42 protein-coding genes, 1 other RNA gene and 2 pseudogenes are annotated in these 49,816 nt (G+C 65.2%); 24 read left to right on the forward strand and 21 right to left on the reverse strand.

Features of this window, described 5'->3' with window-relative positions; genetic code table 11:
• Positions 1 to 76 precede the first annotated feature (76 nt).
• Both ruvC and GPL20_RS34065 read right to left on the reverse strand, forming a co-directional pair.
• Positions 77 to 604 (reverse strand): crossover junction endodeoxyribonuclease RuvC, encoded by a 528-nt coding sequence (gene ruvC / locus GPL20_RS34060; protein WP_157336257.1) that lies wholly within the window; start codon positions 602 to 604, stop codon positions 77 to 79.
• Positions 605 to 825: 221 nt separating this feature from the next.
• The gene (locus GPL20_RS34065) at positions 826 to 1,572 is read right to left on the reverse strand and encodes a YebC/PmpR family DNA-binding transcriptional regulator (protein WP_157336263.1); all 747 of its coding nucleotides are present in this window, start codon (positions 1,570 to 1,572) and stop codon (positions 826 to 828) included.
• 223 nt (positions 1,573 to 1,795) lie between these two features.
• Here GPL20_RS34065 and GPL20_RS34070 point away from each other — a divergent pair, with 223 nt between their 5' ends.
• The 3 genes and pseudogenes from GPL20_RS34070 to GPL20_RS34080 all read left to right on the forward strand — a co-directional run.
• Positions 1,796 to 3,544: a methyl-accepting chemotaxis protein gene (locus GPL20_RS34070; protein WP_157336271.1), complete on the forward strand. Its 1,749-nt coding sequence runs from the start codon at positions 1,796 to 1,798 to the stop codon at positions 3,542 to 3,544.
• A gap of 187 nt (positions 3,545 to 3,731) precedes the next feature.
• Complete coding sequence (locus GPL20_RS34075; protein ID WP_157336276.1) at positions 3,732 to 5,156, forward strand: methyl-accepting chemotaxis protein; 1,425 nt, start codon at positions 3,732 to 3,734, stop codon at positions 5,154 to 5,156.
• Positions 5,157 to 5,338: 182 nt separating this feature from the next.
• Positions 5,339 to 5,503: pseudogene (locus GPL20_RS34080) on the forward strand (c-type cytochrome); the annotation flags it as partial.
• A 193-nt stretch (positions 5,504 to 5,696) separates the two neighbouring features.
• Here the strand turns inward: GPL20_RS34080 and GPL20_RS34085 are convergent.
• Both GPL20_RS34085 and GPL20_RS34090 read right to left on the reverse strand, forming a co-directional pair.
• The gene (locus GPL20_RS34085; protein ID WP_157336281.1) at positions 5,697 to 6,440 is read right to left on the reverse strand and encodes a hypothetical protein; all 744 of its coding nucleotides are present in this window, start codon (positions 6,438 to 6,440) and stop codon (positions 5,697 to 5,699) included.
• Entirely contained in the window at positions 6,437 to 7,387 is a 951-nt protein-coding gene (locus GPL20_RS34090) for an abortive infection family protein (RefSeq protein ID WP_157336287.1), read from the reverse strand. Before GPL20_RS34090 ends, GPL20_RS34085 begins: the two co-directional genes overlap by 4 nt.
• A gap of 143 nt (positions 7,388 to 7,530) precedes the next feature.
• Between GPL20_RS34090 and GPL20_RS40200 the strand changes: the two are divergent.
• Positions 7,531 to 8,394, forward strand: a pseudogene (locus GPL20_RS40200) (c-type cytochrome); the annotation flags it as partial.
• A gap of 245 nt (positions 8,395 to 8,639) precedes the next feature.
• Here the strand turns inward: GPL20_RS40200 and GPL20_RS34100 are convergent.
• Positions 8,640 to 9,737: a cyclase family protein gene (locus GPL20_RS34100; protein WP_157336293.1), complete on the reverse strand. Its 1,098-nt coding sequence runs from the start codon at positions 9,735 to 9,737 to the stop codon at positions 8,640 to 8,642.
• Positions 9,738 to 9,856: 119 nt separating this feature from the next.
• On the opposite strand from GPL20_RS34100, the gene GPL20_RS34105 reads away from it, so the two are divergent.
• Positions 9,857 to 10,924, forward strand: coding sequence for a CobW family GTP-binding protein (locus tag GPL20_RS34105; protein WP_157336298.1), 1,068 nt, complete (start codon positions 9,857 to 9,859; stop codon positions 10,922 to 10,924).
• A 255-nt stretch (positions 10,925 to 11,179) separates the two neighbouring features.
• Here GPL20_RS34105 and GPL20_RS34110 read toward each other — a convergent pair whose 3' ends face one another.
• The 5 genes from GPL20_RS34110 to GPL20_RS34130 all read right to left on the reverse strand — a co-directional run bounded on the left by GPL20_RS34110 (position 11,180) and on the right by GPL20_RS34130 (position 13,809).
• A complete protein-coding gene (locus GPL20_RS34110) occupies positions 11,180 to 12,004 on the reverse strand; it encodes a TIGR00282 family metallophosphoesterase (protein ID WP_157336303.1) in 825 nt (274 codons plus the stop codon).
• On the reverse strand, positions 11,982 to 12,578 hold the full coding sequence (locus GPL20_RS34115) for a 5-formyltetrahydrofolate cyclo-ligase (RefSeq protein WP_157336314.1): 597 nt from the start codon (positions 12,576 to 12,578) through the stop codon (positions 11,982 to 11,984). The genes GPL20_RS34110 and GPL20_RS34115 overlap by 23 nt, the downstream gene beginning before the upstream one ends.
• Positions 12,579 to 12,740: 162 nt before the next feature.
• Positions 12,741 to 12,901, reverse strand: a non-coding RNA gene (gene ssrS / locus GPL20_RS34120) — 6S RNA.
• Between the two features lie 207 nt (positions 12,902 to 13,108).
• On the reverse strand, positions 13,109 to 13,492 hold the full coding sequence (locus tag GPL20_RS34125; RefSeq protein WP_157336318.1) for a cell division protein ZapA: 384 nt from the start codon (positions 13,490 to 13,492) through the stop codon (positions 13,109 to 13,111).
• Positions 13,489 to 13,809: a DUF4164 domain-containing protein gene (locus tag GPL20_RS34130; RefSeq protein WP_014439722.1), complete on the reverse strand. Its 321-nt coding sequence runs from the start codon at positions 13,807 to 13,809 to the stop codon at positions 13,489 to 13,491. Before GPL20_RS34130 ends, GPL20_RS34125 begins: the two co-directional genes overlap by 4 nt.
• 387 nt (positions 13,810 to 14,196) lie before the next feature.
• On the opposite strand from GPL20_RS34130, the gene tkt reads away from it, so the two are divergent.
• From tkt to GPL20_RS34170, 8 genes are all read left to right on the forward strand, one after another.
• A complete protein-coding gene (gene tkt, locus GPL20_RS34135; RefSeq protein ID WP_157336324.1) occupies positions 14,197 to 16,182 on the forward strand; it encodes a transketolase in 1,986 nt (661 codons plus the stop codon).
• 169 nt (positions 16,183 to 16,351) lie between these two features.
• Positions 16,352 to 17,359 (forward strand): type I glyceraldehyde-3-phosphate dehydrogenase, encoded by a 1,008-nt coding sequence (gap, locus tag GPL20_RS34140; protein ID WP_157336338.1) that lies wholly within the window; start codon positions 16,352 to 16,354, stop codon positions 17,357 to 17,359.
• 134 nt (positions 17,360 to 17,493) lie between these two features.
• A complete protein-coding gene (locus GPL20_RS34145) occupies positions 17,494 to 18,690 on the forward strand; it encodes a phosphoglycerate kinase (RefSeq protein WP_157336345.1) in 1,197 nt (398 codons plus the stop codon).
• 71 nt (positions 18,691 to 18,761) lie between these two features.
• On the forward strand, positions 18,762 to 19,829 hold the full coding sequence (gene fba, locus GPL20_RS34150; RefSeq protein ID WP_157336351.1) for a class II fructose-bisphosphate aldolase: 1,068 nt from the start codon (positions 18,762 to 18,764) through the stop codon (positions 19,827 to 19,829).
• A 241-nt stretch (positions 19,830 to 20,070) separates the two neighbouring features.
• The gene (locus GPL20_RS34155; protein ID WP_157336356.1) at positions 20,071 to 21,096 is read left to right on the forward strand and encodes a class I fructose-bisphosphate aldolase; all 1,026 of its coding nucleotides are present in this window, start codon (positions 20,071 to 20,073) and stop codon (positions 21,094 to 21,096) included.
• Between the two features lie 3 nt (positions 21,097 to 21,099).
• Positions 21,100 to 21,774, forward strand: coding sequence for a thiamine phosphate synthase (locus GPL20_RS34160; protein WP_157336360.1), 675 nt, complete (start codon positions 21,100 to 21,102; stop codon positions 21,772 to 21,774).
• A gap of 8 nt (positions 21,775 to 21,782) precedes the next feature.
• Entirely contained in the window at positions 21,783 to 22,847 is a 1,065-nt protein-coding gene (locus GPL20_RS34165; protein WP_157336363.1) for a tetratricopeptide repeat protein, read from the forward strand.
• A gap of 98 nt (positions 22,848 to 22,945) precedes the next feature.
• On the forward strand, positions 22,946 to 23,737 hold the full coding sequence (locus GPL20_RS34170) for an inositol monophosphatase family protein (protein ID WP_157336365.1): 792 nt from the start codon (positions 22,946 to 22,948) through the stop codon (positions 23,735 to 23,737).
• Positions 23,738 to 23,890: 153 nt separating this feature from the next.
• On the opposite strand, the gene GPL20_RS34175 is transcribed toward GPL20_RS34170, so the two are convergent.
• From GPL20_RS34175 to GPL20_RS34185, 3 genes are all read right to left on the reverse strand, one after another.
• Positions 23,891 to 27,052, reverse strand: coding sequence for a multidrug efflux RND transporter permease subunit (locus GPL20_RS34175; protein ID WP_157336372.1), 3,162 nt, complete (start codon positions 27,050 to 27,052; stop codon positions 23,891 to 23,893).
• Between the two features lie 6 nt (positions 27,053 to 27,058).
• On the reverse strand, positions 27,059 to 28,252 hold the full coding sequence (locus tag GPL20_RS34180; protein WP_157336378.1) for an efflux RND transporter periplasmic adaptor subunit: 1,194 nt from the start codon (positions 28,250 to 28,252) through the stop codon (positions 27,059 to 27,061).
• 233 nt (positions 28,253 to 28,485) lie between these two features.
• The gene (locus GPL20_RS34185; RefSeq protein ID WP_157336383.1) at positions 28,486 to 29,514 is read right to left on the reverse strand and encodes an SAM-dependent methyltransferase; all 1,029 of its coding nucleotides are present in this window, start codon (positions 29,512 to 29,514) and stop codon (positions 28,486 to 28,488) included.
• Positions 29,515 to 29,680: 166 nt separating this feature from the next.
• Here GPL20_RS34185 and GPL20_RS34190 point away from each other — a divergent pair, with 166 nt between their 5' ends.
• The 4 genes from GPL20_RS34190 (at position 29,681) to GPL20_RS34205 (ending at position 32,519) form a co-directional block, all read left to right on the forward strand.
• Positions 29,681 to 30,700: a flagellar motor protein MotA gene (locus GPL20_RS34190; RefSeq protein ID WP_167533336.1), complete on the forward strand. Its 1,020-nt coding sequence runs from the start codon at positions 29,681 to 29,683 to the stop codon at positions 30,698 to 30,700.
• 22 nt (positions 30,701 to 30,722) lie between these two features.
• Positions 30,723 to 31,751, forward strand: coding sequence for a peptidoglycan -binding protein (locus tag GPL20_RS34195; protein ID WP_157336391.1), 1,029 nt, complete (start codon positions 30,723 to 30,725; stop codon positions 31,749 to 31,751).
• Entirely contained in the window at positions 31,751 to 32,197 is a 447-nt protein-coding gene (locus GPL20_RS34200; protein WP_254125432.1) for a GNAT family N-acetyltransferase, read from the forward strand. Before GPL20_RS34195 ends, GPL20_RS34200 begins: the two co-directional genes overlap by 1 nt.
• A 94-nt stretch (positions 32,198 to 32,291) precedes the next feature.
• Positions 32,292 to 32,519, forward strand: coding sequence for a hypothetical protein (locus GPL20_RS34205; RefSeq protein ID WP_157336396.1), 228 nt, complete (start codon positions 32,292 to 32,294; stop codon positions 32,517 to 32,519).
• Between the two features lie 180 nt (positions 32,520 to 32,699).
• On the opposite strand, the gene GPL20_RS34210 is transcribed toward GPL20_RS34205, so the two are convergent.
• Complete coding sequence (locus GPL20_RS34210; RefSeq protein ID WP_157336408.1) at positions 32,700 to 34,550, reverse strand: ABC transporter ATP-binding protein/permease; 1,851 nt, start codon at positions 34,548 to 34,550, stop codon at positions 32,700 to 32,702.
• Between the two features lie 197 nt (positions 34,551 to 34,747).
• Here GPL20_RS34210 and rpmE point away from each other — a divergent pair, with 197 nt between their 5' ends.
• On the forward strand, positions 34,748 to 34,975 hold the full coding sequence (rpmE, locus tag GPL20_RS34215) for a 50S ribosomal protein L31 (RefSeq protein WP_157336410.1): 228 nt from the start codon (positions 34,748 to 34,750) through the stop codon (positions 34,973 to 34,975).
• A gap of 182 nt (positions 34,976 to 35,157) precedes the next feature.
• Here the strand turns inward: rpmE and rcdA are convergent, their stop codons facing one another.
• Together rcdA and GPL20_RS34230 are read right to left on the reverse strand one after the other, a co-directional pair.
• On the reverse strand, positions 35,158 to 35,667 hold the full coding sequence (gene rcdA, locus GPL20_RS34220) for a protease adaptor protein RcdA (protein WP_157336412.1): 510 nt from the start codon (positions 35,665 to 35,667) through the stop codon (positions 35,158 to 35,160).
• A 538-nt stretch (positions 35,668 to 36,205) separates the two neighbouring features.
• Entirely contained in the window at positions 36,206 to 36,397 is a 192-nt protein-coding gene (locus GPL20_RS34230; RefSeq protein WP_157336414.1) for a DUF1192 domain-containing protein, read from the reverse strand.
• Between the two features lie 109 nt (positions 36,398 to 36,506).
• Between GPL20_RS34230 and GPL20_RS34235 the strand changes: the two genes are divergently transcribed.
• Complete coding sequence (locus GPL20_RS34235; RefSeq protein ID WP_157336416.1) at positions 36,507 to 37,505, forward strand: NAD(P)H-quinone oxidoreductase; 999 nt, start codon at positions 36,507 to 36,509, stop codon at positions 37,503 to 37,505.
• A 139-nt stretch (positions 37,506 to 37,644) separates the two neighbouring features.
• Positions 37,645 to 40,521: an EAL domain-containing protein gene (locus GPL20_RS34240; RefSeq protein ID WP_167533337.1), complete on the forward strand. Its 2,877-nt coding sequence runs from the start codon at positions 37,645 to 37,647 to the stop codon at positions 40,519 to 40,521.
• Positions 40,522 to 40,565: 44 nt separating this feature from the next.
• Here GPL20_RS34240 and GPL20_RS34245 read toward each other — a convergent pair whose 3' ends face one another.
• Complete coding sequence (locus tag GPL20_RS34245; RefSeq protein WP_157336418.1) at positions 40,566 to 40,814, reverse strand: hypothetical protein; 249 nt, start codon at positions 40,812 to 40,814, stop codon at positions 40,566 to 40,568.
• 7 nt (positions 40,815 to 40,821) lie between these two features.
• Positions 40,822 to 41,082: a DUF7662 domain-containing protein gene (locus GPL20_RS34250; RefSeq protein ID WP_254125434.1), complete on the reverse strand. Its 261-nt coding sequence runs from the start codon at positions 41,080 to 41,082 to the stop codon at positions 40,822 to 40,824.
• 149 nt (positions 41,083 to 41,231) lie between these two features.
• Here GPL20_RS34250 and GPL20_RS34255 point away from each other — a divergent pair, with 149 nt between their 5' ends.
• On the forward strand, positions 41,232 to 42,728 hold the full coding sequence (locus tag GPL20_RS34255; RefSeq protein ID WP_157336436.1) for a sensor domain-containing diguanylate cyclase: 1,497 nt from the start codon (positions 41,232 to 41,234) through the stop codon (positions 42,726 to 42,728).
• A 112-nt stretch (positions 42,729 to 42,840) separates the two neighbouring features.
• Here the strand turns inward: GPL20_RS34255 and GPL20_RS34260 are convergent, their stop codons facing one another.
• A complete protein-coding gene (locus tag GPL20_RS34260; protein ID WP_157336422.1) occupies positions 42,841 to 43,716 on the reverse strand; it encodes a UTP--glucose-1-phosphate uridylyltransferase in 876 nt (291 codons plus the stop codon).
• A gap of 200 nt (positions 43,717 to 43,916) precedes the next feature.
• Between GPL20_RS34260 and GPL20_RS34265 the strand changes: the two genes are divergently transcribed.
• Positions 43,917 to 45,314 carry a lytic murein transglycosylase gene (locus GPL20_RS34265; RefSeq protein ID WP_205751224.1) on the forward strand — a complete coding sequence of 466 codons (1,398 nt, stop codon included), beginning with the start codon at positions 43,917 to 43,919 and terminating at the stop codon, positions 45,312 to 45,314.
• 170 nt (positions 45,315 to 45,484) lie between these two features.
• Positions 45,485 to 47,209, forward strand: a complete 1,725-nt coding sequence (locus GPL20_RS34270; RefSeq protein WP_157336426.1) for an SGNH/GDSL hydrolase family protein — start codon at positions 45,485 to 45,487, stop codon at positions 47,207 to 47,209.
• A 155-nt stretch (positions 47,210 to 47,364) separates the two neighbouring features.
• Here the strand turns inward: GPL20_RS34270 and GPL20_RS34275 are convergent, their stop codons facing one another.
• Entirely contained in the window at positions 47,365 to 47,739 is a 375-nt protein-coding gene (locus GPL20_RS34275) for a CsbD family protein (protein ID WP_157336428.1), read from the reverse strand.
• 216 nt (positions 47,740 to 47,955) lie between these two features.
• A complete protein-coding gene (locus GPL20_RS34280; protein WP_157336430.1) occupies positions 47,956 to 48,693 on the reverse strand; it encodes an SDR family NAD(P)-dependent oxidoreductase in 738 nt (245 codons plus the stop codon).
• Positions 48,694 to 48,789: 96 nt separating this feature from the next.
• Here GPL20_RS34280 and GPL20_RS34285 point away from each other — a divergent pair, with 96 nt between their 5' ends.
• On the forward strand, positions 48,790 to 49,569 hold the full coding sequence (locus GPL20_RS34285) for an SDR family NAD(P)-dependent oxidoreductase (RefSeq protein WP_157336432.1): 780 nt from the start codon (positions 48,790 to 48,792) through the stop codon (positions 49,567 to 49,569).
• Positions 49,570 to 49,816: the final 247 nt, after the last annotated feature.

Raw genomic sequence — 49,816 nt, forward strand, 5'->3', positions numbered from 1 at the left:
CCCCTCCCCGACCCTCCCCCACAAGGGGGGAGGGAGCGCAGCGTGCAAGCCGCTCATATCTGCCTCGCAATGCGCATTAGAGCCCCACCACCTTCAGCCTGAGCGCCGTGCTCTGGCGGTGATGGGCGTGGGTGATGGCGATGGCGAGCGCATCGGCGGCATCTGCCGACGGCGGCTCGGCCTTGGGCAGCAATATCTTGAGCATCATCGCGATCTGGTGCTTGTCGGCGTGGCCAGCGCCGACCACCGTCTTCTTGACCTGGTTCGGCGCGTATTCGGCGACACTGATGCCGAACATTGCGGGCGCCAGCATGGCGACGCCACGGGCCTGGCCGAGCTTCAGCGTCGCCACGCCGTCCTTGTTGACGAAGGTCTGCTCGACCGCGGCTTCCACCGGCTTGTGGTCGGACAGGACGGAAGCGAGCCCTTCGTGAATCGCGAGCAGACGGCTCGACAGCGGCAAGTCGTCCGGCGGTTCCACCGAGCCGCAGGCGACGTAGATCAAACGATTGCCCTCGGCCTCGATCACGCCCCAGCCGGTGCGGCGCAGGCCGGGGTCGATGCCGATGATGCGAACGGGGCCACGAATCGGGAGCGCAGTCATGGGCCAGTGATAGCGGCTGGCCGGACTGAGGGAAACAGAAACAGAACGGAAGTAACAGGGGAAGTGGAAGTGGGTGAGCGCCGCTGCCCACGCCATACTCCGTCGTCATACCCCGCGAAGGCGGGGTATCCAGTACGCCGCGGCTTCTCCGTATTCTTCAAACGTCTCTGGAATACTGGGTCGCCCGGTCAAGCCGGGCGACGACAGCGGCAGGTGAGGCCTCACCCGCCCATCTTCGCGACCAGCGCGTCCGACACCTCGAAATTGGCGTAGACGTTCTGGACGTCGTCGTGCTCGTTGAGCAGGTCCATCAACTTGAGCAGCTTCTCGCCGGTCTCGTCGTCGACCGCGACAGTGTTCTGCGGCTTCCAGATCAGCGCGGCCTTGCGCGGCTCGCCGAACTTGGCTTCCAGCGCCTTGGCGACGTCGCGATAGCTCTCGGTCGAGGCGTAGATCTCGTGGCCGCTCTCGCTCGAGACCACGTCGTCGGCGCCGGCCTCGATCGCGGCATCGAGCACCGCATCGTCATCAGCGACGCTGCGGTCGTATTCGATGATCCCGGTGCGGTCGAACATGAAGGAGACCGAGCCGGTTTCGCCGAGGTTGCCGCCGGACTTGGTGAAGAACGAGCGGATATCGGAGGCGGCACGGTTGCGGTTGTCGGTCAGTGCCTCGACGATGACGGCGACGCCGCCGGGGCCATAACCCTCGTAGCGGATCTCGTCATAGTTCTCGCCGTCGCTGCCGAGCGCCTTCTTGATGGCGCGCTCGATATTGTCCTTCGGCATGTTCTCCTGGCGCGCGGCGATCACGGCGGCACGCAGGCGCGGGTTCATGGCGGGGTCGGGCGTGCCGAGCTTGGCCGCGACGGTGATTTCCCGCGCCAGCTTGCCGAACAGCTTCGACTTCTGCGCATCCTGCCGCCCCTTGCGGTGCATGATGTTCTTGAATTGGGAATGTCCGGCCATGCGTGGTCTCTTGAATGGTCTTTGGAATCGGTCGCCGATGGGGTGGGAAGCGCGGCCTTATAGGCCGCCAACCCACCGGAATCAAAGGGCTCTGATGCTTTAAGGTAGCACTGTAAAGTTAGCCACCGGAATGGTCCGTGCCTAGATGTCGGGCAGCGTTAACCCTGATTTCATTCCGGCCTGCGAAAATAGCGTCCGCCCGTTCCCCGACAAGAGAGACGAGATGGCGTTCGGACTATTTCGGAAGCGTCTGCCGGACATGGCCGCGCCTGCGGCAGTTCCCCAGGCGGCACAGCCGGTGGCCAATTCCGAGCCCACCCCGGCCGCCGAGGGCGATTCCGCCAGGGAAATCCTCGAATTGCTGGAACTCGAGCTGGGCGCGATGATCCGCCAGCTCGAGCGCGCCGCTAATTCCGTGGCGGGCGGCGCCGAAGCGACCGCAACGACGCTCGCCGCCATCCGCGAGCGCACCGACGCGCTGACCGGCCGCAGCAATGCCGCGCAGTCGACCGCGTCCACCTTCGCCCATGCCGCCGACAAGTTCACCCAGTCCGCCCACGGCATCGGGGCGCAGGTTCGCGAGGCCGGCAAGCTCGCCGACGAGGCCAGCGCCGCGGCCCGGGAAGCCCGTGCCAATGTCGACCGCCTGCGCGAATCCTCGGCAGCGATCGGCAACGTCGTCAACCTGATCGCGCAGATCGCGCGGCAGACGACACTGCTCGCGCTGAACTCGACCATCGAGGCCGCACGTGCGGGCGCCGCGGGCAAAGGTTTTGCCGTCGTCGCCACCGAGGTCAAGGCACTCGCGGTGCAGACCCAGGGCGCGACGGAAGAGATCACCAGGAAGATCGACGCGCTCCAGCGCGACGCCGCCGGCTCCGCGGATGCGGTGCACCGCATCTCGCAGGCGATCGAGGCGATCCGCCCGGTGTTCGAAACCGTCAACGGGGCGGTCGCCGAGCAGAACGCCACCACCAGCGAAGTCTCCGGCAACGCCGCCAGCGCGTCGGAGTTCATCGTCTCGGTCGGCGAGAGCGCGGCCGAGATCGATGCCGCGACCAAGGCGGCCGAGACCCACGGCGAGAGCGTCGCCAGCGCCGGCAAGGCCGTCACCACCTTCGCACAGAAGCTGAAGTCGCGCTGCGCCGTGCTGCTGCGCCAGAGCGAGCACGACGACCGCCGCAAGACCGAGCGTCTGCCCTGCCATCTCAAGTTCGAAACCGCGCGCGGCGTGATGCCGGTCTACGAAATCGCGATGGACGGCGTGCTGATCGGCGGCGCCGACGCCGGCCGGCTTGCGCCGCAAGCGATGATCGAGGGCACCCTCGAAGAGGTCGGCCCCTGCCGCCTGCGCGTGGTCGAGCAATCCAAGGCCGGTGCCCGTGCGCAATTCGTCAGCCCCGACGCCGTGCTCCGCGAGAAGATCGAAGACAGGCTGTGGTCGATCCACGAGGAGAATACCGAGTTCGTCACCCGCGCCATGGAGGCGGGCAACGCGCTGACCAGTATCTTCGAGCAGGCGCTTGCGCGCGGCGAGATCGGGATCGACGACCTCTTCGACACCGACTATGTGGAGATCGCGGGCACCAACCCGCAGCAATACCGCACCAGATATCTCGACTGGGCCGACCGCGCGCTGCCGCCCTTCCAGGAAGCCTTTCTCGCCAAGGAACCGCGCATGGCGTTCTGCGCCATGGTCGACCGCAATGGCTTCCTGCCGGTGCACAACAAGATCTATTCGCATCCGCAGCGGCCGGGCGACGTTGCCTGGAACACGGCCAACAGCCGCAACCGGCGGATCTTCAACGATCCGGCGGGGTTGGCGGCCGCGCACAACCTGCGCTCGTACCTGGTCCAGAGCTACGCACGCGACATGGGCAACGGGAACACGGTGATGATGCGCGAGATCGACGTCCCGATCCGCGTGCAGGGCCGGCACTGGGGTGGCTTCCGCACCGCCTACAAGCTCTAGCGCATGATCCGAAAGTTGTGCAGCGGGCCTTCGGCCAGAGCATGCTCAAACCAAAGAACTAAGGCGAATTGCGCCCTATTGCACGCTCAGGCAAGACGGCGGCGGCGAATCATCCTCTAAAATCGAAACTGGAATGGGAATGCCGCCGTGAGCCGGCGAACGGCTCTGACTGGAGGACTCATCGAATATGTCCGTCGCACAACTTGCAGTTATGGACACCGACTCCAACCGGACGCTGGCTGAACGGCTGATCGACCAGCTCGCCGACCGCATCGGCGGGCTCGGCGTGGAACTCGCCGACATCGCCGGCAACGTCCAGGAAGTCGCAAACCGCGTCGCGAACCAGTCGGAACGATTCCACCACCTCCAGAGGACGGCCGAGACCATGGTCTCGGCCAACCACGATATCGCCAACGCATCGCAGGCGGTGCAATCGACCACGTCGGCGGCGGTCGGTGAGATCGCGCAGTCGCGCAGCGCGGTCGACACCGCGGTCAGCCACATCTCCGAGCTCGTCGCGGCCGTCGAACGCATCGAGGCACGCTTGAGCGCGGTCGGCTCGGCGCTGGCGCAGGTGGCCAAGGTGTCCGGCTCGATCGAGGCGATCGCGAAGCAGACCAATCTGCTCGCGCTGAACGCCACCATCGAAGCGGCGCGCGCCGGCAACGCCGGCCGCGGCTTCGCGGTGGTCGCAAGCGAGGTGAAGAACCTCGCGGAAGCCACCCGCCAGGCCACCCATCAGATCTCCGACACCGTGCGCGACCTCGACGGCCAGATCGAAGGCCTGATCGGCGAGAGCAGCGACGCCTCGCAGCGCGCCAAGACCGCCGGCGAAGGCGCCCAGCAGATCTCCGGCATCATCTCGCGCGTCCAACAGGGTTTTGCCTCCGTGGAGGCGGAGATCGACAGCGTCACGCGCGCGGCGACCTCCAACCTCGGACACTGCGACACCGTCATCAGCGAGCTCAACGAGCTCGCCAAGGGCGTCGATCTGTCCTCGCGCGACCTCAAATATGCCGACGAGCGGGTGGCAAAGCTGCTCGACACCTCCGAAGGCCTGATCGCGCTGATCGCCGACAGCGGCGTCGAGACAACGGACGCGCCGCTGATCCGCGTCGTCGTCGAGACCGCCAGGCGGATCTCGGCCGAGTTCGAGGCCGCGATCGACCGCGGCGACATCACGCTCGACCAGCTCATGGACGAGAAGTACCGCGAAATTCCCGGCACCGATCCCAAGCAATATCTCACCAGCTACGTCGAGTTCACCGACCGCGTGCTGCCCGCCATCCAGGACCCGGTTCAGAAATCCGATCCCCGCATCGTGTTCTGCGTCGCCTGGGCCAAGGGCGGCTATCTGCCGACCCACAATCCGAACTACCGCCTGCCGCAGGGCAAGGACCCGGTCTGGAATAACGCCAATTGCCGCAACCGCCGCCTGTTCACCGATCGCGCGGTGAAGAAGGTCGCGGCGAACACCAAGCCGTTCCTGCTCCAGACCTACCGCCGCGACATGGGCGGCGGGCAGTTCGTGCTGATGAAGGATCTGTCCTCGCCGATCATGATTCGCGGCAAGCACTGGGGCGCCTTCCGGATGGGCTTCCGGCAGAGCTGACGGGCGCTGCGCGGCCGCCCTCCGGCATCTCCAAAACAAAAAGCTCGAAAACAACCCCATGCACAGTAGCCGGGGTGTGCGGAATCAATGGCTTATGCCGGCAGGCCGCGACGCGTTTGACTCGTCGGGCAAAACAGGGGCATAATGCTATTTTTCCGAAATGTCATTTTCTTGTGGCTCCCCAGATCGTGCTGTCAGGCACCAGGCGCTACACGCCCGACGGCGCGCTCTCGATGCCCGCATTCGGCAACGCCTACACCGACGACGAGATCGCGGCAGTGGCGAACTACGTCACGAAGCTGACGGCGAAGGACGTTGCGGAGCTGCGGGAGCAGACGGCGGAGTAAGTTTCGCGCCGACGAACACTGTACCCTCTCCCCTTGTTGCGGGAGAGAGTGGCTTCGGCGAAGCGAAGCCGGGTGAGGGGTCTCTCTCCGCAAGCGTGAGCCTCTCGCAGTCTAGTTCGCCGACAGAACCCCTCATCCGGCGCTTCGCGCCACCTTCTCCCGCAAGGGGAGATGTAGACAATTGGCTGCATAGCTAAAGCGTTTCGATCTGCTTGACGGACTCCCAACGCAAAAACCGAATCTTCTTGTCGTCGAGGGAGAAGAATAAGAGTCCCTTATCTCCGCCCCGGACGAGGCGTGCTGGAAGCACTTTGTCATCGATGCCAATCTTCTCGGTTGGCTCTTGACTGTTCAGAATGGTGTTGGCGCGTTGAAGTCCGATCAAAAAGGAGAGTATCAGCGAAGCTATAGCGCACGCTGCCATCAAGGCAGGAGCTCGGGTCTTCCACGCCTCATGAACGCTCTGCGCATTTGCGAGATATAAAAGCATGCAGCTAAGCAGGAATGCCGAAGTGTACTGCCCCCGCCAGACGCCGTGAATTATGAAAAGGACCATGAACCCCGTCCACAATCGCTGTATCCATATCATGGATCGGAGGCCTTGAGCACAAGCTCTCACCAAAGAACCTAGTCTGCCCAGTTGTGGCTCCGCATCTCCTCTGGCGGAAGCGAAACCGTCGCGGTACCCCAGTCGGTAACCGTACCATCCGCTAGTAGACCAGAAGAGGAGAACTGCGACCGGAGGAATGGCGAAAGGCAGTGACTGGAGTGCAAAAACGAGATGCTCGCTTAAGCTAAAAAATGAAAAGAAGCCGAGACCGATCCCTACAAAGAATCCCACGTCGTAGGTGACTGCCAATGAGCTTGCGAGCAACGGTCCGGCAAAGGTCAAAATTTTAAGTGCGTTGTCACCGACGACGGGACTGTCTTGGCTCACAAGCGTTTTTCCGCTTCAGATAAAAATAAGATGGTTGAGGCGGTCATGTGAAGAACATAAGCGACCAACTCATCAGGAGGCTCGGGCCTCGCTTGCGTGCCAGAGCCGTGACCAGCTTGACGATTCCGCGCGGTTGGGATTCCTGATTGAAGGACGCTTCGCAGACCTGCAAAATGGCCTTGCCAAAATGATGGGATCAGACCTTGTGACAGACAGATGTTGACGAGATCGGATGCGCTGGCCTTGTTCTTGTCGTAAGTCCAACCGCGCTTGTCGCAGAGTGCTTTCATCGTGCTCTCAAACGATTTGCATGCGTCTACGAGCGCTTCTTCTTTCGTACCGTGTCGATAGTGCTCGAACGCGCTCAGGAATTCTTCCTGCGCACCGGCGAAGTGTTCGCCATGCAAAATGGCAAGTGCGGGGATAACGACTTCACTGTGTACCAGCTGCGAGTCGACTCGCAGAAGTTTGCCTTCCGTGAATTGATAGCCCACTCCATGCTCTTTAAATCTAGCGTTCAATTCCTCGACGGCGCTGTCAGCAATCTTTCTGTTTTTTCTACCGTGGGGATAATACTCTTCTCCACAGTACACTTCGATTATTCGGAACGTTAGTTCGATTGCATCAAGGATGCGACCGTTATCCTCTTCTTTAAGAAACCAGCTTACAAGGTCGGCTCTGGCTTCTCTTTTATCTTGCGGATCGCGAGAATTTGAGAGTTTGAATACTCCGTACTCACGACGGAGGATTTGAGCTATCTGGAGGTAGGTGCTCTGAATTGTCTGTGTGTCGGCATCACGTGAACGATACTCAACGCCGATGGCATCGTCCCACATGTGCACGACTTGCGTTCGTAGGGTGGTCGGAATGCTGTCGTATGTATAAACATCGGATAATTGGCCCAATTCTTTCTTGCGCCGCTTCGAATAGAGTTCCCAAACTGCCATTTAAATGCTCTGCCGGTTTTTCGATTTTCACGCCCGTATTCCGCGAATCACGGTGTCTAAGATGGCACAACGCACGGTAGCAACGCGGGAATTGGGAGGCTTGTCCTGATTATTCACAAGCTTGTGTGATCACCGAACCACCCAGTGTGCCCGCGTCCGTCGCGGCGCTGGCGCCGGACAACACGCTGTCGTTCCCGTTCAACCAGCGCTGGGCGATGATGTTCTGGTCGGCCGTGTTCAATCCGGACACGCGCTTTACGCCTGATGCCTCGAAGAGCCCGGAGTGGAACAGAGGCGCGTATCTTGCGGAAGCCCTGGCCCATTGCGGCGAATGCCATACGCCGCGCAATCTTGCCTTCGCGCTCGACAACCGGAAGAAGTTCGCTGGCGCCATCACGGCCGGGTGGCGCGCCTTCAACATCTCCTCCGACAAGGCCACCGGCCTCGGCAACTGGCGCGACGAGGATCTGATCTCCTATCTCTCGCTCGGCCACGCGCCGGGTCACGGCTCGGCCTCGGGCCCGATGGGCGAAGCGGTCGACCGCAGCTTCAGCCAGTTCGCGCCCGAGGACATCCGCGCCATCGTCGTCTATCTGCGCAGCGTGCCGCCGCAGCCTTCGCCCGATCTGCCGGCCACCACGGCGCCGGCGGCCCCCGCCTCGCACCGCGACGGCGTCACCGCGGACGCGCGCGGCAAGAAGGTGTTCGCCAGCGCCTGCGCCAGCTGTCACGGCTGGAGCGGCGAGAGCCCGGTCTCGCCGATGGCGACGCTGACCGGCACCTGGGCCGTCAACGACCCCGCCGCCACCAACGTCGCCCAGATCGTGCTGTCAGGCACCAGGCGCTACACGCCCGACGGCGCGCTCTCGATGCCCGCATTCGGCAACGCCTACACCGACGACGAGATCGCGGCGGTGGCGAACTACGTCACGGCGCGGTTCGGCACCAAGGGCTCGAAGCTGACGGCGAAGGATGTGGCGGAGCTGCGGGAGCAGACGGCGGAGTAGCGTGATGGTGGATTGATGAGAGGTCACGCGTCAATCTCCGCTGTCGTCCCGGACAAGCGAAGCGCAGATCCGGGACCCATACGCCGCAGCAAAACTTTTGCGAAGACTCGGAGTGACCAGCTTCGCGCGCAACTACTCCCTGGGGTTATGGGTCCCGGCCTTCGCCGGGACGACATCGAGTATGTGGCGTCGGCCCAACCAAAACATCAGCGCGGACGCTTCATTCGCCGCGCTGATCTTGGTCCTCACGTAATCGCGATCGGGCAGCCGTTGCTTCCCGTAGCGCCCTTGATCGGGGCCGGAGTGAAACTATAGACGAACTGATATTTCTTGTCGGCGATCAGATCGTCGAAGATCAGGTTCTCGTGGTTGAGGATGCCGTTCTTGGTTTGCAGCTCGGCATGAACCACGAAGGCGAGCGTCTTGTCGGGATTGGGCACCACCTCGACAGCCCAGGTGTCAGCTCCCGTGAGCGCGAGATCCTTCTCGACGATCCATTTGGCAGCGTCGAGGCCGATGCCCGGCTCTCCGCTGTTGAAGCGATCATTGTTCTTCATCCAAAGCGAGCCCCAGCCGGTGTGGAACATGATCGCGTCGCCGGGCTTGATGTCGCTCTCGGGAATGTTCTGCTTCGCCAGCGCCGCCTTGATGTCGGCCGAGGTGATCTCCTGGCCGGCATCCATCATGCCACCCTTGAGAGCGACCATGTCGATCAGATGCGCGCGGGTGAAGATCGGCTTGAGCTTCTCGATGCCGAGCTTCTTCAGGCCGTAGGCGTCGCTGATCTCGGCGGCGGTGAAGCCGTTGTAGAACCGCATCTCGCTCTTGTCGCCCTCCTTGCCCATCTGGATGCCGATGTGGCCGAGGCCGTCGAACTGCGTGCCGGTCTGGCCGATCTCGGTGGCGAGAAACTCGTCGTGATACACGAGCTTGTTGTCGCCGAACGGGCCGCCAGTCGGGCTGCCGGGAATGCGCAGCGCGAACACGCGCGCGCCGAACAGCGGCATCGCGGCCTCGTAGACGCGACCAATCTTGTAGATCTTGCCGTCCTTGATCCACTTCGCCGCGTCGAGGACCTTCGCCGGGGTGATGTGGTTGGATGCGCCGGACTCGTCATCCTTGCCCCATTTCGAGGGCCACCACGGCTTGTCGACATTCTTGGGCATGGAGGTGGCGGTCTGCGCCTGGGCTTGGCTGATCGGCGCGAGCGAGAACTTGCCATGCATCGAGCCGGCGAGCGCCGCGCCGGCCACGCCGGCAATGCCCGCTGTGCGGAGCAAAGTCCGGCGATCAGTCGTGGCGCCACTGCCGTCTTGATCTACGTCATTGATTTCATTAGACATTGCACCCTCCCAGGTTGTAGTCCGAATAAGCCGGACTCTAAAATTGTTTCAGTCACCCTCCTCCTCCGCTAGGTTGTTGTCCAGCGACAAAAATAAGACCGTTGGTGCGAGAGCTTCCAATGAGCCTGTTTGAAGGCGACAAATCCGAGCAGCGACTTCCGGTCTCGCTGATCACCGGCTTTCTCGGCAGCGGCAAGACGACATTGCTCAATCGTCTGCTGCGCCACGACGGCATGAAGGACAGCGCCGTCATCATCAACGAGTATGGCGAGGTCAGTCTCGATCATCTCCTGGTCGAGCGCGTCGATGGCGAGGTTGCCGTGCTCGCAAGCGGCTGCATCTGCTGCACCATCCGCAGCGACCTCGAGGAGACGCTGAGAAGCCTCCTGGTGAAGCGAGACCGCGGCGAGATTCCGCCGTTCCGCCGTATCCTGGTCGAGACCACCGGTCTCGCCGACCCCGCGCCGATCGTGCAGCTCCTGCTCAACAATCCTCTCGTCTCGCACTTCCTGCGGCTCGACACGGTCGTGACCACGGTCGATGCGGTCAACGCGCCGCATCAGCTCGATCGGCAATATGAGGCAGTGAAACAGGTGGCATTGGCCGACCGGCTGTTGATCACCAAAAGCGATCTGGTCGAGGACATCTCGGCGCTGGAGCTGCGCCTGCGGCGGCTCAATCCCGGCGCCAGAACCGAAAGCGTCAGTCACGGCAAGATCGATCCCGCGCAGCTATTCGGCGCCGGCCTGATCGATCCCGAACTGAAAAGGATAGACATTGAGCGCTGGCTCAACGAGCGGGCCTTCGCGGAACCACATGGGGACGCCGGTCATTCGCATCACGATCATCACGCGCACCATGACCATGGCCATCATGATCACGATGCGTCGATCGCCAGCTTCATGCTGGCGTTCGACGAGCCGCTCGACTGGATAGAAGTGACACGCTGGCTTGGGTATCTGCGCAATGCGCGCGGACAGGACCTGCTGCGGGTGAAGGGAATTCTCAACCTCCGCGACGAGCCGACGCCGATCGTGATCCACGGCGTGCACCACGTCTTCCATCCGCCGGTCGCGCTCGGTGGCTGGCCCGACAGCGATCGCCGCTCGCGCATCGTGTTCATCACACGCGGCATCGCGCGCGCGGAAGTGCTTGAGCTCTGGCAGGCGGTCCGCGCGGCGGCCTGAGACAGCGGTCGAAACGAGCGACGCTGCCCTCCCTTCTCCCCTTGTGGGAGAGGTGGCATAGGCGGCCTTCGGCCGCCGTTCTTAAGAACGCCGAAACGAAGCTTCGGCTACGGCGCCGGATGAGGGGTCTTTCTCCACGCGCTCAGATGCGAGAGATTCACTCGCGGAGAGGGACCCCTCACCCGTCTCGCCGCTACACGGCGAGCCACCCTCTCCCACAAGGGGAGAGGGTGCACCGTCAATGCCGCTCAAAACTCAGCTCAACCAGAATTTCGGCGTCGCCGGCTCCAACCTTCCGCCGACACGCACCGGCGCGATGCGGAGCGCGAGACCCGTTGCGTCATCCGTTTCCACCGCGACGGCGCTCAGCGTCGCCGTCCCCGCGGCCGGCTCGAAGCGGCCTGACGGAATCCCCGAGGTGAAGCGGCGCAGCGGCTCTTCCTTCTGCATGCCGATGATGGAGTCGTAATCGCCGGTCATGCCGGCATCGGTCATGTAGGCAGTGCCGCCGCCGAGGATCTGGTGGTCGGCGGTCGGTACGTGCGTGTGCGTGCCGACGACGAGGCTGGCGCGGCCGTCGCAGAAGAAGCCGATGCCCTGCTTCTCGCTGGTCGCCTCGCAATGGAAGTCGACGACGATGGCGTCGGCGGCGACCCCGAGCGGACAGGCGCCGAGCTCGCGCTCGAGCGCTGCGAAGGGATCGTCGAACGGGGTCATGAAGACGCGGCCCAACGCGTTGACGACGAGCGCATGCTTGCCGTTCTTGGTCTCGACCAGCGCGGCACCGCGGCCGGGCGTGCCGCGCGGATAGTTCGCCGGCCGCACCAGGCGCTCCGCGCGCTCGATGAACACCAAGGCCTCGCGCTGATCCCAGGAATGATTGCCGAGCGTCACCGCATCGGCGCCGGCGTCGAGAAACTCCTGATAGATCGCTTCCGTGATGCCGAAGCCTCCGGCGGCATTCTCGCCGTTGACGACGACGAAATCGAGCGACCAGTCCTTGACCATGCCGGGCAGATGGTCGGCGATCGCCGCACGCCCCGCGCGCCCGACGACATCACCCACGAAGAGAATGCGCAACTTCAGAACTCCGGAAATCGAACACGTCCGATTCCGTTAGCACATAATCCAGCGCGACGTCGTGGGATAGTGCCGGAACCGCCTCGATCTCCTGCGCTGCGAAAGCAAGCCCGATCCCGACGATGTGCTTGGTCCTGCGCAGATGCGCGAAGGTGAAATCGTAATGCCCCGCACCATAGCCGATGCGATGGCCGAGACGGTCGAACGCCGCGAGCGGCGTCAGCATGATGTCCGGGATGACCTCGGCTGCCGCGGGCGACGGCTCGGGAATGCCGAGCGGGCCGAGCATCAGGCGGTCGTTCGGATGGAAGATGCGGAAGATCAGCGACTGCCCGCGCGCGGTGACGCAAGGCAGTGCCAGCTTCGCGCCCTCTTCAGCGAGCCTCGTGAGCAGCGGCATCGGATCGATCTCGCTGCGGATCGGCGAATAGCCGGAAACGATGCTGCCGGGCAGAAAAGTGAAAGGCAGCCCGCGCTTGGCGAGTTTTGCGGCGGCCGCAGCGCGCTTCTTCTCGCTCAGCGCGTCGCGTTTTGCGAGGGCTTTGGCACGGAGTGCGGCTTTCGAATTGGTCATTCGCTTTGGTCCCCCACGTCACCACCTGCAATAGCGGTGATCCAGTATTCCAGAGGCGGTGGTGTTTCACACAAAGGCCGCGGCGTACTGGATGCCCCGTGAAGCCGGGCATGACTGAACTGGCCGCAGTCATTTCGACAGGCACGAACCAGAAGGAAACAGTGCGAAGCCGCGGACGCCGTTGAAGCACTCGATCCCGGAGTTCCCTACGAAAGTAGGTGGGCACCATATGTCCGGGCCCACGGGCCCGGCCAGGGACAGTTCCCTAAAGGATCGATAAGGCCCCGGGGATATATGGCTCCTGACGCACGTCGCAGCTTCGCATCCGCAATCTAACAACGATACTGACGAATCGCCAGCCCGGCCTTGGGTGATTGCCGCCAGGGCTCGGGCCTGCATGGTTCGAGACGCCCGCTTTGGCGGGCTCCTCACCATGAGGGTCTACACTCCCACCACGAAACCAGACCTCATCCTGAGGTGCCCGCGATAGCGGGCGTCTCGAAGGATGACCGCAAGGAAACGACCAACGGTCACCCGATCGCGATGCCGTTGCCGACGGTCCGGTTCAGGACCTGGGTCGACTTCTCGATGCGTTCGGCCGCGGCGTTCAGCGCATTCACCACCGCGGTCTGCGTCATCCTGGCGCGCTCGACGGCGGCGTTGCGGAAATCCCGCAGCTCGGTCAGCTCCTGCTCCATGGTGCGGACCCGGTTGCCGGCGTCGATCAGCTCGTCGCAGACGGTCAGCGCCGCCATCACGGTGAGGCGCGCATCGCCGATCTCGCCGAACTTTCCACGCAGGGACTGGATGCGCGTCTCCAGGCTCTCCGCGAGCTTGAGCAGCCGCACCTCCTGGCCCTCCTCGCAGGCCATGCGGTATTGCCGGCCATTGATGGTGACGTTGATGTGGCTCATCCGTCCTCTCCGGTATCGAGCACCGAGCGTATCGTGACGATCGCGGAATCCAGCCGGTCGGAGATCTCGCGGTTGGTGCGCTCGAGCTTGCGCGCTTTCACCAATGCGCCATCGAGTTCGTCTGCAAGGCGCGAGCGATCGGCGCCCAGCGCCTGGATTCGTGCCGCGAGCTCGTTCTCGTCGCGATCGGCATCGCGGCGCCGTTCGACCGCGCTTTCAAGCGCATCGAGCGCCGCGGTGAGCCTGCGGGTCGCAATCTCGATCTCGACGGCGGACGACTCCGTCATGGCAGAACTGTTGGACACGCGATCGTTCATGGAGTCAGCGGCGGAACCTATGGCCTTTGCCCAGTGGCCTTATTCCTGGGGCTCGCCGTCCGGCAAAAGACTCGGTTCGGCAAGCGGTTAGAAGCAGAAATTTACGTGGCAAGCTAGCCGAGCGCAACGCCGCCGCGAAACTATGCACCGGTAGATCGGATGAATCATCCCGATCTACCGGTTTCTTCCTCGGCACGATCTCGCGGGAAAACCGGCCTCCACTTTTCCGGATCGTGCCGTAAGCAACTTTTACGGCCAAACCGGCGTTTGATTGCCTTGGACTCCCGGAACCGAGATGCTATCCCAGCCCCGACCTTAAGCGGCCGAAAGGCTCCTTCCCGCGCGCGCGAATCCCGCCAAGCGCCTCATTTCAGACGGATTTCAGACATGACGCAGGTCGACCACACCCGTATGGCCAACGCGATCCGCGGCCTTTCGATGGACGCTGTGGAGAAGGCGAAATCCGGCCATCCCGGCCTGCCGATGGGTGCCGCCGACATCGCCACGGTGCTGTTCTCGCAGTTCCTGAAATTCGACGCCGCCGCACCGGCCTGGCCGGATCGCGACCGGTTCGTGCTCTCCGCCGGCCACGGCTCGATGCTGCTCTATTCGCTGCTGTATCTGACCGGCAATTCCGAGATGACGCTGGACCAGATCAAGCAATTCCGCCAGGTCGATTCGCTGACGCCGGGACACCCCGAAAACTTCCGCACCAAGGGCATCGAGACCACCACCGGCCCGCTCGGCCAGGGCATCTCCACCGCGGTCGGCATGGCGCTCGCGGAGAAGATGCTGGCCGCCGAGTTCGGCAAGAAGATCGTCGATCACCACACCTATGTGCTCGCCTCCGACGGCGACCTGATGGAAGGCGTGTCGCAGGAAGCGATCGCGATGGCCGGGCACTGGAAGCTCAACAAGCTGATCGTGCTCTACGACGACAACGGCATCTCGATCGACGGCCCGACCTCGATCGCCGATTCCGTCGACCAGGTGAAGCGCTTCAAGTCGGCGGGCTGGGCTGCCGAGAAGATCGACGGCCACGACAAGGCCGCCATCGCCGACGCCATCACGCGCGCGAAGAAGTCGAACAAGCCGACGCTGATCGCCTGCCGCACCACCATCGGTTTCGGCGCGCCGCACAAGGCCGGCACCGCGAAGGTGCATGGCGAGGCGCTCGGCGCCGAGGAGCTCAAGGCCGCCAAGGAAAACCTCGGCATCTCGCTCGAGCCGTTCTCGGTGCCCGATGACGTGCTGAAGGCGTGGCGTGCAGCCGGCAGCCGCGGCTCCGTGGCTCGGCAGGAATGGGAAGGCCGGCTTGGTGAGCTCGGCAGCCGCAAGCGCGCCGAGTTCGAGCGTCGTCTGCGCCACGAGCGTCCGGCCTCGCTGGCGAAGGCGGTGCGCGCGTACAAGAAGGAGCTGCTGGAAAAGCCGATGGTTGCGGCCACACGCAAATCGTCGGAAGCCGTGATCGAAGTGATCGCCGGCGCCATGCCGATGGAATTCCTCGCAGGCTCCGCCGACCTCACCGGCTCCAACAACAACAAGGCGAAGTCGGCGACCGCCTTCTCGGCCAAGACGCCGAAGGGCCGCTTCATCCACTACGGCATCCGCGAGCACGGCATGGCCGCGGCGATGAACGGCATCTTCCTGCACGGCGGCTTCGCGCCGAACGGCGCGACCTTCCTGGTGTTCACCGATTATGCGCGGCCTGCGATGCGGGTTGCCGCTCTGATGGGCGCCGGCGTCGTCTACGTGATGACGCACGATTCGATCGGCCTCGGCGAGGACGGCCCGACCCACCAGCCGGTCGAGCATCTTGCCGCACTTCGCGCCATTCCCAACATGCGCGTGTTCCGTCCCTGCGATTCCGTCGAGGTTGCCGAGTGCTGGGAGCTCGCGCTCAACCGCATCGACGGCCCAACCGTGCTGGCGCTGACGCGGCAGAACCTGCCGCAGCTGCGCACCACCGCGCCGAACGACAATCCCTGCGCGGCCGGCGCCTACGAGCTGGTCCCGGCCCAGGGCGAAGCCAGGGCGACGCTGTTTGCTTCCGGCTCCGAGGTCGAGATCGCGGTCGCGGCCCAGAAGCAGCTCGCCGAGCGCGGCATCGCGTCACGGGTGGTCTCGGTGCCCTCGCTCGAGCTGTTGTTAGCGCAACCAGAGGCCAAGCGCGCCGCAATCATCGGCAACGCGCCGGTGAAGGTTGCGATCGAGGCGGCGGTGCGCTGGGGCTGGGATGCCGTGATCGGCCAGGATGGCGAGTTCGTCGGCATGCATTCCTTCGGCGAAAGCGGTCCGGCGAAGGACCTTTTCAAGCATTTCGGCATTACCGCCGAGGCTGCGGTGAACGCCGTGCTGAAGCGCGTTTCCTGAGAGTTGAGCTTGCCAAAAAAAAGGACTACGTAACTCCTCATATGATCAAGCACCGCCCGGCCGAACCGGGCGTCCGCCCTAAAAAACCCTCGCAGGCGCGCTAAGCGCGTTGTGCGGGAAGACAGACGTCATTGATACGCGTCATTGAACGGTCATAAGGAGACGAAACATGGCAGTCCGCGTCGGAATTAACGGTTTTGGCCGCATCGGCCGCAACGTGCTGCGGGCTATCGCCGAGTCAGGCCGCAAGGACATCGAGGTCGTCGGCATCAACGATCTCGGTCCGGTCGAGACCAACGCCCATCTGCTCCGCTTCGACAGCGTCCATGGCCGCTTCCCCGGCACCGTGACCGTCGACGGCGACTCGATCAGCCTCGGAGCCAACAAGATCAAGGTGACCGCCGAGCGTGATCCCTCGAAGCTGCCCTGGAAGGATCTCGGCATCGACATCGCGCTGGAATGCACCGGCATCTTCACCTCGAAGGACAAGGCCTCGGCGCATCTGACCGCCGGCGCCAAGCGCGTGCTGGTCTCCGCGCCCGCCGACGGCGCCGACGCCACCATCGTCTACGGCGTCAACCACGACACGCTGACCAAGGACCATCTGGTCATCTCCAACGGCTCCTGCACCACCAACTGCCTCGCGCCGGTGGCCAAGGTGCTGAACGACCTCGTCGGCATCGAGACCGGCTTCATGACCACGATCCACGCCTACACCGGCGACCAGCCGACGCTGGACACGCTGCACAAGGATCTCTATCGCGGCCGCGCCGCTGCGATGTCGATGATCCCGACCTCGACCGGCGCCGCCAAGGCGATCGGGCTCGTGCTGCCCGAACTGAAGGGCAAGCTCGACGGCGTCGCGATCCGCGTGCCGACGCCGAACGTCTCGGTCGTCGACCTCAAGATCGTCGCCAAGCGCGCAACCGACGCCAAGGAAGTCAACGCAGCGATGAAGCGTGCCTCCGAGCAGCAGCTCAAGGGCATCCTCGGCTACACCAGCGCGCCGAACGTCTCGATCGACTTCAACCACGACCCGCACTCCTCGACCTTCCACGAGGACCAGACCAAGGTGCAGAACGGCACGCTGGTGCGCGTGATGTCCTGGTACGACAACGAGTGGGGCTTCTCGAACCGCATGGCGGACACCGCCGTCGCGATCGCGAAGGTGATCTAAGGATCTGGTGCGTTCTAGTTGCACTGTCATTCCGGGATGGTCCGAAGGACCAGACCCGGAATCTCGAGATTCCGGGTTCGCGCTGCGCGCGCCCCGGAATGACTGCCTAGAGGCCCGGGACAAGAGAGCCAAAGATGACCAACAAATTCCGCACCCTCGACGACGTCGACGTGAAGGGCAAGCGCGTGCTGCTGCGCGTCGATCTCAACGTGCCCATGGAGAACGGGCGCGTCACCGACGCGACGCGGCTCGAGCGCGTTGCGCCGACCATCACCGAGCTCGCCGACAAGGGGGCCAAGGTCATCCTGCTCGCGCATTTCGGCCGGCCGAAGGGGCGCGATCCCAAAGAGTCGCTCAAGCCCGTCGCCGAAGCGCTGTCGAAGGTGGTGAAGAAGCCCGTCGCCTTTGCCGATGATTGCATCGGCGAGCCCGCGGCCACGGCCGTGGCTGGCTTGAACGACGGCGACATCCTGTGCCTCGAAAACACCCGCTTCCACAAGGAAGAGGAAAAGAACGATCCCGCCTTCGTCGCTGAACTGGCCAAGCTCGGCGACATCTGGGTCAGTGACGCGTTCTCGGCCGCGCACCGCGCCCACGCGTCCACCGAGGGCCTCGGCCACAAGCTGCCGGCCTATGCCGGCCGCACCATGCAGGCCGAGCTCGATGCGCTGGAGAAGGCGCTGGGCTCGCCGACCAAGCCCGTCATCGCCATCATCGGCGGCGCCAAGGTCTCGACCAAGATCGACCTGCTCGAAAACCTCGTGAACAAGGTCGACGCGCTCGTGATCGGCGGCGGCATGGCCAACACCTTCCTGCACGCCCAGGGCGTCGCGGTCGGCAAGTCGCTGGCCGAGAAGGATCTCGCCCCGACCGCGCTGCGCATCATGGAGAAGGCGGAAGCCGCCAACTGCGCCATCATCCTGCCGGTCGATGCCACCGTCGCCTATCATTTCGCCGCCAACGCGCCGTCGCATGCCTATGGGCTCGATGCGATACCGGCCGACGGCATGATCCTGGACGTCGGTCCACAGTCGATCGCGCGCGTTCACGCCGCGATCGACGATGCGGCGACGCTGGTCTGGAACGGACCGCTCGGGGCCTTCGAGATGCAGCCCTTCGACCGCGGCACCGTCGCGGCCGCCAGGCACGCCGCCGAGCGCACCAAGGCGAAGAAGCTGATCTCGATCGCGGGTGGCGGCGACACCGTCGCGGCCCTCAACCAGGCCCACGTGGCCGGTGAATTCACCTATGTCTCGACCGCCGGTGGCGCATTTCTTGAATGGATGGAAGGCAAGCCCCTGCCCGGCGTCGAGGTCCTGCGCATCAAGTAATCAGTCGGCAATCAGCTGGCGGCCTTCAAGTAGTTAGTGGCCTTGCAGGCCAAAACGGGAGAAAAAGACACATGGCTCGGATCACGTTGCGTCAATTGCTCGACCATGCGGCGGAGAACGATTACGGCGTACCGGCCTTCAACATCAACAACATGGAGCAGGCGCTGGCGATCATGGACGCCGCCAATCAGGTCGATGCGCCCGTCATCATCCAGGCCTCGCGCGGTGCGCGCTCCTACGCCAACGACGTCATGCTCAAGCACATGATGGACGCGGTGACCGAGATCTACCCGCACATCCCGGTCTGCGTGCATCTCGACCACGGCAACGAGCCGGCGACCTGCATGACCGCGATCCAGGCCGGCTTCACCTCGGTGATGATGGACGGCTCGCTCAAGGCCGACGGCAAGACCCCCGGCGACTGGGGCTACAATGTCGGCGTCACCAAGACCGTGACCGACATGGCCCATCTCGGCGGCATCTCGGTCGAGGGCGAGCTCGGCGTGCTCGGCTCGCTGGAGACCGGCATGGGCGACAAGGAAGACGGCCACGGCGCCGAGGGCAAGCTCAGCCACGACCAGCTCCTGACCAATCCGGACGAGGCCGTGAAGTTCGTCCAGGAGACCAGGGTCGACGCGCTCGCGATTGCGATGGGCACCTCACATGGCGCCTACAAGTTCACCCGCAAGCCGGACGGCGACATCCTCGCCATGAACGTGATCGAGGAGATCCACCGCAAGCTGCCGAACACGCATCTCGTCATGCACGGTTCCTCGTCCGTGCCGCAGGACCTCCAGGACATCATCAACGCCTATGGCGGCAAGATGAAGCCGACCTGGGGCGTGCCGGTCGCCGAGATCCAGCGCGGCATCAAGAACGGCGTGCGCAAGATCAACATCGACACCGACAACCGCATGGCGATGACCGGCCAGATCCGCAAGGTACTCAAGGACAATCCGGAAGAGTTCGATCCGCGCAAGTACCTGAAGCCGGCCATGGAAGCGATGACCAAGCTGTGCAAGCAGCGGCTCCAGGAGTTCAACACCGCAGGCCAGGCCTCCAAGATCAAGACGGTGCTGACCACCGCCGAGATGGCCAAGCGCTACGCCAAGGGCGAGCTCGACCCCAAGGTAGCGTAAGCGATCGCGCGGTGGCGTAAGGCCTTCAGCCACACCCTCCTGTCATTCCGGGACACGCGAAGCGTGGGCCCGGAATCCATAACCACAGCTTGGGGTTATGGATTCCGGGCCTGCGCCTTTCGGCGCATCCCGGAATGACAGAGACCCCCCCTTTACCCTGCGACCAACGTTAACTCGGCAATTGCCCGAGAACGGTCTATTTTCCCGGGCAAGGGCAGAATCGTTTTGGGAGGACCTCTCGATGAATCTGACTGAGCTCAACAGGATCGCGACCGCCATGGTCGCCCCCGGCAAGGGCATCCTTGCCGCCGACGAATCCTCCGGCACCATCAAGAAACGCTTTGACGCGATCGGCGTGGAATCGACCGAAGAGAACCGCCGCGACTATCGCGAGATGCTGTTCCGCTCCAAGGACGCCATGAGCCAGTACATCTCCGGCGTGATCCTCTACGACGAGACGATCTGGCAGGATGCCAAGGACGGCACGCCGCTGGTCAAGCTGATCGAGCAGAGCGGCGCCATTCCCGGCATCAAGGTCGACGAAGGCACGCAGGCCCTGCCGATGTGCCCCGGCGAGCTCGTCACCGTCGGGCTCGACAAGCTCGCCGAGCGGCTGAAGAAATACTATGAGCGGGGCGCGCGCTTCGCCAAATGGCGCGCGGTGATCGACATCGGCGGCGGCATCCCCTCGATGACCGCGATCAGCGTCAACGCCCACGCGCTGGCGCGCTACGCCGCGCTGTGCCAGGCGGCGCAGATCGTGCCGATCGTCGAGCCGGAAGTGCTGATGGACGGTGATCACGACATCGAGCGCTGCTATGAGGTCACGAGCCGCGTGCTCAGCAAGACGTTTCAGGAGTTGCGCGTGCAGCGCGTCGCGCTCGAAGGCATGGTACTGAAACCCAACATGGCGATCTCAGGCAAGAAGTGCGCAAAGCAGGCTCCCGTCGAGGAAGTCGCGGAGAAGACGATACGGCTGCTGAAGGCCTGCGTGCCGGCAGCGGTGCCCGGCATCGCTTTCCTCTCCGGCGGCCAGTCCGACGAAGAGGCAACCGCGCATCTCAATGCCATGCACAAGCTCGGCCCGCTGCCCTGGGGCCTGACCTTCTCCTACGGCCGCGCGCTCCAGGCCGCGCCGCAGAAGGCCTGGTCCGGCAAGGCCGAAAACGTCGCGGCCGGCCAGCGCGCCTTCAGCCATCGCGCGCAGATGAACGGCCTCGCCTCGAAGGGCGAATGGCAAAGCAGCCTGGAAAAGAAGGCAGCCTAGATCTTGTCGAACAAATCGCCACCGCCGCGCCCGGCGCCGCGCCTTTATCTTGCGACGCCGGTCGTCGATGACCCCGCTTCGCTTGTCGCCGAGCTGCCGGGCTTGCTCGCCTCCGCCGACGTCGCGGCCGTGCTGCTGCGATTGAAGGAGACCGACCAGCGCACGATGATCTCGCGCATCAAGGCTTTGGCGCCGCCGGTGCAGAAGGCGGGTGCCGCGCTGCTCGTCGACGGCCACGCCGAGCTGGTGGCGCGCGGCGGCGCCGACGGCGCGCATCTTGCGGGGATCGCCGCGCTGGAAGAGGCGATGCCCTCGCTCAAGCCCGATCGCATCGCCGGCGTCGGCGCGCTCGCGACACGCCACGATTCCATGAGCGCGGGCGAGATGGGCGCGGACTACGTTCTGTTCGGCGAGCCCGACGCCAACGGCCAGCGCCCGTCGGCGCAGGCCATTGCCGAGCGGCTGGACTGGTGGGCCGAGCTGTTCGAGCCGCCTTGCGTCGGCTTTGCCACTTCGCTGGAGGAGGCCTACGACTTCGCCGCCAACGGTGCCGATTTCGTGCTGGTCGGTGAATTCGTCTGGGCCGATCCGCGCGGGCCCAAGGCCGCGCTGATCGAAGCCGATGCTGCGATCAAGAAGGCCTATGCGACGGCGCCCGTGATCCAGGGGCACGGCTAGCGCCCAAGATGAAACTCCCGCGCATCACCCTTCTGGCCACGCTGCTGCTGACGACGCCCGCGGCCGCGCAGCTCCAGATCACCCCGCCGGCCGCGACGCCGAGCCCGGCGCCTGAGAAGCAGAAGACCAAGCCACACACGATCACCAAAAAGAAGGAGGCCGCGCCGGCACCGAAGCCGTCGTCCTCCCCGAAGCCAGCGCCGGCCCCGACCGTGATCCCTGCCCCACCGACCGACAATCCCAATGTCGACCTGGTGTTCGGCGCCTATCAGCGCGGCCAGTACAAGACGGCGCTCGAGCTCGCCACCGCCCGCGCCAAGACCGGCGATCCCAAGGCGATGACGATGCTCGGCGAGCTCTATTCCAACGCCATGGGCATCAGGCGCGACTACGCCAAGGCCGCCGAATGGTACAAGCGCGCTGCGGACGCCGGCGACCGCGAGGCGATGTTCGCACTCGCCATGCTGCGCATTTCCGGCCGCGGCGGCCCGGTCGACAAGGGCGAGGCGGTCAAGCTGATGGCGTCGGCCGCCAAGCTCGGCGAGCCCAAGGCAGCCTATAACCTGGCCTTGCTCTATCTCGACGGTCAGACCCTGCCGCAGGACGTCAAGCGGTCGGCCGAGCTGCTGCGCCAGGCGGCCGACGCCGGCCTGCCCGAGGCGCAATACGCGCTGGCGACCTTCTACAAGGAGGGCACCGGCGTGCCCAAGGACCCGGAACGCGCCGTGCGGCTGCTCCAGGCCGCCTCGCTCGCCGACAATGTCGATGCCGAGGTCGAATATGCCATCGCCATGTTCAACGGCACCGGGACCCCGAAGAACCAGCCGGCCGCTGTCGCGTTGCTGCGCAAGGCGTCCCGGCAGGGCAGCGCGATCGCGCAGAACCGGCTGGCCTGGGTGCTGATCAACGGCGTCGGCACATCCGTGGACAAGGTCGAGGGCTTCAAATGGCATCTGGTGGCCAAGACCGCCGGCAAGGGCGATCCGGAGCTCGACAAGCAATTGTCCGACCTGCCGGCCGAGGACCGGGCCAAGGCGGAAGCCGCAGCCAGAAAGTGGCTCGGGACCAAATGACTTGACCCAATGACTTGACGTAAGGGCCCTCGCAGGGCACCCAATCCCCTCAATCAGCCGCGATTTCGCGCCATTCCCCCCGATCAAGTCCAGAGCTCATGCTGTATTCCGCCACTATCAACGTCATGGTCAAGGCGGCGCGGCGCGCCGGCCGCAGCCTCAAGCGCGATCTCGGCGAGATCGAGCATCTCCAGGTCTCGCTGAAGGGGCCGGCCAATTTCGTCTCGCTCGCCGACAAGCGCGCCGAGGAGATCCTCTACCAGGACCTCGCCAAGGCGCGGCCCGGCTATGGCTTCATCGGCGAGGAGGGCGGCACCCGCGAGGGCACCGACAAGAGCCACACCTGGATCGTCGATCCGCTCGACGGCACCACCAACTTCCTGCACGGCATCCCGCAATTCGCGATCTCGATTGGACTCGTGCGCGAGGGCACTGTGATCGCCGGCGTGATCTACAATCCCGCCAATGACGAGCTCTACATCGCCGAGCGCGGCAAGGGCGCCTTTCTCAACGACCAGCGCCTGCGCGTCGCCGGCCGCCGCCAGCTCAACGAATGCGTGGTGGCCTGCGGCCTGCCCCATATCGGCCGCGGCGACCACGAGGAATTCCGCCGCGAGATGACCGCGATCCAGGACCGCGTCGCCGGCCTGCGCCGCTTCGGCGCCGCCTCGCTCGACCTCGCCTTCGTCGCCGCCGGCCGCCTCGACGGCTATTGGGAGCGCGATCTGCAGCCCTGGGACATCGCCGCGGGCATGCTGATGGTGCGCGAAGCGGGCGGCACGGTGAGCGACATCGCCACCCCGGGCGATGCGCTGGTCACCGGGCACGTCGTGTGCGGCAACGAGTACGTGCACGGCGAGCTGGTGAAGATTTTGCGAAAGCCGGCGTAAGCACGTCCTCACGCTCCATCGTCATTCCGGGGCGCGCTCTTGGCGCGGACCCGGAATCCATTGATCCGCAGCGATGGTGGCGCGATGGATTCTCAGATGCGCGATTGCGCATCAGAGCTCGCGCTATGCGCGCCCCGGAATGAAAGACGCGCGTCAGTGGCTCGTGTGAGCCCGTGCCGGCGGCCCATACGTCTCGGCCTTCTTCTCCTCCGTCTCCTCCCGGTCCCCGCCCAGCACGCGCTGCACCGAGACGAAGAACACCGGCACCATCAGCAGCGCCAGGATCACCACCGCGATCATGCCGCCCATCACGATGGAGCCGAGCGCCTGCTGGCTGGCGCCGCCGGCGCCGTGGGCGATGGCCATCGGCAGCACGCCGCAGATGAAGGCGAGACCGGTCATCAGGATCGGGCGGAAGCGCAGACGGCAGGCTTCGATGGTGGCTTCGACCAGCGGCTTGCCTTCCTTCCGCAGGTCCTTGGCGAACTCGATGATCAGGATCGCGTCCTTGGCCGCGAGGCCGATGATGGTGATCAGGCCGACGGTGAAATAGACGTCATTGGGCAGACCACGCAGCATCGCCGCGACCACCGCACCGACAATCCCGAGCGGCACGGTGAGCAGCACCGCGAGCGGAATGGTCCAGCTCTCGTAGAGCGCGGCGAGGCACAGGAACACCACGAACACCGAGAGGGCGAGCAGGAACGGCGCCTGCGAACCCGACAGTTTCTCCTGGAGCGACTGCCCGGTCCATTCATAGCCGAAGCCGCGTGGCAGCCTGTCGGCGAGACGCTCCATCTCGGCGATGGCATCGCCCGAGGTGAAGCCGGGCCTGGCTTCGCCGGAGATGCGCACCGCCGGATAATAGTTGAAGCCCGCGATCTGCGTCGGCCCGCGCGCCCATTCGACCGTGGCGAAGGAGGAGAACGGCACGAGCTGGCCGCGGCTGTTCTTGACGTTGTAGTTGAGGATGTCCTCGGTCCGCATGCGGTCGCGGGCATCGGCCTGCACCACGACGCGCTGCATGCGGCCGCGGTTCGGGAAGTCGTTGATGTAGTTCGAGCCGAGATTGGTCGAGATCGTGTTGTTGATGTCCTCGAAGGTGACGCCGAAGGCGCCGGCCTTCTCGCGGTCGATCATGAGATTGACCACGCCTGCCTCGGGCAGGCCTTCGATATAGACCTTCTGAAGCACGGGGCTCGCATTGGCCTCCGCTATCAGCTGGTCGGCGGCACGCATCAATTGTTGATAGCCCTTCTGGCCGCGGTCCTGGAGGCGGAACGAGAAGCCTGAGGAATTGCCGAGATTGTCGATCGGAGGCGGCTGCAGCGCCGAGATTTTTGCGTCGCGGATCGACGACCCCAGGTCGCGGTTGACGTCGTTGACGATCGCGGCGGCGGAGTCCTTCGGCCCGCGCTCCGACCAATCCTTCAAGGTGATGAAGGCCTGCGCGGTGTTCATGCCCTGGCCAGAGAAGCTGAAGCCGGTCAGGAAGGTGACGTTGTCGACGCCCGGCCGCTGTGCCAGGTATTTTTCGACCTTCTCGATCACGGCCTCGGTGCGGGCATAGGACGAATCCGACGGCGTCTGCACGTCGGTGGTGATGAAGCCCTGGTCGTCGATGGGCAGGAAGCCGCCGGGCAGATTGACGAAGGCCCAGGAGAGCCCAACCAACAGCGCGGCATAGACCAGCATCAGGCGGCCGGTGCGGTTCAGCGAGAAGCCGACGGTGCGCGAATAGCGTTCCTTGGCGCCTTCGAGCATGCGGTTGAACCAGCCGAACACGCCCCTCCTGGCATGGCCATGACCGGCTTCGACGGGCTTGAGCAGCGTGGCGCACAGCGCCGGCGTCAGCGACAGCGCGAGAAACGCGGAGAAGCCGATCGCGGCGACCATGGTCACCGAGAACTGGCGGTAGATGATGCCGACCGAGCCCGGGAAGAACGCCATCGGCACGAACACCGCCATCAGGACCAAAGTGATGCCGATGATGGCGCCGGTGATCTGCGACATCGCCTTGCGCGTCGCCTCCTTCGGCGGCAGGCCTTCCTCGGCCATGATACGCTCGACGTTCTCGACCACGACGATGGCGTCGTCGACGAGGATGCCGACCGCGAGCACCATGCCGAACATCGAGAGCATGTTGATGGAGTAGCCGGCGAGCAGCAGCGTGGAACAGGCGCCTAGCAGCGCCACCGGGACCACGATGGTCGGAATGATGGTGTAGCGGATGTTCTGGAGAAACAGGAACATCACCACGAACACCAGCACCACCGCTTCGACCAGCGTCGACAACACCTTCTTGATCGAGGCCTCGACCACCGGCGTGATGTTGTAGGGAATCTCGTAGGAGATGTTGGCCGGGAAGAAGCGCGACAGCTCCTTCATCTTCGCCTCGACCGCGCTCGCGGTCGCGAGCGCATTGCCGGTCGGCGACATCAGCACGGAGAGACCGGCAGTCGGCTTGCCGTCGAGGCGGGTGTTGAACTGGTAGCTGAGGCCGCCGACCTCGATGCGCGCGACGTCGCGCAGGCGCACGGTCGACCCGTCGGCATTGGCGCGCAGGATGATGGCACCGAATTCGTCCGGAGACGCGAGCTGGCCCTTGACCAGCACCAGCGCGGAGGTGCGCTGGCTCGACGTCGACGGTTCGGCACCGATGCTGCCCGAGGCGACCTGTGCGTTCTGCGCGGAGATCGCCTTGTTGACGTCATCGGCGGTGAGTCCATAGCCGACCAGCTTGGCCGGATCGACCCAGACGCGAAGCGAGCGCTCGGTGGAATAGAGCGTGGCGCGGCCGACGCCGGGGATGCGGCGGATCTCGCCGAGCACGTTGCGGATCATGAAGTCGCCGAGGCCGACCTCGTCGAGGCTGCCGTCGGTCGAGTTCAGCGTGATGATCTGGAGCACCGCGCTGGAGGCTTCCTCGATCAGGATGCCCTGCTGCATCACCGCGCGCGGCAGGCGCGCCTCGACGCGCTTGATGCGGTTCTGCACCTCGACCGAGGCGGCGCTGGTATCGGTTCCCGGCTGGAAATTGGCGATGATCTCGACCTGGCCGAGCGAATCGCTGGTCGATTCGAAATTGAGGATGCCGGAGGCGCCGTTGAGCTCCTCCTCGATCAGCCGCGTGACGCTGTTGTAGAGGTTTTCCGGCGAGGCGCCGGGATAGCTGGTCGACACCGAGATCGAGGGCGGCGCGATGATCGGATATTGCGCGATCGGCAGCAGCGGCACCGCAATCGCGCCGATCAGGCAGATGAATAGCGCGACCACCCAGGCGAAGATCGGCCTGTCGATGAAGAAACTCGGCATGGCGCGTTACCGCGTGAGCTTCTGGGCGTGCCGGTTGTCCGCGGTCGCGTCCGCTTCCGACCAGGATTGCGGCTTGACCTTGTCGCCGGCTGCGAATTTCTGGAAGCCTTCGACCACGACCTTGTCGCCGGCCTTCAGGCCTTCGGTGACGAACCACAGCCCGTCCTGCACCGAGCCGGTGCGCACCGGCTGCACTGCGATGTGGTTGTCGTCCTTGACGACGAACACTTCGCTGCCGCCGCCGCCATTGCGCTGGATCGCCTGCTGCGGCACTGCGATCGCGTCGGAGTCGAGCCCCTGGTCGATGCGGACGCGGACATACATGCCCGGCAGCAGCTCGCGCTTGGGATTGGGGAACTCGCCGCGCAGCGTCACCTGGCCGGTGTGGGCGTCGACCTTGGCATCGGAGAACAGCAGCTTGCCGTCGAGCGAATAGGTGGTGTTGTCGTCGAGCACGAGGCGCACCTTGGCGGCGTCGGCCGCGATGCGCTCGAGGTCGCCGGTCTCGAAGGCGCGGCGGAGCTGGTTGAGCTCGGTCACCGACTGGGTGAAGTCGGCATAGATCGGATCGAGCTGCTGGATGGTGGCGAGATTGGTCTCGTTCTGGACCGCGAGCGCGCCCTCGCTGACCAGCGCGGCACCGACGACGCCGTCGATCGGCGCGCGCACCGTGGCATAGTCGAGGTTGAGCTTGGCGCGCGCGAGCTCGGCCTTGCGCCCCTCGACCTCGGCCTGTGCCTGGCGTTCGGCGGCGATTGCCTTTTCGTTCTCGGCCTCCGGCGCGGCGCGATCCTTGGTCAGCGCAGCGATGCGGCGTGCCTGCTGGTGCGCCTGCATCGCGGCAGCTTCGGCCTTGGCGAGCGCCGCCTCGTTGGCCATCACCTCGACCTCGAACGGATGCGGATCGATCCGATAGAGCGGATCGCCCGCCTTCACCTCACTGCCCTGGCGGAACAGGCGCTCGACCACGATGCCGGACACGCGCGGCCGCACGTCCGAGACGCGGGTCGGCGCGATCCGGCCCGGAAGCTCGCGCACCACGGCGCGCGGCTGCGGCTTGACGACGACGATGCTGACGTCAGGGTCGGCCGGCGGGGCGGCGGACACGGCGGACATGGATTCATCGCAGCCCGCCAGCAACGGCGCAAGGGCCGCGAGCATCATTGCAGCGCATGCCGATCGCGCACGAAGTCCTGACATGAAGTGGGGCGCCCCGAAATTGTTGACACTGAATCACGCATAACGCGGCGCCCGTTCTGGACGATTACCGCGCAGCTGATATCGTCAAGATAGAATGGTCGTGCTGCGACGCAACGCGTGTTGCGGGCGGCTCAATGTCACACGGCCTATGCTATTGAGTTTTGGGGACTTTTGGGGATTCACCGGATTGTGAGTCCGGTTCCATCGCGGCGTGCTGCGACAGAAGATCGCAATCACTCGGCGGTTTTCATCCGGTACTGACTGACGCCCCATTCCGTTCCGCCAGCGTAGCCGAACAGGCCGGAGGTCGCGAGGAGGAACCAGCGCCAGCGCCGCATCCACAAGCCGGTCTCCTCACCATAGACGGTGCGCAAGGCCGCCTCGATCGTATCGCGGTTGCGATCGAAATTGGCCAGCCAGTCATTGGCGGTGCGCTGGTAATGCGTTCCGCTCCAGCACCATTCCTTCTCGATGGTGAAGATGTCGCCGAACTGCCTGACGAGGTGATGGCTCGGCATCAGCCCGCCGGTGAAGACGTGTTGCGCAATCCTGTCCTCGCGATTGGCCCGGTCGAACAGATGGGAGCCGGAGCGATGGGTGAAGATGTGCATGAAGAAGCGCCCCTCGGGCGCCAGCCATGATTGCACGCGCGTCATCAGCTTGCGCCAGTTCATCATGTGCTCGAACGTCTCGACCGAGACGATGCGGTCGAACTGGCCCTCGGGCGCGAACACGTTCATGTCGGCGGTGACGACGCACAGGTTCAGGAGCCCGCGCCGCCGCGCCTCCTCCTCGACATGGGCGCGCTGCGCCTGCGAGCTCGCGACCGCCGTCACCTTCGCATGCCGAAACCGCCGCGCCATCCACAGCGACAGCGAGCCCCAGCCGCAGCCGAGCTCGAGGATGGTCTGCCCGTCGGCAAGACCGGCATGCTCGACGGTCTGGCGCAACGCCTCCTCCTCCGCCTCCTGTAGGGTGGTCGCGTCGGTCTTGTAGAAACAGCACGAGTATTTGCGATTGGGGCCGAGCACCTGCGCGAAGAAGGAAGCCGGCACCTCGCCATGCCGGGCGTCGCCGGCAGCAATGTGCTCCGCGACCGGCCGCAGCATCATCCGCCCGGCGAAGGCGGCATCGTCGGCCGCCCCCAGCGCGGACAGGCGCGTCGCCGTGCGCGAGCACAGGCGCTGGATCGCAGCGCGAATCACGACGTCCGGCAACGGCACACGTTCGGCAGTCCCGATGATCGCGGAAACGACGCTCATGCGCCCCCCGAATGGTGAGCTTTGCAAACACCTTGTTATCAAAGCGCTGCTTTCGGTCCGGGTTCCCCAGGCTGTCCACGAAATCGGCCCATCCGGCGCTTTTTTTGGGCCGGCGCTGTGCCATAGTGCGCCCGCAAACAAGCTTTCGTAATGGATGATACCGGCCATGCCGTCAGGCACTTCGCCCCGCTCCACCATGGATACCGAGTACACCAAGCTGTCCTCACCCAGCGTCTTCCTGGTGCGGATGCTGGTATTCCTGGTGCTGTGCACGCTGGTAGGCGTGGTGCTCTACAAGCAGATCATCCAGGCCTTCTTCGCCAATCCCGGCCTCAACGCCCTGATCGGGGCGGTGCTGTTCATCGGCATCGTGCTGGCCTTCCGCCAAGTCATCCGGCTCTACCCCGAGGTGTCCTGGGTCAACAATTTCCGCATCGCCGATCCCGGCCTGGCGCCGGCCCGGCACCCGAGGCTGCTGGCGCCGATGGCGGCGATCCTCGGCGGCGAGCGCTCCGGGCGGATGAGCATCAGCCAGACCACGATGCGGCACCTGCTCGATTCGATCGCGACCCGCCTGGATGAAGCCCGCGACATCTCCCGCTACATGACCGGCCTGCTCGTCTTCCTCGGCCTGCTCGGCACCTTCTGGGGCCTGATCGAGACGGTCGGCTCGGTCGGCAAGGTGATCGACGGGCTCAAGGTCGGCAGCGATTCCGGCGCGCTGTTCGACACGCTGAAGGAGGGGCTGGCCGCCCCGCTCGGCGGCATGGGCATCTCGTTCTCCAGCTCGCTGTTCGGCCTCGCCGGCTCGCTGATCCTCGGCTTCCTCGATTTGCAATCGAGCCAGGCGCAGAACCGTTTCTACACCGACCTCGAAGACTGGCTCGCCACCACCGTACGCGAATATGGCCGCGGCGAAGTGGCTGTCGCCGCGGGCGGCGGCGGGGTCGCCAGCGGCGAGCTTCAGGCCGCGGTCGAGCGGCTGCGCTCGGTGCTGGAGGAAGGCAGCGCCAGCCGCGGCACCACCGCGGCGATGGCGAGCCTTGCCGAAGCCATCCAGGCGCTGGTGTCGCACATGCGGACCGAGCAGCAGATGATCCGCGAATGGGCCGACGGCCAGGGCGAGCAGAACCGCGAGATCCGGCGCCTCTTGGAGCGGATCGCACGCCAGCCCGAGAAGAGTTGAGCATCTAGACGAAGAGACGACCATGGCTCTTGCCCGCGCGCGCCGCAACGAAGGCGCCTTCAACTACTGGCCCGGCTTCGTCGATGCATTGTCGACGCTGGTGCTGTCGATCGTGTTCCTGCTGTCGGTGTTCCTGGTCGTGCAATTCTTCCTGTCGCAGGAGGTCACCGGCAAGGACAAGGCGCTGGAGCAGCTCAACGCCAAGATCGCGCAGCTCAACGAGCTGCTCTCGCTGGAGAAGCTCGGCAAGCTCAGCCTCGACGACCAGGTCTCGCAACTGAAGGCCGGGCTTGCCTCGGCCGAGACCGAGCGCGACCGCATGAAAGGTCTCTATGAGGGCCTCGCCAATGCCGGCAACGACGCGCAGGGCAAGACCGCCGAGCTCGGCAAGGCGCTGGACTCGGAGAAGGCGGTCTCGACGCGGGCGCTGGCGCAGATCGAGGTGCTGAACCAGCAGATCAGCGCGCTGCGGCGGCAACTGGCGGCGCTCGAAGAGGCCTTGGATGCCTCGGAGAAGCGCGACAAGGAATCGCAGAACCGCATTGCCGATCTCGGCTCTCGCCTGAACGTCGCGCTGGCGCAGCGCGTGCAGGAATTGTCGCGCTACCGCTCGGAATTCTTCGGCCGTCTGCGCGCCATCCTCGGCAACCGGCCGGACATCCGCGTCGTCGGCGACCGTTTCGTGTTCCAGTCCGAAGTGTTCTTCGACACCGGCCAGGCCATGCTGCTGCCCGAGGGCCGCGCCGAGCTCGACACCTTGGCGACCGCGCTGATCGAGCTCGACAAGAAGATCCCGAACGAGATCGCCTGGGTGCTGCGCGTCGACGGCCACACCGACGTGCGCCCGGTGAGCGGCGCGAACTTCAAGTCGAACTGGGACCTGTCCGCGGCGCGCGCCATCTCGGTGGTGCAGTACCTGATCTCGCTCGGCGTACCGGCGCAGCGTCTCGTCGCCGCCGGCTTCGGCGAATTCCAGCCGCTCGACCCCGGCAACACCGAAGAGGCCTTCAAGCGCAATCGCCGCATCGAGCTGAAGCTGACGGAGCGGTAGTGAGCCCCCTCCACCTCCGCCCCTATCGCGCCGAGGACGAGGCCGCCGCGATCGACCTCTGGCATCGGACGTGGCAGCAGGCCTATCCGCAGATCGACTTCGCCGCCCGTCTGGACTGGTGGCGCGAGCGCTGGCGCAAGGACCTGGTGCCGAAGGCCTCGATCGTGGTGGCCGAGCAGAACGGCGCGCTGACCGGCTTCGTCACCATCGACGGCGAAGGCTATCTCGACCAGCTCGTGGTCGATCCCGCCCATTGGGGCTCGGACGCCGCAAAGCTGCTGGTGGACGAGGCCAAGCGGCTGTCACCATCCGGCGTCACGCTGCTGGTCAACAAGGACAATGCCCGCGCCATCCGCTTCTACGAGCGCAACGGCTTTGCCCAGGCCGGCGACGACGTGAATCCGACCTCGGGCCGGCCCGTGCTGAAGATGACTTGGAAGGCGTAGTTCCGGCGGGCGTGAGGCCTGTCACGCCGGGATCCCCCGACCTCTGTTAGTCGTTGGTACCAAAGCAGCGGTGACAGGCGGATGGAGAGGATCGATGAAGCTGCGCGATCTGGCCAAGGGTTCCTCGGTCTTTCTGACCGTCATCGTCGCTGGGTATGTGTCGACGACCTATGTCGACCAGCGCTTTGCGACGCAGGTCAACACTACGGGCTCTCCCGCTCCGACGAGCAGCCCTGCGCCATCGGCCTGCGTCGATGAGGACGGCAGCTGGAAGAACTGGCCATGGCCGAACGTGCCGGCGCTCTCGCCGAAGTGTCGGTAATCGGGTCAAAGCGGACTCGGCGGTTTGGCGCGAAGCTCTCCACACGTCATTGCGAGCGCAGCGAAGCAATCCAGGGGCTTTCCGAGGAGACAGTCTGGATTGCTTCGCTGCGCTCGCAATGACGAGATCGTGGGACGCACCTCGCGCGAATGACAACGCGCGTGTCGCTGCGTTCTGAGCTCACGCCCCTTCGAACTGCAGCCTCGCCAGCCGCGCATAGAGCCCGTTCGCAGCGACCAGCTCGGCATGCGTGCCCTGCTCGACGATCTTGCCCTGGTCCATCACCAGGATGCGATCGCACGAGAGCACGGTGGCGAGGCGGTGCGCGATCACCAGCGTGGTGCGGTGGCGCATCAATTCCTCCAGCGCGGTCTGCACCAGCGTCTCGCTCTCGGCGTCGAGCGCGGAGGTGGCTTCATCGAGCAGCAGCAGCGGCGCATCGCGCAGGATGGCGCGGGCGATGGCAATGCGCTGGCGCTGGCCGCCGGAGAGCGTCACGCCGCGCTCGCCGAGCGCCGTCTCGAAACCTTCGGGCAGGCGGCGGATGAACTCGGCGGCATGCGCGAGCTCGGCGGCGCGCTCGACTTCGGCGTCGGTCGCATCGGGCCGGCCGAAGCGGATGTTCTCGCGGGCACTCGCGGCGAACACGTTCGATTCCTGCGGCACCAGCGCGATGCGCGCGCGGAAATCGCGCGGGTCGGCGGATTTGACCGGCACGCCGTCGAGCGAGATCGTGCCCTTGCGCGGATCGTAGAAGCGCAGCAGCAGATGGAAGATGGTGCTCTTGCCGGCGCCGGAAGGGCCGACGATCGCGACCTTCTCACCCGGGCGCACCGTGAACGACACGCCATCGAGCACGTTGACGTCGCGCCGCGCCGGATAGGCGAAGCTGACCTGATCGAAGCCGACCTCGCCGCGTGCCGGCACCGGCAACGCACGCGGCGACGCAGGCGCGGTGATCTCGGGCTTCACATGCAAAATCTCGAACAGGCGCTCGGCAGCGCCGGAGGCCGCCGAAACCTCGCCCCAGACTTCGCTGAGCTGGCCGAGGCCCGCGGCGGCGAACACCGCATAAAGCACGAACTGGCCAAGCCGGCCCGGCGTGATCGCGCCGGTGAGCACGTCATGCGAGCCGATCCAGAGGATCGCGACCACGCTTGCGAACACGATGAAGATGATGATGGCGGTGAGCACGGCGCGGGCCTGGGTCGAGGTGCGCGCCGCCTCATAGGCCTGCTCGACATTGCCGCCGAAGCGCTTTTCGGCGAACTGCTCGCTGGTATAGGCCTGCACGGTGCGGATCGCGCCGACCAGCTCGCCGGCATAGGCCGAGGCGTCGGCGAGCGTATCCTGCGCATTGCGCGACAGCCGGCGCACCCAGCGCCCGAACGCCACCAGCGGCAGTACGATCAGGGGAATGGCGAGCAGCACGAAGCCCGACAATTTCGGGCTGGTGATCACCATCATCGCGGCGGCGCCAAGAAACATCATCAGATTGCGCAGCGCGATCGAGACGGAGGCGCCGACGGCGGATTTGATCTGGGTGGTGTCGGCGGTGAGCCGCGAGATCAGCTCGCCGCTGCGCGCGGAATCGAAGAAGGCCGGCGAGAGCGACAACAGATGGCCGAACACGTCGCGCCTGAGATCGGCGACGATGCGCTCGCCGATCGTCATCACGAGGTAGTAGCGCGCGGCGCTCGCCAGCGCGAGCACGGCGACGACCGCGAGCATCACCGAGAAGTAGCTGTTGATCAGCTCGATGCCCTCGGGCGTCAGGCCGAAATCGATCATCCTGCGCACCGCGACCGGCACCAGCAGCGTGGTCAGTGCGGCGACCGTCAGCGCGACGAAGGCCAGTGCCGCCCGGCCGCGATAGCGGCTGACATAGGGCGCGAGCGCGAGCAGCGGCCGCAGCTTGGCGCGGCCCTTGGCGGGCTGCTCGATCAGCTCCTCTTCGATCGACGGGGTGTTCGCCGAGTTCATTTCGGGCTGATCGACATACTGGTCATCAAGCCGTTCCACTGCGCTCATGAGATCCGACCCATTGCATTCGTTTGCTCCCAATAGGCTGGTGCAAGGGTAGTGGCAAATCCGGGATGTCCCTTAGGGGCAAGCCCGGCTCACCAGCCCGGGATGGCTTGTTTTGCGAGGTTTCGTGCGGTATAGAGCCGGCCAAATCCGTCATTCGCTAGCCACCCAAGAAGGCGCCGGGGCGCCGAGGAATTGCCATGAAAGCCGAAATTCACCCGAATTATCATACGATTACCGTCGTCATGACGGATGGAACCGAGTACCAGACCCGCTCCACCTGGGGCAAGGAAGGCGACAAGCTGCACCTCGATATCGACCCGAAGTCGCACCCGGCCTGGACCGGCGGCAACGCCCAGATCATGGATCGCGGCGGCCGCGTCTCGCGCTTCCAGAAGAAGTTTTCGGGCTTTCTCAAAAAGGATTGATCCGGCCGCAAGGCGGACACGAAAAACGCCCCTGGGAGACCAGGGGCGTTTTTGTTTGTGGGGTCATTCCGGGACGCGCCTCTTGGCGCGGGCCCGGAATCCATACTCCCGATCGTGGTTATGGATTCCGGGCTCGCGACGTCGTCGCGCCCCGGAATGACGACCGAGATTGTTGATCGACCTTACCGCTCGAACGCCGCCTTCAGCGCGTTGAGGTGCGGCACCAGCGGGTTGCCGATGGCGACGTGCTCGGTGGGCGGGGTGTGGATGGTGGTGTCGAGACGGCGGACGCGGGTCTGCAGGCTCATCGAACGATGGATCAGGTCCTGGAGCTGCGCGGGCAGCTTGTCGATGGTGTCGGCGGGACCGGGATCGGCGGCGGAAAGCTTGACCTTGGTCTTCTCGCGGTTGGCCTGGCTCAGCGTCATCTCGCCTTCCTTCACCGCGCGGTGCAGCAATAGCCACGAGGCGAGCTGCATCAGGCGGGTGGTGAGGCGCATGCTCTCGGTCGCGTAGGTGAGGCTGACGGCACGGTCGAGCGCCTTCGCCTCAGTGCGGCCGGCGCCGTCGAGATAGGCGGCGGTCTCCTCGACGAGGTCCATGCCCTCGCGGAACAGGGCGCCGAACGCCGCAGAATTGGTGAACCGCTCGCTGAGTTGAACGAGAGCGCCTTCGGCCTGCAAACGTTCCATGGTTAACGCCCCTTACGCAACTGTTTACCTGTCCGGCTTGGCGCCGGATTATGATGAACAAATCATTGCGCGGGCGGAGCGCGGAGTCCAGCGACAAGCACGGATATGGTTTCCGCGCGTCATTCCTCGGAATTCAACCGGAACGGGACGCAAAAAGGCAAAAAAGAGCCGCCGGAGACCGGCGGCTTTGAAAGTTGATAACAGGGAGGCGTCAAACAGAGTGGACAGGAGCCACTCGGTGTCCAAACGAGGACAGCTGCAGTCATAAACCCGAAAGCTTAATCGACCGTAAACGAGCTAAATTTTTGAGAGTTCGTTAGCCATGTCGGCCAACGGCCGAGTGCAGTGCGGAACAAACTCCGCACGGATCGCCCCCGCGAACACCGAAACTAGACCCTCATGGTGAGGAGCGCGCTCTTCGCGCGCGTCTCGAACCATGAAAGGCCCGGCTGTGCGCGGCCATCCTTCGAGACGACCGCTTCGCGGTCCCTCAGGATGAGGACTGTGCGTGTGGCAAGCTTTCAATCCAGCGCGCGGCCTACGACTTGAAGAAACTGTTCGCCGCATCGCGCGAGGCGCGCTTCTTCGTGGCGGCTTCTTCCAGTCTTGCGATCTCGGTCTTCAGGAGGGTCACGCGCTCGGTCAGCTCCTCCACCGACAACAGTGAGAGATCCTGTCCGATTTCATGCGTGACCTTCTTGCGCGGGCGGTCGTCGTCTTCCGTCGGCATTCTCGTTCCTCCTGCGTTCGCGCGAACCACACGGCTGAGGCGGTTGCCAGCTTGAACCGCGCTGGCTAAGCAATGGCCTCGTTGCCGCACCTTTGCTCAAGGACACATCATGGACAAGCTGCCCGCACAAATGACCGTGGTCGCCATCTCCAAGCCCGGCGGACCGGAGGTGCTGGTGCCGGAACAACGGGCCGTGCCGCAGCCCGGTCCCGACGAGATCCTGGTCAAGGTCGAGGCCGCGGGCGTGAACCGGCCCGACGTGGCGCAGCGCTCCGGCGCCTATCCGCCGCCGCCCGGCGCCAGCGACCTGCCCGGCCTCGAGATCGCCGGTGAGGTCGTCGCTGTCGGCAGCAACGCCAAGCGGCACAAGGTTGGCGACAAGGTGATGTCGCTCGTCGCCGGTGGCGGCTACGCGCAGTACTGCGTCGCCCAGGACGCCCAGGCCATGAGCGTGCCGCCGGCGCTGTCGATCAAGGAAGCCGGCGCGCTGCCGGAAACCCTGATGACGGTCTGGCACAACGTGTTCGAGCGCGGCGGCCTCAAGGCCGGCGAGACGCTGCTGATCCATGGCGGCTCCTCCGGCATCGGCACCATGGCGATCCAGCTCGCAAAAGCGTTCGGCGCGAAGGTCTTCGTCACCGTAGGATCGCAGGACAAGATCGATGCCTGTCTCAAGCTGGGTGCCGACCGCGCCATCAACTACAAGACGGAAGACTTCGTCGCCGTGGTCAAGGAGGAGACCAACAAGGCCGGCGTCAACCTGATCCTCGACATGGTCGCCGGCGAGTATGTCGACCGCAACTATGACGCCGCCGCGGTCGATGGCCGGATCGTGCAGATCGCGACGCTCAACGGGCCGAAGGTCAGCGTCAACATCGCCAAGGTGATGGTGAAGCGCCTCACCCATACCGGCTCGACGCTGCGCCCCCGTAGTAATGCGGACAAGGCGGCGATGGTGGCCGCGATCGAGGCGAAAGTGATGCCGCTTTTGCGCGAAGGCCGCGTCAAACCGCTGATGGACAGCACTTTCCCGCTGGAAAAGGCCGCCGACGCGCACCGGCGCATGGAAACCTCGGCACATATTGGCAAAATTGTGTTGGAGGTCTAGGCCTCCGGCCCACAGGGGACGCCGGAAACCCTTTGATTTTCCACGCTTTCGTGGCATCTATCGCGACGCGCCGAACCAAATCCGTCCGGCGTGAAATCGTCTTGCACACTGAGTTTGCGTCGAACGCGGAGAACTGACCTTGCGTCTGATCAGGTGCCTCGCGCCCATCGCGCTGGGCCTCATGATTCTTGTCGCCGCGTACCCCGCGCGCGCGCTTGATGCCGTCAGCGTCCGCAGCGACGCGCCCGCGATCGACCTCACCGGCGTGCTCGAGCATCAGCGCAGCGATGCCGACCGCATCCAGGTTTCCACCGCGCCCGGCACCGACGGCATCGTCCGCCGCATCGAGGTGCGTGCCCGCGAGGGCGGCCAGAACTGGGTGGTGTTCGCGCTCGCCAACAACACCGACGACCAGCTCGACCGCCTGATCGTCGCCCCGCATTACCGCATCGTCTCCTCGGGGCTGCTGTGGCCCGATCTCGGGCTGTCGCGCATCGCGACCATCACGCCCTCGACCGGCGACCGGCCGGAGCGGCAGGAGAGCCCGACCGCCGACGTCTTCCGCATCACGCTCGACCCCGGCGCCGTCATCACCTTCGTCGCCGAGCTGCGCACCGACAAGCTGCCGCAGCTCTATCTGTGGGAACCGGAGGCCTACAAGGACAAGGTCAACTCGTTCACGCTCTACCAGGGCATCGTGATCGGCATCTCCGGTCTTTTGGCTCTCGTTCTCACCATCCTGTTCGTAGTCAAGGGCAGCATCATGTTCCCGGCCGCCGCGGCGCTGGCCTGGGCGGTGCTGGTCTATATCGGCGTCGATTTCGGCTTCTGGGGCAAGGTGCTCGACATGTCGAACAACGCCGAGCGCATCTGGCGCGCGGCGGGTGAGGCCATTCTGGCGGCGACGCTATTGGTGTTCCTGTTCGCCTATCTCAATCTCAGTCGATGGCATGTGCGCTATTCGCACATCACGGTGGGCTGGCTCGCCTTCCTCGGCTCGCTGGTGGCGCTCGCGCTGTTCGACCCGGCGGTGGCCTCCGGCATCGCACGCATCTCGCTGGTGCTGATCGCCTTCGCCGGTTTCGCGCTGATCGTCTATCTCTCCACCCACGGCTTCGACCGCGCGGTGCTGCTGATCCCGACCTGGTTCCTCCTGGTGGTCTGGGTGGTCGCGGCCGGCATGACGGTCGCGGGCTCCGTCACCAACGACATCGTCGGCCCTGCCCTGCTCGGCGGCCTGGTGCTGATCGTGATGCTGATCGGCTTTACGGTCATGCAGCACGCCTTCGCCGGCGGCGGCGCCACCACCGGCGTCGTCTCCGACATCGAGCGGCGCGCCCTGGCGCTGGCCGGCTCCGGCGACCTGATCTGGGACTGGGACGTGTCCGCCGACAAGGTGTTCACCAGCCCCGAGACCGAGGCTTTGCTCGGGCTCAAGCGCGGCACGCTGGAAGGCCCGGCGGCCTCCTGGCTCGAGGTGCTGCATCCGCTCGACCAGGACCGTTTCCGCGCCGCGCTCGACAGCGTGCTCGACCAGCGCCGCGGCCGCCTGGTGCAGGATTTCCGCCTGCGCACCCCGGACGGCCATTTCATGTGGTTCGCGCTGAAGGCGCGCCCGGTGGTCGGCTCGGACGGCGAGGTCTCGCGCGTGGTCGGCACCCTCACCGACGTCACCGAGCTGCGCAACGCCGAGGAACGCCTGCTGCACGATTCCGTGCATGACAACCTCACGGGCCTGCCGAACCGCAAGCTGTTCATGGACCGGCTCGGCGCCGTCGCGCACTTCGCCAAGACCATGCCGACGCTGCGGCCGACGCTGATGGTGATCGACCTCGACCGCTTCAAGCAGGTCAACGATTCCGTCGGCATCGCGGTCGGCGATTCCATCCTGCTCACGCTCGCCCGCCGCCTCACCCGCATCCTGAAGCCGCAGGACACGCTGGCGCGGCTCGCCGGCGACCAGTTCGGCCTGATCCTGCTTTCCGAACAGGACCCGGCCCGCATCACCGCCTTCGCCGAGACCATCCGCAAGACCATCCGCGCGCCGATCGCCTTCAACGACCGCGAGATCTTCCTCACGGCCTCGATCGGGCTCGCCTTGTCTGATCCGCAGACCCAATTGACGGACGAGATCATCAAGGACGCCGAGCTTGCGATGTATCATTCCAAGCGCATCGGCGGCGACCGCATCGACGTCTACAAGCCTGCGATGCGCGCGCGAAAAACCGACCGGCTGACGCTGGAGAGCGAATTGCGCCGTGCCATCGAGCGGCAGGAGATCACGATCCTGTACCAGCCGATCGTGCGGCTGGAGGATCGTTCGATCGCCGGCTTCGAGGCGCTGGCGCGCTGGGATCATCCGAAGCTCGGACGCATGGCGCCGTCGGAATTCATCACCATCGCGGAAGAGACCGGCCTGATCGTCGACCTCGGCATGTTCGTGCTCGACCAGACCGCCAAGCAGCTCTCGGTGTGGCAGCGCGCGATGCGCTCGCGCGAGCCGATCTTCGCCTCGGTCAACGTCTCCTCGCGGCAATTGCTGCGTCACGATCTGATCCACGACATCCGCACCGTGCTGTCGCGCTCCTCGGTGGCGCGCGGCACGCTGAAGCTCGAGCTGACGGAATCGCTGGTGATGGAGAATCCGGAGCACGCAGCACAGATGCTGACGCGGATCCGCGAGCTCGGCACCGGGCTGTCGCTCGACGATTTCGGCACCGGCCACTCCTCGCTGGCCTATCTCCAGCGCTTCCCGTTCGACACCATCAAGATCGACCAGTCCTTCGTGCGCACCACCAGCCGCGGCACCCGCCCGGTGATCCTGAAGTCGATCATCGCGCTCGCGCATGATCTCGGCATGGACGTCGTCGCCGAAGGCGCCGAGACCGATTCCGACGCGGTCGAGCTCTACCAGATGGGCTGCGAATACGCGCAAGGCTTTGCCTTCGGCGAGCCGATGGACGCTGATGCCGCGATGCGGCTGCTGACGGAAGTGCGGCTGGAAGCGGCGAGCTAGGCTTGCACCTTCTCCCGCAAGGGGAGAAGGAAGAGGGCACCGAGCTAGACCTGCTTACGCCGCAGACTCATGACCAACCCGAGTCCCGCCAGCAGCGAGAGCGCCGCGAGGCTGCCCCAGACGACGCCCGCCTGCTCGAGATAGACGTCCTGCGAGACCGGATCGTAGCAGCGGCCGAGCTCGTTGAAGCAGTCGCGCCAGCGCCAGTAGCGGGCCTCGAAGGCGAGTGCGAACAGGGCGCCCGATACGATCAGGGCCGCGCCCAAAATCCCCCTCAGCCAGCGCAGGACCATCCGCGGCTCACCTGCGCTGCGACTTCTGCTTCCTGAACCGCACGCTCGCACCGTCCGGCATGCGCGTCGCCACGAAGCCGGCGGCGAGGCAGGCTTCGCGTTGCGGCATCTGGATGTCGGGGCTGCGCAGGCTGTCCCACCATGAGGCACGATTAGCCGCACGCGGCAGGGCCGCGCCGATGATCTCCTCGATCTGCTCGAAGCTCAGCACGAATTCGGCTTGCTTCTGCCGCATCAGATAGTCGCGCAACGCGTCGTAGTCGTTCACCATCGTCCTCTGTTCATCTGTCCGGAGCCCGCCCCCCTGCTCAAAAACGGGAGCAACGGAAACCGTTTCTTAACTCATTGCGGCGGCGGCGTCCCGGCTTAAACGATACGCAAGATTTCGGGCGCATCCATCAGGATCGGGAGCAAATGATGCTGTCTGGATGGCGCGAAGTCACGGCCCGCCGGCCGTGGCGGATTTCGGCGAAGCTGCTGATCGTCTCGTCCGTGGTGACGGTGATCGGCTTTTCCGCCATTTGCGTCAACGTGATGCTGGACATGCGTCGCGGCGAAGAGGCGCTCGCCCGCCAGACGCTGCAGAACCTCGCGACGAGCATCGAGTCCGACGTCAGCCGCAACATCGAGATCTACGATTTGTCGCTGAAGGCGGTCGCCAGCAACATGCTGCTGCCGGAGATCGCGACGGTCTCGAAGCCGATCCGTCATCTGATCCTGTTCGATCATGCGATCACGGCAAGGCACTTCGGCGCCATCCAGGTGTTCGACGCCGAGGGCAGGCTGACCATCGACGCTTCCACGCTCGATCCCCTGCCGGAGGACCGGAGCGGGGAGGACTATTTCAGGGTTCATCGCGACAATCCCGGAGCCGGGCTCTTCATCAGCCGCCCGATGCTGTTCCGCGGCGCCTATTCGATCGTGCTGAGCCGGCGCATCAGCGACACCGACGGCGGCTTCCTCGGCGTCGTCGCCGGCTCGATCCGCTTCAGCTACTTCCACGAGCTGTTCGAGCGGCTGAACCTCGATCCCGAGGACACCATCACCGTGCTCAAGCGCGACCGCACCATCATGATGCGGCGCCCGTTCGATCTCGACATCATCGGCACCAACCTGAACGACCGCCAGACCTGGAAGGCCGACAATCTCAAGGCCGGCGGGTCCTACGCCGGGCAGGGTCCGGTGGACCCGACCCCGCGCCTCTATGTGCGCAGCAACGGCGGCGGTCCGATGTTCGTGGTGGCAGGCAAGCCGCTGAGCGCCGTGTTCGAGCTCTGGCAGAAGGAAGCCTATCGCATCGGCGCGGTGGTGCTGGCGCTGATCCTGTTCATGCTGGCCTCGACGCTGGTGCTCGCCCGCGAGATCGGCCGGCGCGCCGAGGCCGAGCGCAAGCTCGAGGAGATGGCGACGACGGATGCGCTCACCGGCCTGAAGAACCGCCGCAAGTTCGATTCGGTCATCGACGTCGAATGGCGGCGCGCGACGCGCCAGAAGACGCCGGTCGCGCTGCTGATGATCGATGCCGATCACTTCAAGGCCTACAACGACACGTTCGGCCACCAGGCCGGCGACCAGCTGCTGGTCGGCATCGCCATCTGCATTTCCGATTCGGTGCGGCGGGCCGGCGACTGCGCCGCGCGCTATGGCGGCGAGGAATTCGCGGTGCTGCTGCCGGACATTTCGGCCGCTGATGCCTTCAAGATCGCGGAGACGATCCGCCGCAAGGTGCAGGGCTGGTCCGACGAGCAGGCGACCTCGACGGTCTCCTGCGGCATCGCCAGCCTCGTTCCCACGGCCGATCTGGACTGGTCGATCCTGGTCGCCGCTGCCGACAAGGCGCTCTATGCCGCCAAAGCCGGCGGCCGCAACCAGTCGGTGGTCGCGAGCTTGCCGAAGCTGTCGCTGGTGGCGTGAAGCCTGCTACTCACCGCCGTCATTGCGAGGAGCTCTTGCGACGACGCAATCCAGACTGTCTCCTCGGAAGGATTCTGGATTGCTTCGCTTCGCTCGCAATGACGAGTGTCTCTTACTGCCCCAGATACTTCTTCATCTCCGCGATCAGCCCGTCGCGCAGCTCGGGGCGCTGCAGGCCGTAGGCGATGTTGGCGCGGAGGAAGCCGGGCTTGGAGCCGCAATCGTGGCGCTCGCCCTCGAACTCGACGCCGTAGAATTTCTGCGATTTGGCGAGCCCGATCATGGCGTCGGTGAGCTGGATCTCGCCGCCGGCGCCGCGCTCCTGGGTCTCCAGGATCTTGAAGATCTCCGGCTGGAGGATGTAGCGGCCGGTGATCGAGAGATTGGAGGGGGCGGTGCCCTTGGCCGGCTTCTCGACCATGCCGTCGACCTCGAACATCTTGCCGGTGCGCTTGCCGACGCCGCAGATGCCGTATTGATGGGTGAGATGGTCGGGCACCGCCTCGACCGCGATCAGATTGGATTTCTCGCCGAGCGAGGATGCGGTCTCGATCATCTGCTTCAGGCAGCCGGGCGTATTGAGCACGAGCTCGTCCGGCAGCACGACTGCGAACGGCTCGTTGCCGACGATGTCGCGCGCGCACCAGACCGCGTGGCCGAGGCCGAGCGGGGCCTGTTGGCGGGTGAAGCTGACGGCGCCGGCCTCCGGCTGGTTCTGCGCCAGGATCTCCTGCTCGGCCTTCTTGCCGCGCGCGGCCAGCGTGGTGTCGAGCTCGAACATCCGGTCGAAATGATCTTCGATGACATTCTTGTTGCGGCCGGTGACGAAGATGAAGTGCTCGATGCCGGCCTCCTTCGCCTCGTCATAGACGTACTGGATCAGCGGCTTGTCGACGATGGTCAGCATTTCCTTCGGCATCGCCTTGGTGGCGGGCAGGACGCGGGTGCCGAGGCCGGCGACGGGGAATACGGCTTTGCGAATTTTCATGGGATTGATCGAATACCTGAGGACGTGAAGGGAGCAATGGCATCTTGCTAGCTTGTTTGCAGCCGCTAACAAAGGCGGATGTGGGGCCTCGGCCGCACGGAGTTGAGAAAAAGGCCGTCACCAAAATTTCACCTTTGTTAAGCAAATGGCAACGGGTACCAGGCCTCCTGATGGCGGATTTTCGGGCCGACGGGTTGGACATGATGCAATCGATGGCAGGGCTGGCAAAACGTGCTGGATTTGTGACCAGCGTGACGTTGATTGCGACCGTTTTGCTACCGCCTTCCTCCGCGCACGCGCAGACGCAGAACGGCCTGTCGAACCTGTTCGGCGGCATCTTCTCCGGCCCGAACCCGGCGCCTTCGCAAGCGCCGCCCGGTCCCGGCGGCGCACAAACGGGAGCTCAACCCTGGAGCGGCGAGGACGGCGCCTCCGGCCATCCGCTGATGACGGCGGCCGCGATCCGCGAGGCCGCGGGCAACTTTGACAATTGCGTTGCATCGATGTGGCCGGATGCCGCACGGCGCGGCATCACCCAGGAGAATTTCCAGCGCTTTACGGCCGGGCTCTCACCTGATCTGCGCATCATGGACCTGATGGACTCGCAGCCGGAGTTCACCAAGTCGATCTGGGACTATCTCGACATTCTCGTGAACGACAACCGTCTCGCCAAGGGCCGCGAGATCCTTGCCAAATACAAGGCGCAGTTCGACGCCACCGAGAAGGCCACCGGCGTCGACCGCTACATCATCGCCTCGATCTGGGGCATCGAGTCCAACTACTCGACGCAGATGGGCGACCGCAGCGTGCTGCAATCGACCGCGACGCTCGCCTGCATCGGCCGCCGCCAGGCCTATTTCAAGGACGAATTCCTCTCCGCGCTGGAGATCCTCAACCGCGGCGATCTCAGGCCTGAACAGATGCGCGGCTCCTGGGCCGGCGCCTTCGGCCCGACGCAATTCATGCCGACCGCGTTCAAGCGCTTTGCCATCGATGGCGATGGCGACGGACGGCGCGACGTCGTCGACAATCCCACCGACCTGATTGCGTCGACCGCCAACAATCTGAAGAAGGACGGCTGGCAGGCCGGCCAGACCTGGGGCTTTGAGGTCGTGGTGCCGCAAGGCTTCAACTACATGCTGGCCGACCGTGCCAAGGCGATGACGATCGCGCAGTGGGAGAAGGTCGGGTTCAAGCGCCCGGCGGGCCAGCCCTTCCCGCACCCGGCGGAGAAGGCTTACCTGCTGGCGCCGGCCGGCGCGCAGGGACCGGGCTTCCTGATGCTCCAGAACTACCGCGTCATCATGAAGTACAACCCGGCTGAGGCCTATGCGCTGGCGATCGGTCATTTCGCCGACCGCCTGCGCGGGGGGCAGCCCTTCGTGCAGCCCTGGCCGCGGCAGGAGCGCGAGCTGTCGCGCACCGAGCGGCTGGAACTGCAGCAGCTCCTGGCCCAGCGCGGCTTCTACAAGGGCACCCCGGACGGCCAGTTCGGCGGCCAGACCCGGGAAGCCCTGCGCAACTTCCAGGCCTCGATCGGGGTCCCCGCCGACGGCTTTGCCTCCTCCGACGTGCTGGACCGGCTGCGCGGGCGGTAAAAACGCCCCGAAAGTACCCCTGAACGGGGATTTTGGCGGTCCGCCTTGACGGGGACGGCTGTTCCCCGGTGCATGGGACAAGAATCTGCAACGGAATTTGCCCGTTTGGCGCCTGATTCCGTTATTATATCGACCTACCTCCGATCCCCATTGCGCGTGCCCGAGATCGCATGTCGAAGAAGTCCCTGTTCAAGGCGCTGACCGAGACCGGCCCGCTGATCGCGCTGGGGACGGCGCTTGCGATCCTGGTGTCGGTCGCGGGGCCTGCCTCGGCGCAGTTCTTCAACTTCCCCGGCTTCGGCGGCCCGCCGCAGCGCGCGGCCCCGCCGCCGCGCCAAGGCGGAGGCGGCGGCTGGTTCGGCGGCGACTTCTTCACGCCGTTCCAGCAGCAACAGCCGCAGGCGCCACGCCAGGATTTTTCGCGCGCGCCGGCACCAGCCAAGCGCGACACCGTCCCCGAGAAGAACGTGCTGGTGATCGGCGACGCCATGGCCGACTGGCTCGCCTACGGCCTGGAAGACGCCTACACCGAGCAGCCCGACATGGGCGTGATCCGCAAGCACAAGACCGCCTCGGGCCTGATCAAGTACCAGCCGCGCGGCGAGCCCGCGGACTGGGCGGCGGCGGCCAAGGGTATCCTCGAGACCGAAAAGCCCGAAATCATCGTCGTCATGCTCGGCCTCAACGACCGCATCGCGATCCGCGAGCCTGCGGCGGATAAATCCGACAAGAGCTCGGACAAGGACAAGAAGAACGACAAGGGCGCGCGCGCCAAGCCGCAAGCAAAGCCAGGCGACGGCAAGCCCGGCGATCCCAAGCCCGATGCCGCCGCCAAGCCGGATGACAAGCCGGCCGACACCGACCTGCCGCAGGATGATGCCGACAACGCCGATGCGCCGGCAGCCGCACCGCCGGAGAAGACCGCGCGCAACCCGAACGGCCTCTACGAATTCCGCGACGAGCGCTGGGTCGAGCTCTACGGCAAGAAGATCGAGGAGCTGGCAGGCGTCCTCAAGAGCAAGGGCGTGCCGGTGCTCTGGGTCGGCCTTCCCGCCATCCGCGGGCAAAAGGGCACGGCGGACATGCTGTTCCTGGATTCGCTCTATCGCGAAGGCGCGGCCAAGGCCGGCATCACTTACGTCGATGTCTGGGACGGCTTTGTCGACGAGGCCGGCCGCTTCCTCCAGAAGGGCCCGGACTTCGAAGGCCAGATCCGTCAGCTCCGGACCTATGACGGCGTCTATTTCACCAAGCCCGGCGCGCGCAAGCTTGCCCACTATGTCGAGCGCGAGATCACGCGCCTGCTCGCGGGACGCTCCGGCCCGATCGCGCTGCCGAGCGAGCCGGCAACGCCCGACACCAGCGCCGAGCCTGGAAAGCCGGCGCCGCGGCCGCTGGCGGGTCCGATCGTGCCGCTGGTCGCGGCCTCGATCTCGACCGATCAATTGCTGGGCGGACCGGGCTCGCGTCCTGCCGCCGTCGATGCGCTCGCTGCGAAGACGATGGTGAAGGGCGAGCCGCTGGCGGCCCCGGCGGGTCGTGCCGACGATTATGCCTGGCCGCGCCGCGAGGTCGGCCGCGAGCAGGCCAAGGGCGATACGCCGATGGCCGCGACGACGCCCGATGGCACCCCTGCTCCCGGTTCGGCGAGCACGCCCGGCGCTGCCGCCACGGTCGCGCCGCCGAAACTTGCGCCGAAGAAGCCGCCGGTGCCGCAACAGCAGCCGGCGCAGGCCGCGCCGTCCTTCCGGGATTTCTTCGGGTTCGGCTCTCCGCAACCGCCGCCGCGTCAATTCGCGCCGGCGCCGGGGCCGCGCAATCCGAATCCGAATCCGAACCCCGCGATCCCGCGTCCGCCGGGCAATGTCGGGCGGTCGGCTGAGATGGTCCGGTAGTTAATCTCGTGTCCCGGACGCGTCGCAGCACCTCTTGGTGATGTGACGCAGAGCCGGGACCCAGCGCTTGCAACACTCACAAAAGAATGGCCCCGCTCAGCAACGCGGCGTTGCACGCCGCGTTGCGTCCGGGGCACGAGATCAAGCTTTGGCTACTAGCCGTAATAGCGCCAGCGCGGCGGCGGGCGGCGCGCGGGCCGCGACATCAGCAGGGCGAGCGCGAAGCCGATGGCGCCGGCGACCAGCAGCGCGCCAAGCGGGTTGTCCTGCACTTTCTTCGACAGCGCCTGCGTGCCATCGCGAAGAGTCTCGCCGCTGTTCTCGTAAGCGTCCTTGGCGTAGCCGGCCGCGGTGTCCGTTGCGTCACGCACGGCATCCTTGGCCTGGCCGTAGAGATTCTGCACCGTGCCTGCGGCTTCCCGCGCCTTGCCAGACGCCTGCGTCTTCGCATCGTCTGCCATGTCTCCGATCGCGCCTTCCGCGCGCCCGGCGAATTCCTTGGCCGATCCGACAATCCGATCCGTGTCCATGTGGGTCCTCCTCAGGGGTCAGCCCAAGTAACCGATCAGGCGCGGCGCAGTTCCAAGTAGCTACGAAAGTGTAGCCCGGATGGAGCGCAGAACCTTGTAGCCCGGGTGAGCCAACGGGTCGGCGCGACGCGCCGCCCGATGACAGGCTCCGCGATACCCGGGAACGGTGCGAGTAAAGTCCCGGATGTCGCTTCACTCATCCGGGCTACGAGATGGCTACAGGATGAGCCCACCGTCGACGACCAGCGTCTGGCCGATGATGTAGGACGACAGCGGTGATGCCAGGAACAGCGCGGCGCCGGCCATGTCGGCCGGCGTGCCCAGTCGCCGCAGCGGAATGCGCGAGAGCGCGCCTTCGAGCCGCTTGGGATTATCGGTCGTCACCTTCGTCATCTTGGTATCGACGAGCCCCGGCGCGATGCCGTTGACGCGGATGCCATCCTCGGCCCAGGCCTCGCCGAGCGTCCGCGTCAATCCGACCGCGCCGGTCTTCGACGCGTTGTAAGCGGGATTGCCCATGGTGGAATGATAGGCTGCGGTCGAAGACACGATGATCAGCGCGCCCTTCGAATCCCGCAACATGGAATGAAATCGGCTCGCGCAGGCCATCAGGCTCATCAAATTGATCTCGACCACCTTGCGGAATCCGCTCATCTCGAATTCGCCGCGGCGATACAGCACCGCGCCCTGCGCGAGCACGAGCACGTCGAGCCTGTCGAAGGACGGAGTGAATGCCTCGATCGCGCCGGCATTGCCGACATCGAGTTGCGCATACGAGAGGCCGGAGAGATCAGAACCTTCCTCAACCGAATAATCCTCGGGCCGAGCACGCGTGCCGCAAGCTGCAACATGCGCGCCCCTGGCGCGAAAGGCTTGCGCGATGCCGTTGCCGATGCCGCTGGAACCGCCGACGACCAGCACCTGCTTGCCTGAGAAATCGAGCTCATTCGCCATCGCGGCCTCCCTTTTGTTTTGCTTGTTTGACCTGTCTGCGGATCGATGCCAGCCTTGTCAATCACAACAAGAACAAGCAGGGCGCGAGGAAACAGCATGTCCGACTTCAGGGAGCTCAGCCGGTCCGTGAAGGGCCTGACCGTTCTCGTCACCCGCGCGGCCAGCGGCATGGGACGCGCGACCGCGCGCGTGTTCGCCGCCGAAGGTGCGAACGTCGCCGTCACGGATTTCAACGAGCAAGGCGCGCAAGCGGTCGCCACGGAGATCGCGGCGAGCGGCGGATCGGCAAAGGCGTGGCAGCTCGACGTCGCCGACGGCGGCGAGATCGAGCGCGTGGTTGCCGACGTCGCGGCGCATTTCGGCGGGCTCGACATCGTCGTCAACAATGCCGGCATCTCCGTGCGTGTCGCGATCGACGACGAGGCCTATGAGGACGCCTGGGCCAGGGGCATCGCCGTGATGCTGACGGCGCATCCGCGCATCATCCGCGCCGCGCTGCCCCACTTGCGCAAATCGAGGAGCCCGCGCATCGTCAACGTCGCCTCGACCGAGGCGCTCGGCGCCACCGCGCTGCACAGCCCCTATTCGGCGGCGAAGGGCGGCGTCGCGAGCCTCACTCGCTCGCTGGCCGTCGAACTCGGCCGCGAGGGCATCACCGTCAACTGCATCTGCCCCGGCCCGATCCGGACCGCGATCACCGATGGGATCTCGGAGGAGCACAAGACCATCTACGCCAGGCGCCGCACCGCACTCGGCCGTTACGGCGACCCCGAAGAGGTCGCGCACATGACGCTCAGCCTGTGCCTGCCGGCGGCCTCTTTCCTCACCGGCGCCGTGATCCCGGTCGACGGCGGCTTGATGGCGCGGAACGCGTGAGAGACGTCGAAGGGGCGTAGCCCGGATGAGCGCAGCGACATCCGGGACTTTGCTTGCACCGCTCCCGGGTATCGCTGAGCCTGTCATCGGGCGGCGCGTCGCGCCGACCCGTTGGCTCACCCGGGCTTCTGTAACGGGCGGTGGTTAGTCAATCCCTTTTTGCGTCATCCACTCGCCGGGAACGTGCTTCTGTACGGGATCGGCGCTGTGGCCGTCGCCTGATGGGGTTCTGGAGAGGAGCAGGTCG

The sequence above is a fragment of the Bradyrhizobium cajani genome (assembly GCF_009759665.1).
Classification (GTDB): Bacteria; Pseudomonadota; Alphaproteobacteria; order Rhizobiales; family Xanthobacteraceae; genus Bradyrhizobium; species Bradyrhizobium cajani.

Excerpts from the sequence above, each read along its gene's own strand:
- GPL20_RS34130 (WP_014439722.1), bottom strand. The coding sequence starts at position 13,809 with ATGAACGATCGCGTGTCCAACAGTTCTGCCATGACGGAGTCGTCCGCC.
- GPL20_RS34125 (WP_157336318.1), bottom strand. The coding sequence starts at position 13,492 with ATGAGCCACATCAACGTCACCATCAATGGCCGGCAATACCGCATGGCC.
- GPL20_RS34165 (WP_157336363.1), top strand. The coding sequence starts at position 21,783 with ATGAAACTCCCGCGCATCACCCTTCTGGCCACGCTGCTGCTGACGACG.
- GPL20_RS34255 (WP_157336436.1), top strand. The coding sequence starts at position 41,232 with ATGCTGTCTGGATGGCGCGAAGTCACGGCCCGCCGGCCGTGGCGGATT.
- GPL20_RS34210 (WP_157336408.1), bottom strand. The coding sequence starts at position 34,550 with ATGAGCGCAGTGGAACGGCTTGATGACCAGTATGTCGATCAGCCCGAA.
- GPL20_RS34265 (WP_205751224.1), top strand. The coding sequence starts at position 43,917 with ATGATGCAATCGATGGCAGGGCTGGCAAAACGTGCTGGATTTGTGACC.
- GPL20_RS34075 (WP_157336276.1), top strand. The coding sequence starts at position 3,732 with ATGTCCGTCGCACAACTTGCAGTTATGGACACCGACTCCAACCGGACG.
- GPL20_RS34235 (WP_157336416.1), top strand. The coding sequence starts at position 36,507 with ATGGACAAGCTGCCCGCACAAATGACCGTGGTCGCCATCTCCAAGCCC.
- GPL20_RS34175 (WP_157336372.1), bottom strand. The coding sequence starts at position 27,052 with ATGCCGAGTTTCTTCATCGACAGGCCGATCTTCGCCTGGGTGGTCGCG.
- fba (WP_157336351.1), top strand. The coding sequence starts at position 18,762 with ATGGCTCGGATCACGTTGCGTCAATTGCTCGACCATGCGGCGGAGAAC.
- GPL20_RS34100 (WP_157336293.1), bottom strand. The coding sequence starts at position 9,737 with ATGTCTAATGAAATCAATGACGTAGATCAAGACGGCAGTGGCGCCACG.
- GPL20_RS34260 (WP_157336422.1), bottom strand. The coding sequence starts at position 43,716 with ATGAAAATTCGCAAAGCCGTATTCCCCGTCGCCGGCCTCGGCACCCGC.
- GPL20_RS34180 (WP_157336378.1), bottom strand. The coding sequence starts at position 28,252 with ATGTCAGGACTTCGTGCGCGATCGGCATGCGCTGCAATGATGCTCGCG.
- GPL20_RS34190 (WP_167533336.1), top strand. The coding sequence starts at position 29,681 with ATGCCGTCAGGCACTTCGCCCCGCTCCACCATGGATACCGAGTACACC.
- GPL20_RS34195 (WP_157336391.1), top strand. The coding sequence starts at position 30,723 with ATGGCTCTTGCCCGCGCGCGCCGCAACGAAGGCGCCTTCAACTACTGG.
- GPL20_RS34185 (WP_157336383.1), bottom strand. The coding sequence starts at position 29,514 with ATGAGCGTCGTTTCCGCGATCATCGGGACTGCCGAACGTGTGCCGTTG.
- gap (WP_157336338.1), top strand. The coding sequence starts at position 16,352 with ATGGCAGTCCGCGTCGGAATTAACGGTTTTGGCCGCATCGGCCGCAAC.
- GPL20_RS34145 (WP_157336345.1), top strand. The coding sequence starts at position 17,494 with ATGACCAACAAATTCCGCACCCTCGACGACGTCGACGTGAAGGGCAAG.
- GPL20_RS34245 (WP_157336418.1), bottom strand. The coding sequence starts at position 40,814 with ATGGTCCTGCGCTGGCTGAGGGGGATTTTGGGCGCGGCCCTGATCGTA.
- GPL20_RS34230 (WP_157336414.1), bottom strand. The coding sequence starts at position 36,397 with ATGCCGACGGAAGACGACGACCGCCCGCGCAAGAAGGTCACGCATGAA.
- GPL20_RS34280 (WP_157336430.1), bottom strand. The coding sequence starts at position 48,693 with ATGGCGAATGAGCTCGATTTCTCAGGCAAGCAGGTGCTGGTCGTCGGC.
- GPL20_RS34155 (WP_157336356.1), top strand. The coding sequence starts at position 20,071 with ATGAATCTGACTGAGCTCAACAGGATCGCGACCGCCATGGTCGCCCCC.
- rcdA (WP_157336412.1), bottom strand. The coding sequence starts at position 35,667 with ATGGAACGTTTGCAGGCCGAAGGCGCTCTCGTTCAACTCAGCGAGCGG.
- GPL20_RS34105 (WP_157336298.1), top strand. The coding sequence starts at position 9,857 with ATGAGCCTGTTTGAAGGCGACAAATCCGAGCAGCGACTTCCGGTCTCG.
- GPL20_RS34090 (WP_157336287.1), bottom strand. The coding sequence starts at position 7,387 with ATGGCAGTTTGGGAACTCTATTCGAAGCGGCGCAAGAAAGAATTGGGC.
- ruvC (WP_157336257.1), bottom strand. The coding sequence starts at position 604 with ATGACTGCGCTCCCGATTCGTGGCCCCGTTCGCATCATCGGCATCGAC.
- GPL20_RS34275 (WP_157336428.1), bottom strand. The coding sequence starts at position 47,739 with ATGGACACGGATCGGATTGTCGGATCGGCCAAGGAATTCGCCGGGCGC.
- GPL20_RS34070 (WP_157336271.1), top strand. The coding sequence starts at position 1,796 with ATGGCGTTCGGACTATTTCGGAAGCGTCTGCCGGACATGGCCGCGCCT.
- GPL20_RS34115 (WP_157336314.1), bottom strand. The coding sequence starts at position 12,578 with ATGACCAATTCGAAAGCCGCACTCCGTGCCAAAGCCCTCGCAAAACGC.
- tkt (WP_157336324.1), top strand. The coding sequence starts at position 14,197 with ATGACGCAGGTCGACCACACCCGTATGGCCAACGCGATCCGCGGCCTT.
- GPL20_RS34285 (WP_157336432.1), top strand. The coding sequence starts at position 48,790 with ATGTCCGACTTCAGGGAGCTCAGCCGGTCCGTGAAGGGCCTGACCGTT.
- GPL20_RS34270 (WP_157336426.1), top strand. The coding sequence starts at position 45,485 with ATGTCGAAGAAGTCCCTGTTCAAGGCGCTGACCGAGACCGGCCCGCTG.
- GPL20_RS34205 (WP_157336396.1), top strand. The coding sequence starts at position 32,292 with ATGAAGCTGCGCGATCTGGCCAAGGGTTCCTCGGTCTTTCTGACCGTC.
- GPL20_RS34170 (WP_157336365.1), top strand. The coding sequence starts at position 22,946 with ATGCTGTATTCCGCCACTATCAACGTCATGGTCAAGGCGGCGCGGCGC.
- GPL20_RS34065 (WP_157336263.1), bottom strand. The coding sequence starts at position 1,572 with ATGGCCGGACATTCCCAATTCAAGAACATCATGCACCGCAAGGGGCGG.
- rpmE (WP_157336410.1), top strand. The coding sequence starts at position 34,748 with ATGAAAGCCGAAATTCACCCGAATTATCATACGATTACCGTCGTCATG.